Raw genomic sequence first — 56585 nt, 5'->3', positions numbered from 1 at the left:
GCCGGCAGCTTCTCGATCCCCGCTTTGGCGAACATATCGCGGTTGTAGTAGATCATCGTCGTTGCGACACCGCCCGATATGCCGAACGCCGTGCCGCGGCGGCTGCTCCAGTCCTGCTTGAGCGGGGCAAGCATGCTCTTCCACGCGGCTGTCTGGCTGACGCTGGTGAGGACACCCTGATCGGCCAGTTGGGCCGAGTAGGCGTTAGGGTTAACGCTCACGAGATCGGGCAACGTCCCGGCCGCCACGCGGGGCTTGATGTTCTCCTCGACCGAGTTGCCGATCATGAACTGAACGTCCACGTGCACATCGGGATTGAGCTTGCTGAACTCGGCAGCGATCTGCAGCATCTGCTCGGGCCAGTCAGGTGCCCATATCAGCGCGGAAATGCTGGTTCGGTGCGGCACGGCCGTACTGGCGCCAGACGCGTCTTGCTGGTGGCAACCACACAGAAGTTGCAAACCGATCAGGCCGGATAGCAGCCAGGCAAACTGGATTCGTCGCACAACAGACTCGCTTTCGGATTCGGGATGGGCCGGTCGGGAACGCAATTGAGCCACATCTGCTTATCGGCGGCGAGTATGAATCCTTTAGCTGTCGCGGCGTGCCAACGGGCTGTTGGCCGTCGCAACCGCAAGACACCGGGGTGTCGTTGGGCAACCGTGCGGCGGCCGGTAGCGCTGTTGTTCGATCAAAGACCTTGCCGGTCTCTCAGCCATGCGCAGGTTCGGCGTAGTCCTCCGGTTGCGTACTGTCCGCCCGTTGGCTGAGGTGGAATGCATGCACCAGCGCGCTCACCACCAGCGCCACGGCCAGGTTCAGGATCAGTGAATATAGCGCCGCATACCCGGGCACCGTCAACGCCGCGAAATGCAGTGGATAGACCGACGACGTGAAGGCCGTTGTCCCCGCCATCCAGGTGCCGACCGAGATCCCGGCTGCCCAGCCGAGCAACAGGCCGCGATAGTCGAACCAGCGCGTGTACAGCCCCAGCACGATCGCCGGCAAGGTCTGGATGATCCAGATTCCGCCCAGCAACTGCAACTGGATCGCATACTTCAGCGGCAGGAATACCACAAACGCCAGTGCACCAACCTTGACTACCAGCGATACGCGCTTGGCAATGCTGGTTTCCGTTTCATTTGTCACTTTCGGGTTGATGTACTCACGATGCACGTTGCGCGTATACAGGTTGGCCGCTGCGATTGACATGATTGCCGCCGGCACAAGCGCGCCAATTGCTATACCCGCGAACGCCACCCCGACGAACCATGACGGGAATGAATCCAGGAACAGTGCGGGCACCGCGAAGTTTGTCCCATACTCCTTGAAATACGACGCATATTGCGGCATGTCCTTTACGCCCGCGGCCAACGCCATATACCCAAGCAGCGCGATAAAGCCAAGCAGCAGCGAATAGGCTGGCAGCAGCGCCATGTTGCGCCGGATCGTGTTGCCGCTGCTGGAACTGAGCAGCGCGGTGATCGAATGCGGGTACAGGAAGAGCGCAAATGCCGATCCTAGCGCGAGGGTCGCGTACGCGCTGTATGCCCCGAGCGAACCGCCCTCTGGCGCCTTGAGCAGCAGCTTGTCAGCCGGCACCGCTGCGAAGATATGCGCCATGCCGCCGAGCTTCGCCGGAATGATGGCCAGCGCGACGATGATCGTCAGGTAGATCAGCGTGTCCTTGACGATGGCGATCATCGCCGGCGCGCGCAGGCCGCTCGTGTAGGTATACGCTGCCAGGATTACGAACGCGATAATCAGCGGAATGTCGCCTGCAAAGCCAGTCGTGCGAAATCCCAAGGCACCAATGACCACCTGGATCCCTACCAGTTGCAGCGCAATGTACGGCATCGTCGCCACGATCCCGGTTATCGCGATGACCAGCGCCAGCAGCCCGCTGCCATAGCGTGCATTGACGAAGTCCGCGGCCGTGACGTAGCCATGCTTATGTGCCACGCGCCACAGCTTCGGGAACACCATGAACGCGAACGGATAGATGATGATCGTATAGGGCAGGGCGAAGAAGCCCAGTGCGCCCGCGCCGAAGATCAACGCCGGTACCGCAATGAACGTATAGGCGGTGTACAGGTCGCCGCCAAGCAGGAACCAGGTCACGATGGTGCCGAACCGGCGCCCGGCAAGCCCCCATTCGTCCAGGCGCGAAAGGTCGCCGCGCCGCCAGTGTGCGGCTACGAACCCCATCACCGTGACAAGTCCGAAGAAGAAGATGAAGACGACAGTGGCGGTCCAGTTCATGATTGGCCTCCGTTCGTCTCATCGCCCGGCGCGGTCTTGAGGTAGACCCAGGCAGTCAGCACCGCCGTGATCAATACCCAGACCAACTGGTACCAGTAGAAGAATGGAAAGCCAAGCCAGGACGGCTCGGTCCGGTTGTAGAACGGCACCCACAGGACCGCGATGAATGGAATGACCAACAACCACAGCCAATGCTTGCCGCGAGACGACGCTTCGGTATGCATACCTGCCTCCGCATGACATTCGTTTCACGAGGAAGCGGTTTCGCGGAGCAGGTCTCCTGCAGGCCATGCCAGGGCAGTGGCCGATAGTCGTCAGGGATGACGTAGACGTGTGCGACGTCCGGCGGCACCGGTCACGCGCAAAACCAAGCGTGTGACGAGGCCGCACTGCGCCGCGAAAACACTTCTTGTAAAGTCAATATATGTCAGCCGGCACAAATCGCACAGGGCAAATGCCTTGAATGTTGCGTCGCCTGATCATAGGCAGATGTGCATCAGCACGCCGATGTCGCTCTCGCTGCGATTGAACTCGGGAGATTCGCGGACGTTCGGGGGCAGGGCTGCGAAACCAATGGGCATGAACCCGAGCCGCGCGAAGTATTGCGAGGCGGTCTTCGTTTGCAGAACAATGGATTCGACACCCTGTTGCCGGCCGTCAGCGACAACTGCGGATAGCAACAGCTCGCCCAGCCCCGCTGACCTTGCGCGTTGTGCAACGGCAAGTGCCCGAAGCACGCCTGTCGTATCGTATTGCTCTACACCCGCGCAACCAAGCAGCCCAGCGTTATCGCGGACGATGAGGTAATGCGCAATGTGTTCGTGTATCCCCTCGATAGACAGGGAGGAAGCATGCAAAAGTGCTTCGATATCGGGCCAGTCATTCTCGGTTGCACGGTGCGGACGCATAAGGCACTCCTTCGAGCAAGTGCGTCCTTTTATGCTACGTTTGCTTGCGCTGTTTCGCCCGTAGGGATTGCTCTTAGGTAGAGTTGCTAACGTCCTTGGGCCGTGGCCGCCCTGGGCCGGAACATCTCAACTCCATACGAGCGTGACTTCCTGCTGCAGGTGCCCAGGCAGGATGTAGTCGCCATGCTCGATGGCGAGCGTCTCCAGCTCGCACAGGTTCTCCTCGGACAGTGCTGTCAGGTCAAACCGGCAGTAGAGGTAGCGCTGTCGAAAAGTGCACTTTTCGCTTCGTAGTCCTCGGGCGAGGGCCTCCGCAGATACAACAGAGACATGTTCGACGGTCCTGTACTGCACATCGACGCCACATTGCTGCCCAAGGCGCCCGAGCTCGAGGGCATCCTCCCAGGCGGTCTCATAATCCAGGTCGACCGTACTGTCGATGCGGGCACTGATGTGCTCAACTGCGCTGGCGCGATTGTGTGCAACGTAAACGCTCATTGGGGGTTTCCCGATGGAGTTGACGCGATGAAATATAAGCAAGAATGGGGTTTACGCGCAAGATGTCTCCTGGCGCGGCGATCATCCTTGGCCCTTGCGTATGCCGGGCCATTGACAACAACATGACTCGCAAGGTGTGATAGCGGCACGCCGGCATGTGCTGGATCAATTGCTGCAAGCGGGTCACCCCGGGCAGTCCGCTCGGCGACGCAGGCAGTCCGGCTACAGTACGCGGCGGTGCCGCCGCACTTCAAGCGCTGAGGGAACCATGCAGGGCTTTGTCTACCAGTCGGCGCCTTCGCGCGTCGTGTTCGGCGCGGGCGTGCTGGCGCAGTTGCCTGACGAGGTAATGCGGCTTGGCGCCCGGCGGGCGCTGGTGCTGACTACGCCAGAACGGCGCGGTTTGGGCGAGCGCGTGGCCCGCCTGCTCGGCGAACGTGCCGCCGGCGTCTATGCCCAGGCGGTGATGCACGTGCCGATCGACGTTGCCCGGGCAGCGCGCGAAGAGGCGACGCGGCTCGGCGCGGATTGTTACGTGGCTGTCGGCGGAGGTTCCACCATCGGGCTTGGGAAGGCCATCGCGCTGGAATCCGCGCAGCCTATCATCGCCGTGCCCACGACTTATGCGGGGTCGGAAGTCACACCGATCTACGGCCTGACCGAAGGGCGGCTCAAGAAGACCGGGCGGGATGCGCGCGTGCTGCCGCGCACGGTGCTCTACGATCCGGAACTCACCTTGACGCTGCCCGTCGATATCTCCGCCGCTTCCGGCATGAATGCCATGGCACACGCCGTAGAGGCGTTGTACGCGCAGGATGCGAATCCGGTCATCAGCCTGATGGCAGAAGAATCCATTCGCGCGCTCGCGCAGGCTTTGCCGGATGTTGTGCGCCACCCCGACAACATCACGGCACGCGGCCAGGCGCTGTATGGCGCGTGGCTTGCCGGCGTATGCCTGGGCCACGTTGGCATGGCGCTGCACCACAAGATCTGCCATACGCTGGGCGGCACCTTCAATCTTCCGCATGCGCAAGCGCACGCCGTGATGCTGCCGCACACCGCGCACTACAACCACGCCGCCGCGCCGCTGGCACTACAACGCGTGGCGCGGGCGCTGGGCGGGGAGCAGGCGAGCGATGCGGGGCCCTTGCTGCACCGCCTCAACCAGACGCTTGGCATTCCAGCAGGCCTGTCGGCCATCGGCATGCCCGAGGCCGGTCTGGAGGAGGCCGCCACGCTGGCCTGCGCCAACCCGTACGACAATCCGGCGCCGGTGGAACGTGCGCCGATCCTTGCGCTGCTTGAACGTGCGTGGCGTGGCGAGGCCCCGGCCTGAGCCGCTCCCGCACTGCAAATAACAAAGGAGGACCGCCATGGAGACAAACCACATCGCTGCCGAGGCCGCCATCACCGATCAGGTGATCGAGTGTCTCGCCAATACGCCCGACGCGCGCCTGAAGACGCTGATGCAGGCACTGGTGCGACACCTGCACGCCTACGTGCGCGAGGTCGAGCCGACCGAGGAAGAATGGTTCGCCGCGATCCAGTTCCTGACCGATACCGGCAAGATGTGCGACGGCCTGGTGCGGCAGGAATTCATCCTGCTGTCCGATACGCTGGGCGTATCGATGCTTGTCGATGCGATCAACCACCGCCTGGCCACCGGCGCCACGGATACCACCGTGTTCGGGCCGTTCTACATCGCCGGCATGCCGGAGCGCGGATGCGGCGAGAACATGGCTGAAACCCCGGGCACGCCCGCGCTGGTGCATGGCCACGTCCGCTCCACCGACGGCACGCCTGTGGCTGGTGCCGTGCTCGACGTCTGGCAGGCCGCCGAAAACGGCATGTACTCCGGCCAGGACACGGCCCAGCACGCCGCCAACCTGCGTGGCCGCTATCGCACCGATGCGGACGGCTACTACGCCATCCGCACCATCGTGCCGGTCAGCTACCCGGTCCCGACCGATGGCCCCGTCGGGCGCATGCTGAATGCCACCGACCGCCACGCATGGCGGCCCGCACATCTGCATTTCATGATCGATGCGCCCGCTCACCGCAAGCTGGTGACGCATCTGTTCAACCAGGGCGATCCGTATCTCGATTCGGATGCAGTGTTCGGTGTCAAGCCATCGCTGCAGGTCCCCTACGAGGAGCGCCCGGCCGGTCATGCACTGGCCAGCCGGTTTGGCTTCGACGGCCCGTTCCGCGAAGCACGTTACGACTTCGTGCTCGCGCCACGGTAGCAGGGGGCCTTTCCACCTGTTGGCCTGCGTGCAGCACCTGCAGGTGTGCCGAAACGAATCTGGCGCCTCCTGGCTAACGGAACAATTCGGCGTAGGACAGGATGCCGCGGCCAATGCCGCCGGCAACCAGCACCGTTCCGTCCGGCAGCAGCGTTGCCGTGTGCTGCTCCCGCGCCTGCTCAAGGCTGCCGGTCTGCGTCCACGTCCCGCTCGCCGGATCGAACAGTTCGCTGAAGATTCTGCGCCGTCACGCTGCCGGCACTGTTGCTGGCCGTAATCGTGAATACCGTCGGCAGCAATTCCGCTGTCGGCGTGCCGCTGATTTCACCGGTCAGTGTGTTCAGGCTCAAGCCTGCCGGCAAGGCAGGTGATATCGAGAACTGCGTGGCTTCGACGAGGCCGGCTGGAGACCCCAACTGGGGGTTGATGGTGGGGGGGCGCCGCCTCCCCGTTGCCGCCACCACCGCAGCCTGCCACCATGACCGCCAGGGCTACGGGCAGGATCGCCAGCCAGCGCAGGATCGACATGTCGGACTCCGGCCCGTTCCTAGTTCTGACTAGGATAGGACACAGGGTGACGGCGCGTTGAGGAAACTGGGGAGGGACAACAATGGCCATCCGTACCACGCGCGACGCGCTGTCGCGCATTTTCTATCAGCGGTGTTTCTGGCTGTTTGTCGTGCTGCTGACGCTCATCGGCGCGGTGTCGTTTGTCTCGGCGAGCGACAGCGGCCGCCTTCTCCTGAACGTCGTCAACATGTTCCTGCTCATCGCGACAGTGGCGGCGGTTGGCCGCACGACGCTGTCGTTCGTGATGGCGCTGCTGCTGGCCATACCGGCCATGTGGTTCCAGTACCGCGGCCTGTGGTACGACGATGACAGGAGCCTCGCGGTATCGTGGATGTTCAGCGCCGCGCTTTACTTCATTTCCACTGCCTATCTGCTTCGCTACGTTTTCCAGCCGAGGATCATGACGCCGGACAAGCTCTTTGGCGCAGCTTCGGCGTACCTGCTGATTGGCGTCCTGTGGGCATACATCTATGCCACGATCGGATTCTTCTATCCGCAGTCGTACATGGTCGTCGGGCAGCCGGGCCGGCTTGTCTACGCTGACGCGCTTTACTTCAGCATCACCGTGCTCACAAGCACCGGTTTCGGCGACATAACGCCTCTTACGCGCCAGGCTCGCGGCATGTGCATGGTGGAACAGATCACCGGCAGCCTGTTCGTCGCGATCCTGATCGCCCGTCTGGCTGGCGTTTACCCGCCCAGAGAGAGTTATGTCGACGACAAAACCGGGGATGGCGGATGATCGGTTGCCTATACTTGGCTGCGAGGACGATTGGAACGAAGTGGAGGAAGCAGCGCGCCGCGCGACTGGCACATCCGACCTGTCGAGCGAAGGCGCGCTGGCCTGAGCCAGACAAAGGAACCTGAGCATGAGCCCGTCGCCCAACCTGACAACACGCTTCGTCTCCACCGGCAGCCTGCCCGGGTCGGACGAAATCCGCTCATTGGTGGAGACGGCCTATGAGAACTTCCGCGAGGAAGCAGGCGGCAAACTGGCCGACTACATCCCAGCCCTGGCACAGGCCGAACCGTCTGCCTTCGGCATCTGCGTTGCCAACACGCACGGCGACGCGTTCATGGTCGGTGACGCGGCTCAGCTTTTCTCGATCCAGAGCGTGTCCAAGCCCTTTGTGTTCGCGCTGATATGCGATGCACTCGGTCCGGCCGAGGCAGCAGCGCGGTTGGGGGTAGACGCCACCGGGTTGCCGTTCAACTCGATCATGGCGATGGAGTTGCGTGCCGACGGCACCAGCAATCCCCTGGTCAATGCCGGCGCCATCGCCGCGACCAGCCTGGTTCCCGGCACTGGCGCGGAGGACCGCTGGCACCTTGTTCGTCAGGGTCTGTCACGCTTCGCGGGGCGCGAACTGGAGTGCGACGAGCGCGTGTACGAGTCCGAGGCAGCCACCAACCAGCGCAACGTCGGATTGGCGCACCTGCTGCGCGGGCACGACAGGCTCTACTGCGATCCGGATGAAGCCGTAGATGTCTATACGCGCCAATGCTCGCTGTTGGTCAGCTCGCGCGATCTCGCATTCATGGGCGCAACCCTGGCCGGCGGCGGTGTCCAACCGCTCACCGGCGAGCAGGTTGTGAGCGCCGCGACCTGCCAGCGAGTGCTGGCGGTCATGGCAACGGCAGGCCTGTACGAACGCTCCGGGACCTGGCTCTATGATGTGGGCCTGCCTGGCAAAAGCGGTGTGAGCGGCGGCATGCTCACGATCGCCCCCGGCAAGGGCGCAGTGGCGACCTTCTCTCCGCCACTGGACGCCGCCGGCAACAGCGTGCGCGGGCAGCTTGTCATGCGCTTCCTGTCGGAGCGCCTGGGCCTGAACCTGTTCATCTCTGCGCCGGCCGCGCACCAGTAATTTGCCGGACGATTACCAGAAGCCCAGCACCTTCCACCAGACACCGCCAACCACGGCAAAGACGATCAGTTCGAACACGCACATCACCGCGCCAACGCGCCACCACTGTCCCATCGTCACGTAGCCGCTGCCGAAGATGATTGGCGAAGTGCCGGTGGCGTAGTGGGTCAGCGTCATCATGATCGCAGAGCCAGCTGCCATCATCAGCATGAACGGTGGGACATAGGACGGCGGGATCAGGTGCGCGCCCACCGTCAGAAACGCCAGCATCATGGCGCTGATGTGGGCGGTGGTGCTTGCGAACAGATAGTGGGAGAACACAAAGGCCAGCACCAGCACGGTGGCGATCTCCAGCCAGCCCATTCCGCTAGCAGCGATTGCGTCGCGCATGTCGGCGGAGAACCAGGCGATGACACCCAGCTTGTTGAGCTGCTCGGCGAGCATCACTAGCGCGCCGAACCAGATCAGCGTGTCCCACGCGCTTTTTTCGGACAACACGTCGTCCCAGTCGATCGTGCCGGTGATGATCAGCGCGAACAGGCCGAGGAAGGCGACCACGGTTGGGTCGAGCGTGAACGCCGGGCCGAAGATCATCGCCGGGATGTTTGCCCACAGCACGAGCATCACGCCAAAGACGATCATCATCACGCGTTCCTTGCCGCTCAGGGGCCCCATGCGGTCAAGCTCGGCGCGGGCGTAATCGATGGCGTTGGGCGTTGCCTTCAGTTCGGGCGGCTGAAGCAGGTAGATGATCAGCGGCATCAGCAGCAGGCAGAGCAGGCCGGGAACCAGCATGCACAGCGCCCAGGTGGTCCAGCTAAGGGACAGCGCCTTGCCACTGGCCTTGGCGATATAGTCGACGACCAGCGGGTTGGGCGCGGTGGCGGTTATGAACATCGCCGAAGTGATCGGGTTTGCGTGGTAGTTGACCAGAGCCAGATAGGTGCCGACCTTGCCCTGAGTTCCCTTGGCTGGATCGGAGTCGAACGCACCGGCGATCGAGCGCATGATCGGATGCACGATGCCGCCACCGCGTGCGGTGTTGCTGGGCGTGAAGGGCGCAAGCACCAGTTCGCAGATCGCCAGACCGTAACCGATGCCCATCGTGCGCTTGCCCAGCAGGGAAATGAAGATCAGACCGATACGGCTGCCCAGCCCAGTCTTCTTCAGGCCGCGCGAAATCAGGATGGCCACCACGATGAGCCAGATCAGCGGATTGGAAAAGCTGCTGAGCGCATCGGCAATCGCGCCTTTGGACGTACCGGAGGTGACCTGCGCAAGCGACACGATGACGATTGCCATCATCGCCATGACGCCAATCGGCATCACCTTGAGGATAATTGCCAGGATCGTCGTCAGGAAGATTGCGACCAGATCCCAGGCATTCGGGTTCAGCCCTTCAGGTGTGGGGCTTAGCAGCAGCGCGAAGAGAACGACTGTGCAGATGATGGCGGGGGTCAGCCGGAATGGCACGACTGACATGAAGTAGCGATATGTTGCTGCGATCTGAGCAAGCATTGGTCGGATCTCCATACTTGAGAAAATAGGTGGTGGATACAGATAAAACCTCAGGCCGATGACTGTGAAGCGTCTTGTACCGGGCCTGGAACTTCTGTATTGGGCGCCTAGGCCATCAGCAGCGCCTCGTATTCCTCCCGAAACTGGTGAATGGAGCTTTCCACCACTGTCACCGCTCCATCGATAAGCCCGCAACGCCCGCTGCCCGGGAGGATGCGGCACAAGTTCTCCAGCGATTCCAGATCCGAGTGCACACCGCGGCCGGTGTCGATCCGGTTGAGTATTCGCATCAGCTGGAAGGTTCCGCCCTTGCAAGGCGGGCACTGCCCGCACGAGCCCTGGGCGAAGAAGCTCACGTACTCGGCAACTTTGCGGACGATGCTGGTGCCCTCCGACACGACGATCATGGCTCCCGTTCCCAGGCGCGAACGCCGCAGACGTACCGAGTCGAAGTCGAGCGCCACATCGAGATCGCGCTTTGTCAGCAAGGTGTTGGACGGGCCGCCTGTAAAGACGGCCTTGAACTCCTTGCCCTGAAGCATGCCCCCGCCGTAACCGAAAACCAGGGATTCAAGACTTGTGCCCATCGGAAGTTCATAAAGGCCAGGATGCAAGATATCACCCGAGAGCGAGTAAAGCTTTGATCCTGCTGCACCACCAACGCCAAGATCGCGATACCACTGCGCACCATGACGCAGGATTCCCGGTACATGGGCCAATGTCTCGACGTTGTTGACGATGGTCGGCGCGCCATGCACACCTTGCTCGGCCGGGAAGGGGGGCTTGCGCCGTGGAAACGGAAAGCCGCCTTCGACGCTTGCAATCACGGCCGTTTCCTCACCGCCGATATACAGCCCTGAACTCGGCACGACGCGAAGCGTAACCGTGCTGCCGAGGTATTGCCCGACCGCAGCGAAGAGCGGGTGCCCCTGCCATTGCAGCACTGCCTGCCGGGTCGCCGCGATGGCGGACGCCTGGTGCGGGTTTACATACAGGATGACGTGGTTGGCGCGGGTAGCCACCGCCGCAATGAGCGCACCCTCGATGACCTGATGCGGAGTGTGCTCCAGCAGAAAACGATCCTTGAACGTGCCAGGCTCATCTTCGTTGCCATTGCAGATGATGTACTTGTCGCCATCCGGTGCTGCAGCCACGGGCATCCATTTGCGATGCGTCGCGAAGCCGGCGCCGCCCATCCCGCGCAGGTCCGCCTGCGCGATCTCGCCAATGACCGCCAAGGGATCTTTCAATGCCCTGGCAAGCCCCTCTCCGCCACCGCGCGCAAGCCAGGCATCCAGGTCCGCACCAACGCGGATGTCCTGCTTCAGAAGAACCTGGTTCAGCTTGTCCATGGATCGCTCCGCGTGGCGCTCATCGCATACCGCCGACTGTCCGGCCTCGCCCGCTCGCGCGCAACCCGGCATCGGTGCGAAGATCGAAATGCGCGTAGCTTGGAAAGAGAGCAGGGGCCTTGTGGTGCAGCGGCAGACCGGCCAGCATCAACTCCCGCTGCCATGCGTGCACGTGTCCGATCCCGGCGCGGCTGGTCAGAATGCCGCGGCCCGAATCCGCTGCGCTGGCGCCGGCACGACGGCCCATGCTCAGGATGTCGAGCAACGCGTTCCCCATCAGCCGGTTTCTTCCGTGAATGCCGCCGGTGACTTCGCCCACGCAGTACAGGCCAGGCACATTCGTCGCGCCGTGCGTGTCGATCGCAACCCCGCCGTTCTGGTAATGAAGCGTCGGGTAGACGAGGAATGGGTCGTGTGCAGCGTCGTGACCGCACTTGTGCGCGAGATGGGTCAGCGTGACCAGGCGCTTGGCGAGAATGCCGGGGTTCTGCATTTCTAGCGTCGGCGTGTCAAGGAATACGCCGACCTGGCCCTCGCGTTCGATACCGCGCCCCATTGCGCATTCACGCAGGATCGCCGAGGCGACGACATCCCGGGGCTGGAGTTCGTCCACGAAACGTTCGCCCTCGCCGTTGATCAGCGTGGCGCCGGCGGAACGCGCGGCTTCCGAGATCAGTCCGCCAGCAAGGTGGGACGGGTAGGCGATGCCGGTGGGGTGGTACTGGAACGAGTCGAGTTCGCGCAATCGCGCGCCGAGCCGATAGGCGAGTACAAGGCCGTCTGCCGTAGCGCCGTAATGGTTGGATGTCGGGAAATCGTTCAGATGCATGCGCCCGGCGCCGCCAGTCGCCAGGATCACGGCACGCGCGCGCACCAGCACGAAGGTGCGCCACTCGAGGTTGTAGATCACGGCCCCCGCGCAGCGCCCCCGCTCGTCCGACAGCAGTTCGACGGCCGGGCAGCGGTTCCATACCGCAATGCCGGGCTCCAGGTCCACAGCTTCGCGTAGCACGCGCATCATCTCCAGCCCGGTGTAGTCCCGATACGAGAGGATGCGCGCGGCCGAGGCGCCACCGGGCTTCTTGCGCAACAGGTTGCCGCCGAGCGATCTGTTCTCATCCTCCTGGTCAAACATCATGCCGAGCTGGATTAGCCAGCGAATCACGTCGGGGCCATCCATCACCATCTGCGCCACGAGTTGCGGATCGCCACAGAAATGCCCGGCGCGCAGCGTGTCCTCGAAGTGCAACTGGGGGCTGTCATCTTCGCCAATCGCGGCCTGGATGCCCCCTTCAGCCATCACCGTATTGCTGTCACCCAGACGCAGCTTGGTGGCCAGGATGACCTGCGCCCCTTGCTTTGCCGCCGTCAACGCCGCCGCGCAACCGCCGCCGCCGCCGCCAATGACCAGCAAGTCGGTTGTCATGAGCTGGGCGCCGGCGATGTCGACGTCGTCGATCAACGCATTCGCCTGGAGATGGCGCGCAAGATCAGGCTGGCAGGGGTCGCCGCGGTTCACCCCAACCGAGAGCGCCACGCGTGCATTGGGACCGTGGTCAGGGTGATAGTTCTTGAGGAGCGCGTCGACAGCCATATCATCGTCGCGCAAGGTGGGCGGGACACCAGGCCTGTAGCGCTTGAGCGCCTCTTCGTAGGGGATGCCGGCGGGCATGGTCGCTTGTCTCCGTCAGCGCGGCGCTCGCGCGCCCGGTGCGTCGAAGTCGATCTTCATTTCGCCGCTCTCGATTTGCTGCAGTCGCCGCATGAGATTTGCCGGCCGCTGCGAGTACGACCCGATCATGCGCCGCACGAACAGGCCGAGGTGGTTTGGCCGGATGTGCTCGGGGCAGGCCAGCGTGCACAGGTTGCACATGACGCATTCGTCAAACACGTGACTCGACTGTGACAGGTTGCCTTCCACCGCAAGGTTCACACCGCGCTGGACATCCAGGCCTTTCGGGCAGGCGCGGTCGCAGCCGCTGCAGTGGCGGCAGTGCGACGCTTCCGGAAAGATCTCGGAGATCGTGCGCAGCGCGTCCCAGCTATCGCCAATGGCATCCATTCGATACACATGGCGTTCCGGCTCCGTGAAGTAATCGAGGAAGGCGACCTGCATCCCGTCTTCGACCAGCGTCTCGCAGGCCAGCGCCGTCCTGACCTCCTGCTCGCCATGGCGTCGCACAATTACGCGGCATGAGCCGCACACCCCCTGGCCCATGCAGCCGACACCTTCGACCAGCGTCTCTCCCGCATGCACGAAGGCCTGAAGGATGGAGCAGTTGGCGGGTGCCTCGATCGGGCGTCCTTCGATGCTTAGTCTGACCATCACGCAATCTCGTATCGAGAGGTTGACGGCGCGCTGGCGCAGCCGCCGAGAAAGTCATATTCAACTTAGCATAGTGGAGGTTCTTGCAAAGGGGGCAATAAAAGCAATGCTGAAGGCGCTCGCATCTGTCGCCGCGGCAAATGCTTCAGTCGTGGACGATGCCGTCGATCTTCTCGTGTGGTGTAGTCGGCAGCCAAGCGGTCTGCGGCGGATGCGGGGGAATTGGTCGCTGTTCCGCTGCCGTCAATGTTGAAGCCCCGTGAGACCGATGGTCTTTGGGCTGACTTCGCTGAAATGGATCGCGGCGGTATGTTCGTCCTCAGCACCCATTTGCACTGTCAGCTTTTGGCTTGCTGAATCTAACTTGTTCGTACCACCTATTAGAGGGGTAAGGCGTCGTCTTGTATTTAGTATTTATCGTTAATGCATCAATTTGGCTTGCTGAATCTGACGACATTTATTGGTGGTTCACTTATGTTGTTCGTACCACCAATTAGAGGGGTAAGTCGTTGTCTCGTATCTAGTATTTATATTTATTGTATCAATATTGTTGCAAACAAATCGGTTTGCACCTAGTATCGCGGTCTGTCGAAGCGGGTATGGCCTTCAAGGCTCGGATCGTTCAGGGGGCTTGAGGGGAATAGGGAAGGTGCTGCTCGGACAATCCAGCCTAGGCAGGATTGTTGTGCAGATAGAGAAAGCGATTGGAAAATTGCAGGCCTATATGGTGGGCGGATCGCTTGTGCTCACGCTCTCAAGCCTGATGCTCTCCGTCTCCAGTCTTCGTGGCTTCCGGCTGCAATGCTCGCGTCCAGGGCCGACCTGATCCAGCGGAGTCGCAACGCCCGTGCGGCGAAGTATCGCAATCAGTGAAGCTGCACCATCGGTGCCCACAAAAACTCCTAAAAACGAACAATGAACCGGGCATCGGTCCGCACCGACTTTTCCGTAGCATTCTCCGTCTGGCAGGCGCTATTCCTGCGGGAGGCGAACGGTCGCCTGGCAGCGGGCCGTTCGGCGTGGTTGTGGATCCTGCTTGAACCGGCGGCGCACATCGTTTTCCTGATGGTGGTGATCGGCGTGCTGCGACACCACGTGGTTCAGGGTGCCAATATCGAGGTGTTCGTGCTGGTTGGTGTGTGGAGTTTCTTCCTGGTCCGGAATATCGCGCAGCGTGGCATGGATGCAATCCAGGCAAATGCGGCGCTCTTTTCCTACCGGCAAGTGCGGCCCGTTGACACCGTGCTGGTTCGCGCTGCAGTGGAGGCATTCCTATACGTAATCGTCGGCGCCATTCTGCTGGCTGCGCTGGCCCTGTTCGACATCGACATACGTCCGTCCAATCCTCTGCTGGTCATCGGGGCCGGTGTTCTGCTTTGGACGTTCGGCTTGGGCCTGGGCTTGGTTCTGTCTGTGGTCGAAACACTGCTGCCGGAAGTGGGCAAGATCGCTCGATTGCTCTTCACGCCGCTCTATTTCCTCTCCGCGGTCATGTACTCGGTGGCAAATCTGCCGCAAGGGGGCCTTCGCACGACGGTGCTGGCCAATCCGATCACGCATGGCGTGGAAGCGATGCGCATCGGGTGGTTTGCCGCCTATCACGGAGAAACGCAGATCAGCCTGGGATACCTGAGCTTTTGTGCGTTGTTGGCGATGTTCCTGGGGCTGGCCTTGCACGTGCGCTATGCGACAAAGCTGACGGCGCAATGATCGAGATCTCGGACATTCACAAGCGCTATCGCACTGCGCATGGTTCGAAGTGGGTGCTCAAAGGTGTGTCGCTCAACATTGCGCGGCACAGCCGGGTGGCGTTGATAGGCGCCAACGGTGCGGGCAAATCCACGCTGTTGCGTCTCGTGGGCGGCATCGATCAGCCGAACGGCGGAAGGATCGTGCGTCGTTGCCGCGTCTCCTGGCCGCTTGGATTGAGCGGTGGATTCCAGGGTTCGCTCAGCGGACGGCAGAACACCAAGTTCGTTTGCCGCATTCACGGAGTTGGCGAAGGGCTGAACGAGAAGCTTGAGTTTGTGCGCGAGTTCTCTGAACTCAATGACGCCTTCGATGACCCGGTGAAGACCTATTCGTCGGGCATGCGATCGAGATTGGCATTTGCGCTGTCTCTCGCATTCGACTTCGATACCTATCTGGTCGACGAACTGACTGCCGTGGGCGATGCGGCGTTCAAGCGCAAGTCTCAGAAGGCGTTTGAGGACCTTGCCGGACGAGCGGGCCTGGTCATGGTTTCGCACAGCGAATCCACATTGAAGAATTTCTGCCAATCGGCGGTCTGGTTGCATCAGGGCCGCGCGCATTGGTTTGATTCGGTCGAGGAGGCCCTGCGGGAGTACAGGGGAAGTATTTCGGGATGATGAAGATGATTACGTCGGGCGCGATTGGCCAGGTAGGCCGCTTCACGCGCCTGAACCGCATTTGGCAAGCGGCATTGGTTGCCTGCCTGTTGGCGGTTGTGTACTGGGGGGTGATTGCTTCGGACCGCTACGTGTCGGAAGCGCGCGTCGTGGTGGAACGCAGCGATGGCGTGGGCGCCAGCGCCGCCGATTTCACGTCGCTGTTGACCGGTACGTCCTCCGCACCACAGGATCTGCTGCTGCTGCGCGAATACCTGCTCTCCGTGGACATGCTCAAGAAGCTGGACGCGCGTCTGGGCCTGCGCAAGCACTACGCGGACAGGTACCGCGATCCATTGTCGAGGCTTTGGTTCGAGGATGCTTCGCTTGAGCGTTTTCATGATTACTACCTTAAACGCGTGAGCGTCGATTACGATGACTTCGCGCGCGTTCTCGTGATTCGGGTCGAGGGATTCAGCGCCGACATGGCTCACGACATCGCCCAGGAACTCGTTTCCGAAGGCGAGCGCTTCATGAACGAGATGACCCACCGCATCGCCAGCGAGCAGGTGGTCTATATCGAGAAACAGGTACACGCCCAGGGTGAACGCCTGAAGGCGGCCCGCCAGGCGCTGGTGGCTTACCAGAATGCCAATGGCATGGTTTCCCCGCGTGGGGAGGTGGAAAGCCTCTCCAGCGTGGTGGCCAGCGCGGAGGCAACGCTCGCCGAGTTGAACGTCAAGCGCAATTCCCTCAAGGAAGTCTATACGGCGCAGTCGCCGACCATCCAGCAACTGGATGCGCAGATTGCTGCCGTTGAACGGCAGATTGCCGAGCAGCACGGCCGGATGGTGTCAGCCAAGGGGCGCGGCCTTAACCGCGTGGTCGAGGAGCACGATCGGCTGCAGGCCGCCGCCGAGTTTGCCTTCGACATCTACAAGACGGCCATCGGCGCCCTGGAAAAGGCGCGCATCGAAGCGACCCGCAAACTGAAGAACGTTGCCGTGGTGCAGAGTCCGACCCGACCGGAGTATCCGCTTCAGCCGCGCCGGATTTACAACATCGTGGTGTTCGTCCTGGCGACCTCGATGCTGGCAGGTGTGCTGCAACTGCTCAGTGCCATCATCCGCGACCACCGAGACTGAAATGCTCAGAAGATTCATCGCCGCTGGCGCGGTTGCCGCCAGCTTTGCAGTAGTGTCGGTGCACGCACAAACCTCGTCGCGCTCTCCTGCCATTGGGCAAATGGAGTACGCAGCCCTGGCTGCGCAAGGAGGCACGTTGTTGACGGGGGCACCCGTCAATCCGGCTGTGCCGAACGTGGCGCCGGTCCTTCCCGCCCGCGTCGATACGCCGATGCCGGACACCGCACCGCAGAACAATGACTACACGGCCAACATGGCGAGCGACGCCTTTGGCGCGCAACTGTTCACGGGGGCATTCAGCCGGGATAGCTCCGCGCTCTTCAATCCGAGTCATGTGATCTCGGTGGGGGACCGCATTCAGTTGCGCATGTGGAACGGCTACAACCTTGACACCGTGCTGGTGGTGGACGCCGGCGGCAATATCCTGCTGCCAGAGGTTGGTCCCTTTCATGTTCAAGGCACCACCAACGGCAATCTCCAGACCGCTGTCGGCAATGCATTGCGTCGCGCATTCGCCAGCAAGGTGTCGATCTATGCGAGCCTGTTGGCCGCGCAACCGGTGCGCGTGTATGTGACCGGCGCCGTACGTCGTCCCGGCATGTATGACGGTACTTCGAGCGACAGCGTGCTGCGCTACCTCGATCAGGCGGGCGGTATCGATCCGGACCGTGGATCGTTCCTGGACGTGGCGATCAAGCGCGGTAATCAGACGCTGGATGTCGTGAACCTCTACGATTTCCTGCTCAAGGGAGATCTCACCGCCAGGCAGCTCAACAACGGTGATGTGATCTTCGTTCAGGCGCGCAAGAAGACTGTCAAGGTGAGCGGTCTGGCCGAGAACGCCAAGCGCTTCGAATTCCTTGGCGACACCGCCCGCCTGGACCAATTCGTGCGGCTGGCCAGGCCGCTGCCTTCGGCCACCAACGTCCGCGTGGTTCGCAATACTGGGACGGTCAAGAACGTCGAGTACTTCCCGATCTCCGAAGGTCACCAGATCACGCTGCACGACGGCGACGAAATCGACTTCACCGCCGACAAGCGCCCCGGCACCATCACCGTACGCGTCGAGGGCGAGCACGCCGGTCCGCAAGAATTCGTGTTGCCCTATGGCAGCCGAATGGGGCAGCTGCTCAAACAGGTGCAGTTCACGCCGGAATCCGATACCGCAAGCATTCAACTGTTCCGTTTGAGTGTGAAGGATCGTCAGCAGGCGTTGCTGGCCACCACCCTGAAAAGCCTGGAATCGAGCGTGTTGACCGCGCGCTCGGGCACGGCCGAAGAAGCCCAGTTACGCAAGGAAGAGGCTGCATTGGTGCTGCAGTGGGTGGAGCGCGCAAAGAAGATCGAGGCCTCCGGCCAGACCCTGATCTCGAAATCCGCCGCGCGCGACGACCTGCTGCTCGAAAACGGCGATGTCCTGCGCGTACCGGTCAAGGACGGCCTGGTGCTCGTGAGCGGGGAAGTCCTATTCCCGAATGCCATCGCGTTCGACAGGCGCATGGAACTGGACGAACTGATCCAGCAGGCCGGCGGCTTCTCACAGAACGCCGATACGTCTCGAATCATCATCGCCCACCGCGACGGCAGTTTCTCGGATGGGAAGAAGGACGGCACGGTTTATCCGGGCGACGAGATCATGGTCTTGCCGAAGATCGATTTCAAGACACGTCAGTTCGCGAAGGACGTGTTCCAGATTCTTTATCAGATCGCGATTAGTGCGAAGGTTGTGTTGGGGCTATAAGTAAAAAATGGACAATACCAAGAATTCCATTCTCACGGTTGCTATTCCTGTACGCTGGTCCGACGAACGGAGCGACGTTCTTCAGAGGCTATCTTTCCCAAAAATGGATGAGAAATTGCCCGAAGAAGTGGAATTCCTCGTGGTTGACGACGGTTCCCCTTCCGAATTCGCGAGCCGGCTTAAAGAAAGATGTGATCAGCTTGGCTATAGGTACCACCGTCTTGATACAGAGCATTTGCAATTCTCGATTGGTCGAGCTCGCAATGCCGCTGCTCAGTTTGGGTTGTCTGAGTACCTTATGTTCCAGGATGTGGACCTCATGCCTTATCCTGGTTTCTATAGCGAAGTCATTCGTGAATGTGATGTTTCAGGCCTGAGTGAGTCGTGCGACAATTTTCTGATGTTTGGCGTCATTTATTTGACCGAGCAAGCAACGGAACAGTTTTTCGAAACAGAGCCCGAATCTAGACGCCAAAAATTCATTCATCACTTGCTGCACGATGATAAATCTGTGGTTGAAAAATTTTCCACGGGTACGTCCGTAACGGTATGGTGTCGTCACTATTATCTGGCGAGTGGCGGAAATGATGAGGATTTTAACGGATGGGGGTATGAAGATCTTGAGTTCGCCTGTCGAGCTATTCGGCGGCGGAAAAAGTTTGCGTTACCGGCGGAATTCGCGTTGGATTATAGAAATTTCCAGTCAATTACTGAATATAAAGGCTGGAAAAGTATTTACCGTCTATTCGGGGATATGACATTCCAGAAAGGAATGGTCATGTTTCATGCGTGGCACCCGGTTCACGAGGCCAGCAATTATATGGCAGCAAAGGCGAAGAACCGCAAGCTATTTGAGCGGAAAATAGCTGCCTTCCGCGATCATGGTGTCGAGCCAGACTCCTTGTCGCTTTTCAACTCGGGAAAATCTCTAGTCCTCCGGGATAATCCGTGGGTGACGAACCGTTGGGCGCGTCCATTCTTGGGTGAGATCGTGCATATTGACGAGGATCATCTCGATCCCGAAAATATTCTGGGATTTTTGGCGGAGTATGAATTTGATAGGGTTGTCTTTCATAACCCCTATGCGAATGAGCGCATCCAAGCCCTCTATTCATGTGTAAAGCGGGCTAATTTTCCATTTATTGTTGTCGAAAGAGGGGCGCTTCCGGATTCTGTATTTTTTGACGAAAATGGATTTAATGCTGATAGTGAAAGCTACCATGAAAAACGGTGGAATCGCCCGCTGACGCATGAGCGGCGTGTTGCGACACTTGAGTACATAAAGAATACGCTAAGCAACGACGAGAGCCTGGAAGCTCAGCCAGATCGGCTCGGTTTGGGAGCGATTCGTAAGCGTTTAAGGATTTCGACGGGAAAGAAGATTCTGGTCGCATTCTTGCAGCGTCCAACGGATACTGTGATTAAAAATTTCATGGGGCCTCTGGGCACTTATGATGAATTTCTTCGTTTGCTGGCGAGACTTCCATATACGATGCCGCCGGATTGGGTTCTGCTGGTAAAACAGCACCCATTGGAAGCAGAAAAAATTGCAATCCCAGGCGCCATTGATGCGGATGATTTTAATACCAAGGATCTCGTGGAATTAAGCAATGCCACAATTTTTGTGAATTCCGGTGTTGGGCTTCTGGGAATTATGGCTGGAAAGACTGTGCTGCATTGTGGGGATGCGTTCTACGGTCACGAGGGGGTTGCTAAACGTGTCATAACCCATGAGGAAGTGAACGCGGCATTGATGTCATTCGTACCGGATAGGGAGAAGGCACTTCGTTTTGTTAGCTATCTTGTCAATGAGTTCTACTCATTCGGCAGATTCTCTACGAGAAAGGTTCGTTGGCACGATGGTTCTTGGATGACTGCGACAACTGCTATCGATTTCTACACCCTTCGAGTTCCCGGTCATGCTGAGGTTAGGCGGCAATTGAGGGATTCCGTTGAGGTTGCATCATCATCGATACTGTTCGATCGCTATAGGACAAACAGCGGAGACTTGAACCTTGGCACGACGACGGCAAACAAGGCGGTGGTTGGAGACAACAAGGCTAGTGCGTCAAAAGCGATTTCCCAAACAAAGTTGCCTGGAGTCGCCTCCGGTGCCTCGAAGGCTCCACTGTGGAAAAAAAGATTGAAGAAACTGAAGAATAATCCGGTCATGTATCTTAGGGATTCAAAGATTGGATTATTTCGGGCGATTGGAAATAGGATGTCAGTCCAATGAGCTTCGAATCAATGCGTGGGTTGAGCATCAAGGATGAAGGTGCTGATAATAGATTCGAGATTGCCGATTCGGCTCGATTTATAAATTCTGAGATAGTGGTTAAGGGGGCGGGTAATCTCATTAAGATCTCGGCCGGATCGGTGCTGTCGGGGTGTAGATTCAACATCCTGAGCGACTCAAATTTCATTGATATTGCTGCGGAATGCAGGGTCACGGCAAATGTGGTCATGAAACTGACCAATGGTAATGGGCTTTCCATTGGGTTAGGGACATCTATAGGGGGTTGCAATTTTATTTGCGGTGAGGGGTGTAGTGTAAAAATCGGCGCCGATTGCATGCTCGCTTGGGGCCTTGAGGTTAGAACTACAGATTCGCATGCGATATTGGTGGCGGAAACCGGGCAGCGCATCAATTTTGGGCAGGACATCAATATTGCCGACCACGTCTGGATTGGTGCGCACGCAACAATACTCAAGGGGGCGAAGATTGCTAAGGATAGTATTGTTTCTATTCGATCTGTTGTTACGGGCATTTATGAAGAGCCCGGCGTCATCCTTGGTGGAGTTCCTGCCAAGGTTTTGCGTACCGGGGTGACTTGGGCTCGACCATTATTGGGGTAGATCATCGATTTGAATGGGATCCGGAAATCGGGATGAGGTATCCCGCATACGTGATGGTGAATCATTTTGGTGCCTTGAGAAAATGACGCAGAGATATAGAGAAGATGTGGCGAGTATCCCAACGGGCTCGGCCGTCGCTAACACCTCCCCCTTCACCCTCTTCGGTGGCATCAACGTCCTCGAATCCCACGATCTCGCCATGCGGGCGTGCGAGGAGTACGTGCGTGTCACGCAGAAGCTCGGTATTCCGTATGTCTTCAAGGCCAGTTTCGACAAGGCCAACCGGTCTTCGATTCACTCCTATCGCGGGCCTGGGTTGGAAGAGGGCATGAAGATCTTCGAGGCGGTCAAGGCAGCGTTTGGGGTGCCAGTGATCACCGACGTGCACGAACCGTGGCAGGCGGAGCCAGTGGCCGAGGTTGTCGACGTGCTCCAGTTGCCGGCGTTCCTCGCGCGCCAGACCGACCTTGTGGTTGCTCTGGCCAGGACGGGCAAGCCGATCAACATCAAAAAGCCGCAGTTTCTCAGTCCGGCGCAGGTCTTGAACATCGTCGAGAAGTTCAAGGAAGCTGGCAATGACCAGTTGATGCTGTGCGATCGCGGCACCTGCTTTGGCTACGACAACCTCGTGGTCGACATGCTCGGCTTTGGCGTGATGAAGCGCGTGACGAAGGACTTGCCGATCATTTTCGATGTTACGCATGCGCTGCAGCAGCGTGATCCGGGCGGTGCGGCATCGGGTGGGCGGCGACAGCAGGTAGTGGACCTTGCGCGTGCCGGCATGGCGGTGGGGCTAGCCGGTCTGTTCCTTGAGGCGCATCCGGACCCGGACAACGCCAGGTGCGATGGGCCGAGCGCGTTACCGCTCGACAAACTGGAACCGTTCCTCTTGCAGGTCAAGGCGGTGGACGATCTGGTCAAGTCGTTCGCACCGCTTGTGATCGATTGACGCAGGCCCTCCAACGAAGGGGGTGGTACGTCGGCATGAAGGGGCCAGGCGAACGTTGAACGAGCAGAACAAAGTACAAAGAAGAGCAGGAGCGGAAGTCATGGAAGGAGTTATCTCGCTGGCACGCAATGTCGTTGCCACGGAGATTCAGGCGCTGGATCGCATGTCCAGTCGCATCGGCGCGGCGTTTGAGAAGGCCGTCGATATCGTGTTGAATGCGCGTGGCCGCGTTGTCGTGGTGGGTATGGGCAAGTCCGGTCTGATTGGCAAGAAGATCGCGGCGACGATGGCTTCAACTGGCACACCGGCGTTTTCGGTGCATCCGGGTGAAGCGTTCCATGGCGATCTTGGCATGATCAAGCCGATCGACGTGGTGCTGATGATCTCGAACAGCGGGGAAACGGAGGAGCTGGTCCGTATCCTGCCGTTCCTCGAGTACCAGCAGAATCCGGTCATCGCCATGACCGGTCGTCCTGATTCGACGCTTGGCAAGCACGCGAACGTCGTGCTCGACGTCTCGGTCGAAAAGGAGGCCTGCAACAACAATCTGGCGCCCACCAGTTCCACCACGGCGGCGCTGGTCATGGGCGATGCCCTGGCCGTGGTGCTGTCGGTGAAGCGGAACTTTCAGCCCGAGGATTTTGCCAGGTTCCATCCGGGCGGCAGTCTGGGGCGTCGTTTGCTGACGCGCGTGGCTGACGTCATGCACAAGGAGAACCTCCCTGTCTGCGCTGCCGATGCTACGTTCCGCGACGTGGTGCACGCGGTCAACCGTGGCCGTCTGGGCATGGCGCTGGTGATGCAGGGGGAAACGCTGCTGGGCATCATCACAGATGGCGATATTCGCCGGGCGTTCGATTCCGATCGCGACTACCGGTCGATCCAGGCCAGGGACATCATGTCCGCCGATCCGAAGGTGGCTTCGCCCGAAGAGCGCTTTGCTGATGCGGAAGCACGCATTCATGCCGCACGCATTGGCGGACTGGTGGTGAAGGACAACGCTGGCCGCGTGGTGGGAATTCTTCAGATCCATGATCTCGGGGCCGATGAGCCGGCCGTGTGACGGTGCCATCGGTATCCTCTCCCGCGGGATACTTGGCATCCGGCATCTGCAGGTGCTGCTGGGCGAGAACGTAGTCAGGGTCTCGTACGCACGCCGTACTGCCGAGGGGCTGACAGGCGTCGCCGCGTGGGGGCGGCGACCAACTGCGCGCAAGGCGCGGGACTTCGCGCGAACCCGCGGCGTCGAGCGCATGCTTTGCCTCGAGGATGGCTTCCTGCGGTCTGTGCATCCTGGTGCGTCATCGCCAACCTGTTCGCTCGTGGTCGACGATCTGGGCATCTACTACGATGCAACGTCGCCGTCCCGCCTTGAAGCAATGATTACCGCGCCGCTTTCCGTGGAGGAAGACGCGCGCGCCATGCAATTGATGGACCGATGGCGCGCAGCCGGGGTGTCGAAGTACAACTACGCGCCCGACCCGGTTCGCTTACCCGACGCCCCGTACGTGTTGGTGGTTGATCAGACTGCCAAGGATGCGTCCGTGCAGTACGGTATGGCCGATGCCGACAGCTTCAGGCAGATGCTCGACGCTGCGAGTCGCCTGTATCCGGGCTGCCGCGTTGTGGTCAAGGAACACCCCGAGGTCAAGCTGGGCCGCAAGCAGGGTTATGTCGGCGCGTTGCTCGATCGTGGCGAGTACCCGGATGCGCTGCGCCTGCAGGATGACGTCCATGTCGTCCCGCTGCTCCGGCAGGCGACGGCTGTATTCGTGGTGACCTCGCAGGTTGGATTCGAGGCATTGCTGCACGGCAAGCCCGTGCATACGTTCGGCATGCCGTTCTATGCAGGATGGGGGTTGACGCGGGATGCCCTGCAGACGCCGGCTCGCCGAACCCCGGTCTCCCTGGCGCAACTGGCGTTTGCCGCGCTCGTGCGTTATACACGATACGTATCGCCGCACACGGGCCAGCGATGCGAGGCTGAAGATGCCATCGATTATCTCGCGCTCCAGCGCCGCACGCGGCAGCAGCTTCCTGCACACGTGCATGCCATCGGATTCTCCCGCTGGAAGCGGCCTATCCTGCGGCAGTTTCTGCAGGGCCATACTGTGCAGTTTCATCGTCGCGAACGCACGATACCGGCACAAGCCACTGTGCTGCGCTGGGGTAGGGCGCAGTTGCTTGGCGCGAATGCCGGGTGGTCTGTGGTCACCGTCGAAGACGGCTTTCTGCGTTCCGTAGGTCTCGGTGCGCAACTCGTGCGCCCGGTGTCGTGGGTCTTCGATGACGCCGGCATCTACTACGACGCGACCCAGCCTTCCACGCTTGAACGGCTGTTGACCGAGACGCAGTTTGATACGGTGACGCTTGGCCGTGCGGCACGGCTGCGCAAATCCATCGTTCGGGCCGGCATCACCAAGTACAACGTCGGCGGGGGGGCGTGGCAAAGGCCCGCGCACTCGAGGGAGGTCGTCCTGGTGGTGGGGCAGGTCGAAAGCGACGCCTCGCTGCGCTATGGGGCACCGGGTATCCGGACGAACCGGGCGTTGCTGGAGGCGGTGCGCCGGGAAGCGCCGCACGCCTACATCGTCTACAAGCCCCATCCAGATGTCATGGCAGGTCTGCGTGGCAGCCGCGAATCGGAGTTGGGCCTTGGCGTACTGTGCGATGAACTGGTGCCGGACTATCCCATGCATCAGTTGATCGAGTCCGTGGACAAGCTGCATGTCCTGACTTCGCTGGCCGGCTTCGAGGCGCTGTTGCGCGGCAAACCGGTTACCACGCATGGCATGCCGTTCTACGCGGGCTGGGGCTTGACCGACGATCGCTGCACCAATCCGCGCCGGCAGCGCGCGTTGACTATGGACGCACTGGTTGCAGGCGCGCTGATTCTCTATCCACGCTATGTGTCGCGCGATGCGGGCGCGGGGTTCGCATCGCCAGAACAGGTGATCGCGGACCTGCTGGCGTGGAAGCGTGAACGCCCTGGCGCCGGGGGGCAATTGCTGCGACGGTTCATGCAGCCGCTTCTGAGGCGATGGGCTGGGCCCGCCGCAAAGGTCACGGCAAGTCCAAGTCCCGATTGAAGGGCGAGCATCAAATAGCAGAGCAAATCAGTTACCACAAGATTTCGAGGCGAGCATGATTTCGTCAATGGATGGGGAGTCCTTAGGTTACGGGAGAGAGTCAGCCGTTTCGCGGCTGCAAGGGGGAAGTGCCGCCCCCGCGCGTCAGCGCGCGAGCGGCGGCGCGCCGTTCGACAGGTTGGCAAGCTATCGTCGCGTGTTGCTGTTGCAGGGGCCAAATGGTCCGTTCTTTGCACGTCTGCGCGATTACCTGTGTGGCCGTGGCAGTCATGTGGTGAAGGTGAACTTCAACGGTGGCGACGATCTCTTCTATCGCAGTGGCGACATTGTGCGCTTCACCGAGCCGATGGTGCTATGGGAAGCCAGCCTGCGCCGGCTGCTGGTGGAGCGGCGTATCGAAGCCATCGTGGTATTTGGCTCCAGCCGCCGACAGCACCGCATCGCGGCACGCGTGGCGGAGTCAATCGGCATGCCGTTCTGGGTGTTCGAGGAGGGCTACGTCCGTCCCGACTTCATCACGTTGGAAGAGGGGGGCGTTAATGCCGATTCGCCGCTCTCCGCTGTTGCGATGGCGGACTTGCCCGCTACGACGGCTCCCGTCAAATCGCGACGGTTTACACATGCATTCCGCAATATGGCGCTGTACTCATTCTGGTACTTTGTCGGCGGGATCCTGGGTGCGCGACGCTATCGGGACTACCGGCATCACAAGCCGTTCGGTTTGCATGAGCTGACGCTGTGGACGCGCGCGTGGTACCGCAAGTATTCGTACCGATGGCAGGAGCGAGATGTTCGCCAGCGGCTACTGAACAGCGATCATCCTCACTTCTTCATGGTCGCCCTGCAGGTCCACAATGACAGCCAGATTCGCGTGCACAGCCCATGGCGGCGGATGGAAGAGTTCATCGAATGGACTATCCACTCGTTCTCCGTGGACGCGCCCGCTGACAGCCTGTTGGTGGTCAAGCATCATCCGATGGATCGCGGGCATACCAACTACGCGGCGGTTGTCGACGCGTCGGCCGCGCGCTTTGGTGTTGTGGGACGGGTCGTGTATATCCACGATGCCCATCTGCCATCGCTGCTGCATCGGTGCCTTGGCCTGGTGACGGTCAACTCCACGAGCGGCTTGCAGGCATTGTTCCACCGCGTGCCCGTCATTGCGCTGGGACGTTGCTTCTATGCCAAACAAGGACTGACGTTCCAGGGGTCCCTTGGTGCCTTCTGGAACAACCCCGGCGCCGTGGACATGAGTGTCTTCACGCGCTTTCGCAATTACCTGGTGCGCAACTCGCAGATCAACGCGTCGTTCTATGCGGACGATGCATTGCTTCCCGCGTACGAGAGCAAGCGTTGGCCGCTGGCGGTATCGATTCCGGCGCGCATCTTCTGCATGACGACGTTCATCCTGGCGGATGCGTACAGTGGCCGCCCTTGGGATATCGCAACGACGATGAGCTTCATTGCCGAACTGGTGGTCGGATAGCCTACGCCAAGCCCATTACCGAAGTTCCTGGTCTGTCATATGAGAGAACGTATCGCCGGATTCCTGCTGATGATCTTCATCGTCCCGCTTGCGGTCCTTGGCTATCTATTGATCGTGTACATCGGCTTTTTCGGCAAGACGGAGCGAGGTCGCGCCGGTGTCCGCGCGCTGGACCAGTTCGTTAATGCCACGCTGTTCAACGGCTATGCGTGGGAGTCGATATCGTCGCATGCCTGGCGCGAGCAGCACAGGTGGTGGGCGCGCACGATCATTCGGGTGACCGATCTATTTCAGAAGGACCATTGCCGGCGCGCCAACAAGCGCGAGCAGGCTGTAGTGGATCTGGTGCTGAAGAAGAAGCTGCACGAACGAACGCAATGAACCAGAAAAATAGAGCAGGCGATGCCGCGTCGGGGTCGGCTTCCAAGGACGTTACGCGCCGCAAGGTGTACTACGTGGCCGGCTTCGATCCGCGCGGCGCTGGATACTATCACCGCTTGTACCGCGAGGAGTCGGTCAAGCAGGCGACGCACCACGAGAGCGCGTCGATCTCCGTCGGCCAACGGACGCGGCTGAATCCATTGGTCAGCGGCTGGAACGTGGACAGCCAGTGGGGTGAACACGCCGTCGAGACAACTTACCAGTTCCTGCACTGGGACGATCTGGTGCGCCGACACTGGCAGGGCAGTGTGCCGCTTCTGATCCTTGCGGCGTTGAGGGACTACGCTTATTACGTCCGCTGTGGTGCGTTAGGCCGGTTGAAGAAGACCTTTCGCGGGCCCTTCTTCAGTGCGCTGTACCCGATGGCCTATCTTGCCTTGCTGATAATGCTGGCGATCGCATTCGGCGCTGGCCTTGGCGTCTTGCTTGGAGCAGCGGGGCTTGGATCGGAATGGGCTTTGGCCAGCGGCATCGCGGCTGGTGCTGCGCTGAGCACCGGCGGAACAGTTCTGGCCAACCGGCTGGCGGTGTTCTGGCTGCTGCGCACCTACTGCTTCGTGCAGGCATGGGGCGTGAAAGAGCCCGTGGACGTCATGGAGAGAGTGGAAGCGCTGGCCGAGTGGATCAGCCGGGACCACCAGGAATCGCCGTCTGACGAGGTCTTGCTGGTGGGCCATAGTGTGGGATCGATCCTCGCGGTCTCCATCGCTGCACGGCTGACCGCACTGCTTTCAGACGAGCAGCGCAGCAGGGTCACGCTGGTCACGCTGGGCCAGTGCATTCCACTGTTGAGCCTGATGCCGTCGGCTAAATCGTTCCATCGGGATCTGGGTCGCCTTGCGGACGAGCGAACCATGCGGTGGCTGGACATGAACGCGCGGGCCGACTCGCTCTGCTTTTCGCAGGCGAACCCGCTAGATGTTTCCGGCATCCGTGGCAGCGGCCGCCCGACCGCGCAGGTGGTGCGTCCGTTCAAGATGTTCGACAAGCGTACCTATGCGCGAATGAAGCTTAACCGGCAGCGCATGCATTTCCAGTACCTGATGGCCAGCGCATTGCCAAACGAGTACGACTACTTCCGCATGACGGCCGGGCCGAGCCGTATCAAACCATTTTGAAGCAGAACCTGACGTCATGAGTTTCCAGCCGCCGTATCCCAAGCCACATGTCCGCAAGAGCTCGTTCATCCTGCGTTTCCTGCGTGGCTGGAATTCGTGGATCGACGTACTGTTCGAGCGCAGTTATTCCATGAAGATGGGCAAGATATCGCAGCCCGGCATGGACATCTTCATGGTCAACGATGCGGACTGGGTACGCCGCATTCTTGGCGACACGCATCAGTATCCCAAGCACGAACTGATGCGGCGCGCACTGGAGCCGCTGCTCGGTTCCAGCATCTTCACGACCAACGGCGAGGTGTGGGAACGCCAGCGTCGACTGGTGGAACCGGCGTTCGCGCAGGCTCGCCTGAAGCTGGTGTTTTCGCTCATGTCGGATTCAGCCACGGCGATGCTGCAGCGGCTGGATGCCGTGGCGGACGGGCGTAGCTACGAAGTCGATGGCGAGATGAGCTACGTCACTGCCGACATCATCTTTCGTACCATCCTGTCCGACAATCTCGAAGCGTCCACGGCGCAGGAGATCTACGACGCTTTCCTCGATTTTCAGCATCATGCCCAACGGGCGATGATCCTGATGATCTACCGGCTCCCGCCGGTGCTGTCGGCCCTAGGCAGCCGGCGCGCGGCCAGGAAGATTCGCGCGATTCTCTCCGGGATCATCGCGCGCCGGATGGCTGAAAGGGAGGGTGGGCAGCAAGCGGTTCATCACGACATTCTGTCCGGCATGATGGATGCCGTGGACCCGGTTACAGGCGACAGTCTTTCGTACGTGGAGTTGGTGGATCAGGTGTGCACGCTGTTCCTGGCCGGACATGAGACATCGGCCAGCGCGCTGACGTGGGCGCTCTACCTGCTGTCGCAATGCCCGCATCTGCAAGACAAGATCGTGGCGGAGATCGAGGCAGTGGTTGGCGACCGCGATTTCGTCGCAGGGGATATCAAGGACCTGCCCACGCTGGGGAATGTCTTTCGGGAGACACTGCGCCTGTATCCACCGGTCGGCTTCTTCGTGCGCGAAGCCGCGCAGTCGCAGTGCATTCGCAACAAGGAAGTCAAGGAAGGATCGCCGATCATGATCTCGCCGTGGTTGCTCCATCGGCATCGAACGCTGTGGGAGCGGCCTGATGACTTTGCGCCGGAACGCTTCGACACCGACGCTGGAAAGGCTTCGGCGAAATGCGCATATCTCCCATTCAGCAAGGGGCCACGTGTTTGCATCGGCGCGGCCTTCGCGACGCAGGAAGCCGTGCTGATCCTGGCCAGCATTGTGCGTCGCTATCGTGTGGAAGCCGACAACGGGCACGTGCCCAAGGTGGTGGGTCGAGTCACGGTCCGCTCGGGCAACGGGGTGCGCGTGCGTCTGTATCGCCGCCAGGCGAGGATGTGCTGATCTTCTACCCGCTGTCGTTCACCGCGCTGACCGATGCAAGTGTCATGGATAAATCTCCATCGCTTACACTTGCCATCTCCGGCGATACCAATCAAAGAAGATGAAAAAAGCGGGGCGAATCAAATCCTGGCATCCTGACAAGGGCTATGGGTTCATCGATATTCACGCGGACCTCAAGGACGTGTTCTTCCATGTCACTGCATTGCAAACTCGTTCAGTCAAACCGAAGCCGGGTGACCGGGTGAGTTTCGAGCTCGCCAAAGGAAAGGACGGCCGGATGCAGGCGCTCAATGTCACGATAGCGGGCGCACCCAAGTCCACTGGTGGCGAGACAAACTGGTTGCCGGCGTTTGTCGCTCTGTCCGCCTTGGCAACCATAGTCGGTTGTGCGTTGGGTGGTTACCTCCCTCGACCGGCGGGCATCATCAGCGTTCTGGCTAGCATCGTCGCGTTCCTTGCGTACTCTGACGACAAGGGACGGGCAAACCGAAACGCTTGGCGCATTCCCGAGGCCAATTTGCATTTCATCGCCCTTTGCGGCGGATGGCCAGGCGCGCTCGCCGCGCAACACCTCCTGCGGCATAAGAACCGAAAGCAGGCGTTTCAGGTTGTCTTCTGGGGCACCGTCGTCTTGAACATTGGCGCGCTGGCGCTGTGGAAGACGGCCGCTGCCAATTGATGGACGCAGAGGTATGTGACGCGTGCGAGGTTATCGGCAGGGTGACAGCAGATGGCCGACCTCTGCCCGATGCGGTCCGCCAAAGACGACGCTCAGGCGTTGATCCAGGCGCGTGCCTGTTCCAGTTCGTTGAGGTGGAACGCTTTGATTTCTGCCTTTGTAAAGAACCGCGCCAAATGCATTGAGGCGTGAATCCAGCCCGCGTCGGCCACCACGGCGGCGCGCGTGACCTTGCGGGCGACGGAGACGCCGAGCGTCAAGTCTGTCCACAGCGCCTTCGGCTCGATGCCGCTGAAATGCTCAATACGTTCGAGCACACGGGTCTTGCCGTTCAGTTCAAGATCACCACGCATGCGCTCAATGGCTTCGCGCAGTTCGTGGTCGGTGATTTTGCCTTCGACGGATACTTCGATGACCGACGAATCGGGGGCGGTTTGATATCGAATCATGGCGAGACCCCTAGCTAGAGAGACGTTACACACGCAGGCGCGGATGAACCTGGCGCTCGATCGTTCCCCCATGCTACCCCTTTCCACGCGCTCGGTCAGGTTACGACCACCGCGTCTTGTTCTGATGCCTGTTGGCGCTCGGGCGTTGCGCGCACGGATACAAAACTCCGCTTCTGGATCATCAAGCAATATTTGGCGGCACGCCAACGGCACAATCCTCAGCACCTGTATGGCGTAAACCTGCCTAACTTCGCGCCTCGCGCCTGAACCGGGTTGGTGCGTGGCCCGTCCACCGCAAGAATGCCCGGCGGAATGCTTCTTCGCTGGAAAATCCAAGCTGGGCAGCGATTCGTCCGATGGACCAGTTGGTCATGCGCAAGCAGTGTTCGGCGTGCTCGCGCAGGCAGTGCTCGCACAGCGTGCGATAGCTGCTGCCGTCTGAGGCAAGACGGCGGCGCATGGTCGGTTCACTGATATCAAAGCGAGCAGCCAGTTCAGCCAGCGTGGGCAGCCGTCCCCCGTGCGCCAGCGCTGCATGCAGCACGCCCCGCGCTTGCTGACTCAGGGAGACCACCTCCGAGGGCGCCCCAACCAGGCGGTAAGGAAAGTCCTGCAGGAAAGCGCCCAGGTCAGATACCTGTCGCACGACACGCAAGTCCAGCAGTGCCGGATCGAACTCGAACCCGTAGGCCGGAGCGCCGGCGGTCACGGTGGCATTGAACATTCCAAGGAACGGCATGGCGTCTTCGCGCCGCGGATGCGCCAGAAAGACATGGTGCGGGCGCAGCGGCTGGCCAATCAGCCATCCAAAGAGCTGCATGTAGTAGAAGAGCCCCGTCAGATCCACCAGGCAGGCAGCCGATGTCTTCACACGCCGCAGGGAATCCATGCCGAACACCGCCCTGTCTCCACGCTGCGTGAGGCTTAGGACACCCGCGCGCGGATACAGCATCGCGCAAAAGTCCGCTGCACAGATGATGGCTTCCCTCAGGGTCTGGCAACTGAGTACGCAGCGGCACAGCAAGTCCACTTCCTTTTTGCGCATCGGCGGATGGCCGTCTCCTTTGGCCACAAGGCTTTCGAGCTGTTCGATTGAAGCGCGATAGAGCGCGGTGAACTGGTTCTGCCGCGAAAGTTCGTCGGCGCCAGGGGCAGGCGGCATCTCGGCGCCTTGCTTTTTCAGCTCCTCCAGCAGCCGCTGCGCCATGCCGGTCGGAGCGGGCTTTCCCGTTGTATAGGCACTCATGGAACGTTCTTGCTGATTGCTTCGGTAGGGATTCTTGACGGTCCGGATAGGGATACGTGTTTGCCTGGCCTCCCATAATCATCCCGGAACTTCACCGGCGCAAGGAAGGCGCGTATGCCTGGACCGGGAAGGGTGCCATCCATCGAACCACGCGCATACATGGGGCAAACCATGACTTCGTTTCTCTGCTGCAGACTGCAAACACCGGTATCGCAGTATCGTTGCGACGCCCATCCGCCTGGCGAGGGCCAGCGATGATCTACGTGCTCGACGAGATCGTGCTGGATGCCACGCATATGCCTGACATCCTTGCCTTGCTGGGGCGCTCATACCAGCCGGCCAGCGAAGCCAGAGGCCTGACGCTTTTGCACCGCTGGACGTCGCCGCCCGTCGCCATCGAAGACGCGCGCAATACGCTGTGGCTTCTCTGGAAAGTGGCGGATACGCGGGCCTACTACACCATGCGAGCCAGCATCGATGCTTCGGCCCTCTCTTTCTGGGCTGAGGTCGAGGCGCTGTGTGAAACGCGCCGCAGGCATGTGATGTCCGACGCGACCGTGGCGTTGCCTTGGCCCAAGGAGCAGAAACATGCCGATTGAGACCGCGCAGCTCCGGCTAGGCAGTGACAGCGTCGGCATGGACGCACCGATCCTGGAGCGTCAACTTCTGGCACGCGTCAGCGAACTGCCTGGTGTCCGCCAAATTGCGCTTGGACGCAACATGGAGGGAAGCTTTGGCGCTGGCGACTATACGCTCGATCTGGAGCTTGCCGATGCCCCAGCCATGGGCCTCGCCAGCGCGCTGCGAGGTCTGGCAGAGGTCGATAGCGTCGTGTATCGCCCGATTGGCGGCGGCCAGCGCGAGCCTCTGCTCCGCGATGGTGTCTGGCGGACGCTGATGTTCCGGGTCCGCCCGCAGGCCTCCGCGCAGCAGGTCCGTGCCCTGGAGCGCGACCTGCTACGGATGCCGGACTACATGCCGGGGATTCTTAACTGGCGGCTGGCCCGGGTCTTATCGGCCGATACCTGGACCCATGTCTGGCAGCAGGAGTTCGCCAGCGTGAACGACCTGCTTGGCGAGTATCTGATGCACCCGTTTCATTGGGGATGGGTCGATCGATGGTTCGATCCCGAGTGCCCCGACTGGACCGTCGAGGCGATCTCTCACGCCTTCTGCCCACTCACCACGAGCCTGATTGCCAGCCACACCAGCAAGGAGACCTACACCTCATGACGAGACACGGAATGCTACATGGAAAGACCGCACTGGTTACCGGTGCCAGTCGAGGAATCGGCCGCGCCATCGCGCAGCGCTTTGCGGCGGAAGGGGCCACGGTCATCGTCACCGCGAGGCAAGCCGGCGAGTCCGACGAAGATCCCGGTACGCTGCGCGAGACCGTTGCGCTGATCAGTCGGCAAGGTGGCAATGCGATTGCGCTGCCGGTGGACCTCGATGACCCGACGCAATGCGCAGGGCTCATCCCGCGAGCGGTCAAGGCAGCAGGGGGCTTCGACATTCTGGTCAACAATGCTGGCTCCGCGGAGTACAGCAGCATTGAAGCCATGCCGCTGGACATGTTCGACCGGACGGTGGCGCACTACCTGCGTGTCCCGTTCATTCTTAGCAAGGCCGCAATCCCCGTGATGCGCGAACGCGGCGCAGGATGGATCCTGAACCTGGGATCCGTGACTGCGCTTGCGCCGGTGCGTCCTTACCACGAGTTTGAGCGCAGTGGAGGCGCCACCGCCTACGCGGCGGTCAAGGCGGCGGTCAACCGATTCACGGAGGGGCTCGCCGCGGAATTGCAGGCCGACAATATTGCGGTGAACTCGGTTGCGCCGAGCACGGCAATACGCACGCCGGGCAGCGAACGATTCATCCCGGATGGCTATCCCGTCGAGCCGGTGGAATACCTTGTGGAGACCGCGCTCGCGCTATGCAGCGTGCCGGCCCGGCAACGCACTGGCAGCATTGCCCACAGTTTGCACTTTCCGCTTGCTGCCGGCCTGGATGTCTTTGGACTCGACGGGACTGGCAAGCTGCCGCCGCCCGTTGTTCCACCATGGGCCCATCCCGGATTGGGCCGGTCAGACCTGCACGAGGGCTGAAACATGGAGACATTGATGCGCGCCGCCGTCATCGACGGCACTGGCGGACCCGATGTGCTCAGGATTGCCGACGTCCCGGTTCCCGAACCCGCTGCCGGCGAAGTGCTGATCCGTGTGGTCTGCGCCGGCGTCAATCCCGCCGACTGGAAATGCCGCGAAGGCTATCTTGGCCATTTCATGCGCTATAGCTTCCCGTTCGTGATCGGCTTTGATGTCAGTGGCGTCGTGGCAGCCGTGGGGGAGGGAGTAATAGGGTGGAAGCCCGGGGAACGCGTGTTTGCGCAAACCGATGTTGGCGCTGGCAAATGGGGATCCTACGCGGAATACGTCGCCGTCAGTCAGGATTCCGTGGTCGCCATTCCGGACAGCCTCGGGTATGCCGAGGCGGCGGCGGTACCGACGCCTGCGCTGGCCGCATGGGCAGGGCTGTTTGACGAAGGAGGACTCAAGCCGGGCCAGACAGTACTTGTTCACGGCGGTGGGGGCGCTGTTGGCACCTTTGCCATCCAGATGGCATACGCCGCTGGCGCCAGAGTGGCCGCTACCGGCAGCGCAAGCCGCTGCGACGAACTGAAATCCCTTGGTTGCCAGATGCCAATCGATTACCGGGGCGGCGGAATCGCGAACGCTGTGCGGGACTGGGCGGACGGCGGTGTCGATCTGGCACTGGATGCCGTCGGATGCGGCACGCTGCCGAATGGCCTGGACCTGCTCAAGCCAGGCGGCATCCTCGTGGCCATCATGACGCTGGTCAGTGGAGACAGCGGTCCCGATGCGGCCGAGGCAGCCCGCCGCGGCAAGCGTACCGCGTTGGCGTATAGCAGGATGCCAAGCGGCGCAAGATTACGCGAGATTTCCGCGCTGATCGCGACAGGGAAAGTCCGGCCCCCCCGCATCGAATGCCTGCCGCTGGAGGATGCCGCACACGCGCTCGGTCTTGTCCAGTCAGGCAAGGCTCCCGCGAAGCTTGTGCTGCAAGTTGGCAGCCCCGCCGAAGCCGAAATCGAAACGTTGGCGCAGCGCCAGATGCGCAGCGTTGCATAGCCCCTATACAACTCTTCGATTTCCATCGAAGACCTGGAGACACAGGAGACACATGAACAAGGCATGGCTTCTTCGCACCCTGGCCGGTGCACTGGTGACCGCTGCGCAGCTAGGCGCACCGGCTTTCGCGGCGTTGACGCCCGACGAGATCAAGCGGCTAGATACCACGCTGACGCCGGTGGGCGCCGAGCGCACCGCGAACAAGGACAACAGTATCCCGGAGTGGAGCGGAAAGTGGCAGGGTGCGCCGGCAGGCATGACGTTCCGGCCAGGAGAGGGTTATCCGGATTCCTACGCGACGGAAAAGCCCGTCGCGACGATCACGGCCCAGAACCTGGAGCAATACCGTGCTCACCTGACCGATGGCCAGCTCGCCATGTTCAGGCTGTATCCCGCGACCTTCAGGATGATGATCTACCCGAGCCACCGTGATTTCCGCTATGGCGACGCCATCTACAAGGCCATCCACGACTACGCACCGAAGACGCAGATGACGGCCGATGCGAACGGTCTCAGGGAGTATCCGCCCACCGCGCCGTTCCCTGTGCCCAAGAATGGGCTTGAACTGATGTGGAACCTTCGGTTCTCGTCGGCCATCGAGGAAGAGGCAGCGGTCTACGACCAGGCGGTTGTGTACCGCGACGGCAAGACTGCATGGGGCAAGTGGAAATATGACATCTGGTCGCCCGTCAATGACGTCGCTTCCCAAAAGCGGTCGCCGCTCATCGATCGCACGTTCGCCCGAGTCGAGACCGAGCTCCCCTTGAGGGAACGCGGCAGTATCATCGTCTCCCAGAGTTTCTGGGATCGCGAAGGATCCGATACGGCCAGGACGTGGCAGTACAACCCGGGCACCCGCCGCGTCCGTCAGGCGCCTGAGTTCGGGTTTGACCAGCCACTCGGGCCGGGCGGCTTCCGAACCGTCGATGACGATCGCCTGTTCAATGGCTCGGGCGAACGCTACGACTGGAAAATCGTTGGCAAGCGGGAAATCTACATCCCCTACGACAACTACAAGCTGGCCGATCCCGCCGTCAAGTACGCCGAGTTGCTGAGCGCCAACCATCCCAGCCCCGATTACGTCCGTTACGAGCTTCACCGCGTCTGGGTCCTGGAAGCCACCCTGAAGCAGGGCTTCCGGCATCAGTACGCCAAGCGGGTGCTGTACCTGGACGAGGATACATGGATGGCAGTGCTTGCCGACAACTACGACGCCCGCGGCCAGTTGTGGCGCACCAATATGCAAACATCGTTCTACGCCTACGATATCAAGCGCTACTATCCGGCAGCCGCTTTCTACCACGATCTGATCGCCGGCTCGTATCTGGCGGACAGGTTGACCAACGAAGGCAAGCCGGTCCGGTTGAACAGCAGCCCTCAGTTCAACGAGGCCTATTTTTCGCCGGATTCGATTCGAGGCGCCGGGCACTAGCGGGTTGCGAGGCCCCGGACTTCCTGGCGCGGCTAGTGTCATTAGCCGACGCCGGGTGTGTGATCTGATGAGATTCGCGCCGTCGTGACGATGCAGTGTTGTCCCTCAGGTGGGACACGTCTGGTCGCAGTCAGCCTCCTGATTGTGCGTTCGAGAGTCATGCGTCGAGAGTGCCATCAGACCCCGCCGTAGATCGTCGATCAGATCCTGCGGGTCCTCGAGGCCCACATGCAGACGCACCGCCTGTCCCTGGTAGGGCCAGCGTGGGCCGGTACACCCCGGGCCTGGCGTGAACGGGATCACGAGGCTTTCATAGCCACCCCAGGAAACACCCAGGCCGAAATGCTCGAGCGCATCAATAAAGGCCGCGAGGGAGGACTTTGAGGGTGTACGCAGCACCACCGAGAAGAGGCCGCATGCTCCGGTAAAGTCCCGCTTCCACAGTGCGTGTCCCGGGTGGGACGGCAATGCGGGATGCAGAACCGCTTCAACCTGTGGTTGCTGCTCCAGCCATTGGGCAACACGCAGCCCGGATTGCCAGTGGCGCTGCAATCTGACGGACAATGTACGCAGGCCACGCAGAGCCAGGTAGATATCATCCGGCCCTGCTGTCTGTCCCATGTCATAAGTCGTCTGCTTGACCAGAGGCCAGGTGTCTCGATTGCAGGTGACAACGCCGAGCATTGCGTCCGAATGACCCACGATGTACTTCGTCGCGGCCTGGATCGACACGTCGACACCGTGCGCAAACGGCTTGAAGTAGAGTGGCGTCCCCCAGGTGTTATCCATGACGACATAAGCGCCGTGTTTGTGCGCCGCTGCGGAGATGGCAGGAATGTCCTGGATGTCGAAGGTCTCCGAACCGGGCGATTCCACATATATGACGCGAGTATTCGGCCGCAACAGGGCTTCGATTGGTTTGGCGTCAACGGGATCATAGGTCTCCACCTCGATGCCGAAACGCCCCAGGACCCGCTCCAGGAAGGCGCGGGTTGGGGAATAGGCGCTGTCCGTCACGAGGACGTGGTCACCCGCCGAGAGCAGCGCAGTTAGCGCTGTACTGACCGCGGCAAGGCCGGAAGGGAAGACAAGCGATCGATATCCGCCTTCAAGGCCTGCAATGGCTTCTTCGAACGCGTGCGTGGTAGGCGTGCCATACCGGCCATAGGTCGTTGCTCCCGGTTCTTCCGCAGCGCGGGCGCGCTTCATCTCTTCCCATTCGGCCATCGACCCCGCGAGGATGGTCGACGCCCTGAAAATGGGGGTGTTCACGACGCCGCCGAAGCGCTCTGGGTGGCGGCCGGCGCAAACGAGATGGGTGCTTTCCTTCATCGGATCTCTCCAAGGTTGTACGAGGCGGCATCCAGGGTTGTGAGAGCCGCCACGATGATTGATCTGCAGGCAGGTAACTAAATGGGGTGTGCCCGGAGCGCGTCCCGATAGGCGAATAGCGCTGGCGCGCCGCCGGTATGCAGGAACAGCAGCGGACCGTTTCCGTCAAAGCGCTTGTGTGTCACGCCGTCTAGCAGGCCGGCCATCGCTTTGCCTGTATAGACGGGGTCCAGCAGTACCCCTTCCGTGCGGGCCAGCAACCTGATGGCATCGATCGTCGCTTCGTTGGGTTCGCCGTAGCGTGGCAGGAAGTATTCGTCCCACAGTTCAAGCCGCAGTTCAGGTGGCACTTCGACGTCGAGCAAGTCTGCCGTTCCATCGATCAGTGCTGCCACCTTGGGCGCCTGCGCTTCGGCGGTGCGCGAGACGGTCACTCCGATGACTTGCGTTTCCGGCATGGCATGGGCGAGTGCCAGCGCCAGGCCCCCGTGGGTGCCGGCACTGCCGGACGCCAACACGACAGCCGAGAAAGAAATGCCCATCGCCTTTGCTTGCTGTGCCAGTTCCAGGCCAGCATGTACATATCCCAGTGCGCCAAGTGGATTGGACCCGCCGATCGGGATGACGTAGGGCTTATGCCCCTCGCCACGCAGCCGATCGGCCAGCGATTGCAACTGTGCATCGGCGTTGTGGAGCGCGGCTACGGGCTCACCGTGTGCATCGAACAGATCGAGCAGCAGGCGGTTGCCGCTGTGCAGGTAATCGATGTCTGTGGTGTCGGTCGGGTTCTCCAGCAAGGCGTGGCAGCGCATTCCGAGCTGGGCCGCGACGGCGGCTGTCTGCCGGACGTGATTCGACTGGATTGCTCCGGCTGTCACCAATGTGTCGGCACCCAGGCGCTGCGCGTCTGCCGCCAGAAATTCAAGCTTGCGCAACTTGTTCCCGCCAAAGGCAAGTGGAGTGGTGTCATCGCGCTTGATGTAGATATCGCGACCGAGCATGCAGGACACGCGATCGAGCTTCTGCAGGGGGGTGGCCGCGCCAACGAGATCGAGGCGGGGAAATGAAGCGATGCGATCTGAGATTTTCATGGAATGTCGATTCTGGGGAGTTAAAGCACGTGAGACAGGTACCGTCAGGGAGTTGTCCCCCGACGCATGTCATCATGCAAGGCCAACTGAATCAGTGCAGGATCTTCGCCAGGAATTCCTTTGCACGGGCCGACTTCGGGTCGCCGAAGAAGGCTTCCTTGCCTGTGTCTTCAACGATGGCGCCGCTGTCCATGAAGATCACCCGGTTGGCAACCTTCTTCGCGAACCCCATTTCATGAGTGACGCAGATCATCGTCATGCCTTCGCGAGCCAGGCCGGTCATGACGTCGAGCACCTCGTTGATCATTTCCGGGTCAAGCGCCGACGTTGGTTCGTCGAACAGCATGGCGACAGGATCCATCGACAAGGCGCGAGCAATTGCAACGCGCTGTTGCTGCCCGCCGGAGAGCTGCGCGGGGAACTTGGCGGCATGGGATTTCAGGCCGACACGCTCAAGCAGCCTCAGGCCTTTTTCCCGGGCCTCGTCCTTGCCGCGCTTCAATACCTTGATCTGCGCCAGCGAAAGGTTGTCGAGAATGCTCAGGTGCGGGAACAGCTCGAAATGCTGGAACACCATGCCGACCCGTGCACGCAGTTGCGTGAGGTTGATCTTCGGGTCCCCGACACATACACCATCCACGCTGATTCGCCCTTGCTGGAACGATTCAAGCCCGTTCACCGTCTTGATCAGCGTTGATTTTCCTGACCCCGACGGGCCGCAGACAACCACGACTTCGCCTTTCTCCACGCGTGTGCTGCATGTATCCAGCACCTTGAATTGGCCATACCATTTCGATACGTCTTCGAGGGCAATCATTGTTTTGTCTCCTGCTTGCAGATTGTTGTGGTTTCGCTATGCCGGATCGCCGGGTCAGCGTGTCACGCGCAGTGTCAGCCGGGCCTCGATGCGCCGCTGCACCCACGACAATCCCGTGCTGAGCAGCCAATAGATGGCTGCCACCGACAGGTACAACGGAAGCGGTTGGAAGGTCGAGGCAATGATTTCCTGGGACGATCTCAGCAGCTCGGTCACGGTGATGACAGAAACCAGCGAGGTGTCCTTGATCAGGCTGATGAGTGTGTTGCCGAGGCTCGGTACGGCCAGCCGCAATGCCTGCGGGCAGACGATGTAGCGCAGCGTCTGGAAGTGGGTGAGTCCCAGGCTGTGCGCCGCGCTCCATTGCCCACGGCTGATCCCGAGTATCGCGCCACGCATGCTTTCCGAGAGGTAGGCCCCGGCGTTGGCGGTGAGGGTAAGGATGCCGGCGCTGGTGGGGTCAAGGGCGATGCCGAGGTCTGGCAGACCGTAGTAGACGACGAACATCTGCACCAGCAGCGGCGTACCGCGCATGACGCTGACATAGGCACGGGCAATGCCGCTGAGGACAGGACTGGCACTGATTCCCATGATGGCGACAACGATCCCGACTATCAGGCCGAACACCATCGAGGCCAGGGCGAATTTCACGGTGATCACGGCGCCATGCAGGAGCACCGGGGAGGCATGAACAATCAGGTCAAAAGGGCTCATGATGCGATCCATTGCTGTGGCCAGGCGCGCCCAACCCTGACGGGACGGACGTGCCGGCTGACGTGGCGACGATTACTGTGCGAGGGGTTGGCTGGCGTCAGTGCCCAGCCATTGGATGGACAGCTTGCGCAGGGTTCCATCCTGCTGTAGCGCGGTCAGGGCGTTGTCAATGGCCTTGGCGAACTTGGGGTTGCCTTTCCGGTATGGAATACCCATCTCCAGCTTCGTGCCCGCCAGCAGTGCGCCGGTACGCAGTGGCAAGTTGGCGTTCTTGATCAGGTAGGGCAGCATCAGGCGATCATTGAGGGCGGCATCGATACGGCCAGCCGCAAGATCACGCAGGTTTTCCGAGGTGCCTGGATAGGTCTGCACCTGGATGCCGGATACCGATTTCGCCAGCTCGGCATAGTTGCTGCCCAGCGTTACGCCGACGGATTTTCCTTTCAGTGCGTCCAGCGACCCGAACTCGCGCTTGTCATCGCTGCGCTGAAGTACCTGGACCGCGGAATATACGTAGGGCTGCGTGAAATCCAGCGCCTGTTTGCGTGCCGGCGTCATGCTCACCTGGTTGACGATGACGTCGAACTTTCCGGCCTGCAGGCCTGCGATGATGCCGCTCCACTCGGTGGTAATGAACTGAACCTTGACGCCCATCTTGTCGGCGACTGCCCTGGCCACCGCGACGTCGAAGCCGTCGAGTTGGCCCTGGCTATTGCGATAGCCAAACGGTGGGTAGGTGCCCTCCATCCCGACCTTCAGGACGCCGCTGGCCTTGACGCTGTCCAGCAGATCTTCAGCATGTACAGCAGTTGCGGTGAAGCTCAGGACGGTCGCGAGTATCGCGCCTTGCAGCAGCGATTGCAGAAATTTCATGACTTGTCTCCAATGTGGTTATAGGTATTGCTGAAGGGCGACGCCATTGCCCGGCAGCTTTGGTGGTGCCTTCATCCTGACGGGTGCCGAGGCCCACCTCGATCTTCAGGCTGGCCTCTCATCGAGATCCTGCCTGTCCAGGTCGCAAGGGGAATCGTAGTGGTCCGTAGGTGGAAATAACTTTCAAAGATCACTAAGCCGAAGCCCGTTCATGGAATATTTTTCTACGCATGCCGGGTCCGGTCGTGGTCATGGACTGGCCCGCGCACGAATCCTGTTGCTGAATACCAGCGACAGGTTCGCGCGACAGGCATGGTTCAAGCTGCGGTCAGGATGCCGGACGCGCTACGCCGTATTCCGACGACAGGTACCGGCGGATATGGTCGGGTGAATCGATGAACTGCGTCTGCCCGTGCAGGCGGACTTCAACGCTGCTGTCGCGTGGCACACGTCCGGCTCCCAGTACCAGGACGGGCGCTGACTGGTTTGCCTCGCCGATCAACTCGACAATGGCCTGGCGCGGCCGCGGCGCGTCGATGTATTCGACATCGATCTGGCTACGCAACTGCGGGAAGAAGCTGAGCAGGCCTTCTACAGCAACGGCATCGCCGCAATAGAAGGGGCCTTCGTCGCCTTGAAAAAAGCCGGGGCGGAGCATCAGTAGCTTGTCTTTCATGTTCTCTCTCACTGTGGGTTGTGAAGTTGGTGGTGCACTTCGTTGCCTCGTTGGATAGCGAATCAACGACCACAGATTAGGGGCGGGCAGGGAAACTCACTAGTGGCACGAACGACAATTAACGTCTGGATCATGCCAAAATTGGTTGCATCTGATTTGCGACGCCAACGGTCCAGAAAATCCTCGCGGCGCTCTCGAACTTCAATCGATCCCTCTTGTGCCAAAGAACACATCGCAATCTGGTGCCAGTGGTGCAGCTGGTGCCACTGGTGGGCTGGTAGCAGTCGTCGTCTACGACGGGCTGAGCCTCTTTGAATACGGCTGCGCCGTTGAAGTGTTCGGTCTACCCCGACCGGAGATGGGCGACGCGTGGTATCGCTTTGCGACATGCTCGGCAGATTCGGGAACGTTGCGCGGGGCGGGTGGCGTTCAGGTGCAGGCAGATGGCGGTCTTGAACTCTTGTCGAAAGCGAAGACGATCATCATCCCGGGGTGGCGCGGCATCGAAGCCGCCGTGCCCCCGGAGCTTTGCCTTGCCTTGCGCAAGGCGAACAAGCGTGGTGCGCGGGTCATGTCGATCTGCACGGGTGCCTTTGTATTGGCCGCCGCAGGACTGCTCGACGGCAAGCGGGCGACGACGCACTGGCGACATGCGGCGGCACTCGCCGAACGGTATCCGGACGTGCGTGTGGAGGCAGATGTCCTCTATGTCGATGCTGGCGATGTCCTGACTTCGGCCGGAAGTGCTGCAGGAATCGATCTGTGCCTGCATCTGATTCGCCGGGACTTCGGCCCGCGCGCAGCCAATCAGGTTGCGCGCCGGCTGGTCATGCCGCCGCACCGTGAAGGCGGTCAGGCTCAGTACATTGCCGAGCCGGTCCCGAAGCGGAGCAGCGCTTCGTTGGCTCCCCTGCTGGATATGGTGCGCGCAAGGCTGGGAGAAGACTGGCCGATTGTCAGGATGGCAAAGCAAACAGCAATGAGCGCCCGCACTTTCCAGCGCCATTTCGTCAACATGATGGCTATGCCGCCTGGGGAATGGCTGCTTATCGAACGAATAAGCCGAGCCCGGGTGTTGCTTGAAGAGACCGGCTTATCCATGGATGACATCGCGGTGCAAGTCGGCTTTGGTGCTGCAGCCACATTGCGAAATCACTTCCGTTCCCGGCTTGGAACCAGTCCCGGATACTACCGGCGGCGTTTCAGCGCGTCCGAGGAGCATTGATTTCGTCAAACGACGCGGTGCAACGTCTTGTTTTCGGCCGAAGCTGGCGAGGACCATACGCACTATTACCTAATGCTGCGATGCCGCAATCCTTCTGCTACAATTCGGGAAAACCCCATAAGGGTTATCCCTGAAAGGAAGGACGTCATGAACACCTACTCCGATATCAAGCTGACCGATCAACTCGAACGTGACCTGATCGAGCGCGAGCTCGGTGCCCAAAGCATGGGCTTTGGCAACGACGTGAAGCGCGTGATTGCCAAGATCCAGCACGTTTTCACCCGCCTGCAGGCGGAAGCGCGCAAGGCCAAGGTGACCTACGCGAATGGCTGAGAAGCCGGTAGTTGAGCTGTAATTAGCATGACGATGCGGCGCATTGGCGCCGCGTTGAAGTGAAAAGCCGACCCGCCATATGCTCTGGAAGCGTATGGCGGGTCGGCTTTTTTGTGCTCGATTCAGCGTGTGACGTCGATGCTGTCCACGCGATCGGGATAGAAAGCAAGAAATCCTGCGATGGCGGAGACGGCCGCATAGGGCGTTTCGTAGGTCCAGACGCCATTCTCGGCACGTGGGCCTGCGGCGGGAATGCTGTAGTAGGCGGCATCCCCTTTGTACGGGCAGTAGCTTGCGTGTGATGTACGAGACAGTTGCTGCATGTCGACATCCTCGCGCGGGATGTACTGAACAGCGGGATAGGACGCTTCCTGGAGCGTCAGTGCGCGTCGGGAATCGGCAATTACTTTACCGCCAGCGGTCACAATCACACGTCCGCCTTGCGGCGTGATCGTGATCGGGTGGTCAGGTCCGGGAATCTTGACGGGTTTGTCTGGCATGGGACCTCGTCTGAATGGCTGCGGAAAAGAAGGCGCGGCAAAAGTGCCGCGCCCTGCGCCGACATCGACATGCGGACGAACTACAAGTCTTGCAGGTCGGCGCCAACATGAAAAAACCGCCACGGAGGGTGACGTGAGGCCGGAAGGGAGAGAGCCTTGGCCTCCGTGAACACCATAGCAAGCCGCTTCATTCCAGAAAAGCGCACGCGCGGAACACACTTTTCGGGCGAGTAAAACAATAGCCCCACGCCGGGACTGGCGTGGGGCTATTGGTTGGCCTGTTTCGATAGATCGGAAGGTGCTTGAGTTCTTAAGGGGCGTTGGATTGCTCTTCGATCCAGAGCGACAGCCGAACCTTGTAGGCCTGCTGGATGTGGCGCCGGGCAATCTGCTCGGCTTGGCCAGGGTCACGCGCTTCCAGCGCCTGGACCAGGGCCATGTGTTCTTCATATGAGCCGCGCGCACGGCCCGGCACGGCCAGTGTCGATCGCCCCAGTAGCGCCATCGATTCATGCAGCGAGCGCAGCGTCTTGAGCAGATAGCGATTGTGAGCGCAGCGGTGCAGCGTTTCGTGGAACAGCCTGTTGTTCATCGCCAGCTTGTCGGGATCTTCGGCAAACGACAAGTCGCGTTCGACGATATCGCGCAACAGGGAGATTTCGACGTCGGTGGCGTGGCGCGCGGCAAGCGCGGCTGCGGTGGATTCGAGCACCTCGCGCATGACGTAGAGCTCGCTGACCATGCTGGCATCGAGCCGCGTCACCATCATCCCGCGATTGGGTTCGTTGACGACCAGCCCTTCCGATTCCAGCCGCGAAAGCGCTTCACGCACCGGTGTACGCGAGAGGCCGAGCGATTCCGCAAGCTCGACTTCTCGCAGACGCGTGCCTGGCGGCAACTGGCCGGCCTGGATGGCGGCCCGCAACTGTTGATAGGCGCGCTCGGAGCGGGGCAGCGAGGCGCTTTGATCGCCGTCGGCGCCGGCGGCGAGGTCCGTAGGGAACATGGAATCGTGAAGTGGGGATGACAACAAGACAGCCATCATACCCGGTAGGCCACATTCATCACCAGTGCATCGGCGGCTAGTGCCCCGGTGGCGCGGCGCCGGCCGCATGGGTCCGGCGCCGGCGAGCCAGCATGTTGAGCCCCTCCACCGCGCAGGAGAACGCCATCGCCGTATAGATATAGCCCTTGGGCACGTGGGTTCCTAGCCCGTCGGCGATCAGTGTCATGCCAATCATGATCAGGAAGGCCAGGGCCAGCATGACGATGGTTGGATTTCGGTTGATGAAGTTGGCCAGCGGCGTGGCTGCCACCAGCATGACGGTCACGGCAGCGATCACCGCCACGAACATGATGGGCACGTGCTCGGTCATGCCAACTGCGGTGATGATGCTGTCGATCGAAAAGACCAGGTCCAGCACCAGGATCTGGCCGATGGCTGCCGCGAAGCCCAGGGCTGCCGCCTGCCCGGCCGATTCCGCCTTTTCTTCCTCCGTCTCGGGCGTCACGTGGTGGTGAATCTCGCGTGTGGCCTTCCATACGAGAAAGGCGCCGCCGGCGATCAGGATGATGTCGCGCCAGGAAACCCCTCTGCCGAACAGCGTGATGACCGGCTCGGTCAGCGCCACGATGACGGCGATCGTGGCCAGCAGGCCCAGCCGCATCAGCAGTGCCAGGCCGATCCCGATGCGGCGTGCCTTCTCGCGAATGTCCTCGTGAAGCTTGTTGGTCAGGATCGAGATGAAGATCAGGTTGTCGATGCCAAGCACAACCTCCATGGCCACCAGAGTGGCGAGGGCGGCCCAGGCGGCCGGATCGCGCGCCAGTGCGAGCAGCGTTTCCATGCGAACTCCTTTAGGGGGTGGGCTTGGGGCCGCTGGCCCGGAGCGGACGACACGTACATGGTAGCGCACAGCTTGCACCGGGCGAAGCCGTCACAGTAAAGATCCGGGTTGTCGAATCGCGATTGTGAAATATAGTATGTGATATATCAAAAAACATCGCACCGAATCACCCAACGATCGAGGAGACAACCGATGAAGATCTGTATCTATGGCGCAGGCGCCATTGGCGGCTATATGGGAGCGCAACTGGCGCTTGCGGGCGCGGAGGTCAGCTTTATTGCGCGCGGGCCACACTTGGCCGCCATGCAGGCCACTGGCGTGCGACTGCAAATCGAGGGAGAGGAACGCGTTGCCAGGGTTCGCTGCACGAGCGACCCGCGCGACCTTGGCCCCCAGGACTACGTGTTCGTCACACTCAAGGCGCATCAGGTGCCCGGTGTGGTGGACGCGATGCAGCCGTTGCTTGGGCCGGATACCGCCATCGTCACCGGCGTGAACGGCATCCCTTACTGGTATTTCCACGAGCATGGGGGCGAGTTCGCGGGGCGGACGCTGGAAAGCGTTGACCCTGGCGCACGGCAGTGGCAAGGATTCGGGCCCGAGCGGGCGATTGGATGCGTGCTGTACCCAGCCGCGGAGATTGTTGCACCCGGGGTGATCAAACATGTCTATGGCAAGAAATTTCCGATTGGCGAGCCAAATGGCACGCGCTCGGAACGCGTGACGCGCCTGGCCGAGATGATGGCCCGGGCGGACATGGACGCCCCGGTGCGAGACAACATCCGCGACGAGATCTGGCTCAAGCTTTGGGGCAACCTGTGCTTCAACCCGATCAGTGCGCTGACCCATGCCACACTGGACATCATTACGGCGGACCCTGCCACGCGTGCGCTATCACGCCAGATGATGCTGGAAGCCAAGGACATCGCCGAGAGTTTTGGCGTGCACTTTCGGGTCGATGTGGAACGCCGCATCGACGGGGCCGGTGCGGTTGGCGCGCACAAGACATCGATGCTGCAGGACCTGGAAGCGGGCAGGGCGATGGAGATCGACCCACTGCTGACCGTGGTGCAGGAAATGGGCCGTATGATCGGGCAGCCGACGCCGATGATCGATGCGGTGCTGGGCCTGATCAAGCAGCGCGACCGCATGGCGCAGGTAGCGCCTTCCGGTGCGGTGCCGATGGCGAAGGCGGCCTGAGCCGGGTGGGGCCGGGTGGGCCGGTTGAGCCGGTTGAAGCCCGGCGGCCATCGGCAATGTGGTGATAGTGATATACCATATACAAAAGGTCGGACTCGCCCCTTTTCAGACCGGACTGCGCCCGAAGCCGGGCGATTGATGAGCGGGGCGCATGGTGTCATGCCAAACTTGATGACATGCGCCTCGCGCCATTCCGGTCCAGTCGGGGTGAGTGCCGCAGTCGGCCATATGGGTCGGCTGCGGCACCGGCCATCACCGGCCATATACGAGTGCACTCATGTCTGCCCAAAGCCAAACCGATGTCCAGCCGCCCGCCGGCGTGACCCTGTCGCTGCAACCGATCAACGCGGGCGCGAGCCTGCGCGATCAGGCCTATGCCATGTTGCGCCAGGCGATTGCCGACGCCGATATCTATCAGTCGCGTGAAGAGGTGCGCCTTGACGAGCGTGTCCTGTCCGAAGCGCTCGGCGTGAGCCGCACGCCGATCCGCGAAGCGATGACATTGCTGGAGCAGGAAGGCTTCCTGCGTACGGTGCCGCGCCGTGGCATCTATATCACGCGCAAGACCAAGCGCGAGATCGTCGAGATGATTCAGGTCTGGGCTGCGCTGGAAAGCATGGCGGCACGCCTGGCCACACTGCACGCCAGCGACGAGGATATCGGCAAGCTGCGGCACATGTTCGACAGCTTCCGCGATGCCACGCCCGCCGAGCATATCGAGGAGTATTCCGACGCCAATATCGTCTTTCACCAGGCGATCGTGCAGTTGTCGCAGTCGCAGATCATCATGGATTCGATCAAGAACATCTTCGTCCATGTGCGCGCGATCCGGAAGATGACGATCTCACAGAGCGACCGTGCCGCGCGTTCGATTGTCGATCACCTGCGCATTATCGAAGCGCTGGAGAAGCGCGACACCGAACTTGCCGAGCGCCTGGTGCGCCAGCACTCGCTGGATCTGGCGGACTACGTCGAGAAGCACTGCGATTTTCTGGATTGAGAAGGGGCTTTCTGGCTCCCCTCTCCCACGCGTGGGAGAGGGGAGAACACCACCCATCTACCGCATCGCTGCGGCCATCGTCTTTCCGAGCTCGGCCGGTGACGCAGCCACATGAATCCCCGCCTCGCGCATGGCCTCGATCTTTGCCTCGGCAGTGCCTGCGCCGCCCGAGATGATCGCGCCCGCATGGCCCATGCGGCGGCCCGGAGGAGCCGTGGTGCCGGCAATGAAGCCCACCACGGGTTTGTGCGTGCGGGCATCGCGCAGGAACTGTGCGGCTTCTTCTTCTGCCGAGCCGCCAATCTCGCCGATCATGATGATGCCTTCGGTCTGATCATCGGCCAGGAACATTTCGAGGCAATCGATAAAGTCGGTGCCATTGACGGGGTCGCCGCCGATGCCGATACAGGTCGATTGCCCCAGCCCCGCCGCTGTGGTTTGCGCCACGGCCTCATAGGTCAGCGTGCCCGAGCGCGAAACCACGCCGATCCGGCCTGGCTTGTGGATGTGTCCCGGCATGATGCCAATCTTGCACTGGCCAGGCGTGATGACACCGGGGCAGTTGGGCCCGACAAGGCGGCTGGACGATCCAGTCAGCGCACGTTTGACGCGCACCATGTCGATCACGGGAATGCCCTCGGTGATGCAGACGATCAGTCCGATGCCGGCATCCACCGCCTCGAGAATCGCGTCGGCCGCAAACGGCGGGGGGACGTAGATGACGGAGGCATCGGCGCCAGTGGCATGCGCGGCGGCGGCCACGGTATCGAACACGGGCAGCCCGAGATGCGTCTCGCCACCCTTGCCCGGAGTGACGCCGCCAACCATCCGGGTGCCATAGGCCAGTGCCTGCTCGGAGTGAAAGGTGCCTTGCGCGCCGGTGAATCCCTGGCAGATCACGCGCGTTTGTTGGTCGATCAGTACGGCCATTTCACTTTCCTCCCTTCTTCTGATTTGCGCGGACGGCGGCAACGACCTTTTCGGCCGCATCGGCCAGGTGACTGGCGGACACGATCGGCAACCCCGAATCGCGCAGGATGGTCTTGCCGAGATCGACGTTCGTGCCTTCAAGCCGTACCACCAGTGGCACGGTCAGGTCGACTTCGCGAGCGGCAGCGACCACGCCTTCGGCAATCACGTCGCAGCGCATGATGCCGCCGAAGATATTGACCAGAATGCCTTCGACCTTGGGGTCTGCCAGGATCAGCCGGAAGGCTGCCGTGACACGCTCCCGCGTGGCGCCGCCGCCAACATCGAGAAAGTTGGCCGGCTCGCCGCCGTAGAGCTTGATGATGTCCATCGTGGCCATCGCCAGCCCGGCGCCGTTGACCATGCAGCCGATATTGCCGTCCAGCCGCACGTAGTTGAGCGCGTGCTTTGCGGCTTCGTTCTCGGCCGGGTCCTCTTCGCTTTCATCGCGCATCGCTTCGACATCGGGATGCCGGAAGAGGGCGTTGTCGTCGAAGCTGAATTTCGCGTCCAGCGCCATCACGTCACCGCTGCCGGTAACCACGAGCGGGTTGATCTCGACAATCGACGCATCGAGTTCCGTAAAGGCGCGGTAGGCCGACAGGATGAAACGGGTGGCCGCGCCGATCTGCTTGCCGGTCAGGCCAAGTCCAAATGCCAGGCGCCTGGCGTGAAAAGGCTGGATGCCGCTGGCAGGGTCAATGGCCACCTTGAGGATCTTCTCGGGCGTGCGCGCGGCGACTTCCTCGATTTCCATGCCGCCTTCCGTCGAGGCCATGATCGTGATGCGGGACGTGGCGCGGTCAATCAGCATGCCAAGGTAAAGCTCGCGCGCGATGTCGCAGCCTTCCTCGATATACAGGCGCCGCACCTCGCGCCCGGCCGGGCCGGTCTGCTTGGTGACCAGCGTGGCGCCGAGCATCTGTGCCGCGTTGGTGCGCACGTCGTCGATCGATTTCACCACGCGTACGCCACCCTTGCCCGATGTGTCTCCAGCGAAGCGGCCTGCGCCGCGTCCGCCCGCGTGGATTTGCGATTTCACCACCCAGATCGGCCCGCCCAGATTTCGGGCGGCCTGTGCGGCCTCTTCCGGCGTAAATGCCACGCAGCCGTGCGGCACGGCCACGTCATGACGCCGCAGCAGCTCCTTGGCTTGATATTCGTGAATGTTCACGGGTCTCCTCTCTTGTCTGTCGCCGGGGCGCAGGGCGGGGCTCGCCTGTCCGATTCCACTCGGCGTGAAATATGGTATGTGATATATCAATGCAAAAAGCAAGATGGATTTAGTGCCAGGAGCGGGGCAGAGGGCGCCCAACCCGCCTCAATGCGTTTCAGAACGAAATAGCATCAATGCCTTGGCATTGATCGCAAAGCCACATTTTTCGCGGGTTTACGCCGAGTCATGCGAGCCCGCTTGCTGCGCTGCGTCGTAGAAAGTCCCCGCAATCACGTAATTTGTTCTTGTTGTTTGGTGATATATCACATACCGTATGTCATCAAGATCGACCGCATTTGAAGCGCAACGATCTGCGATCCGACGATCAAGTCAACGAGGAGACAAAGACATGTCTGCAGTCGTATCCACCCGGCCCGAATCCACCACGGCCGAAGACACGCTGAAGCAAAAGTCCCGCGAAGCGGGTGTCGTATCCGGCGGCCATCTGGTGGCGCGCGCACTCAAGAACGAGGGGGTGGACACGATCTTCACGCTCTGTGGCGGACACATCATCGACATCTATGACGGCTGTGTGGACGAAGGAATCCGCATCATCGACGTGCGCCACGAACAGGTGGCAGCCCACGCGGCGGACGGCTATGCGCGTCAGACCGGCAAGCTCGGCTGCGTGGTGACCACGGCTGGCCCGGGCTGCACGAATGCGGTCACCGGTGTAGCCACGGCGTTCCGTTCAGAAAGCCCGATCATCCACATCGGCGGCCAGGGCGCGCTGTCCCAGCACAAGATGGGATCGCTGCAAGACCTGCCGCATGTGGACATGATGGCGCCGATCACGAAGTTCGCAGCCACCATCCCCAGCACGGAGCGCGTGGCCGACATGATCTCGATGGCCGCACGCGAGTGCTTCAACGGCGCGCCGGGGCCGGCCTACCTGGAAATCCCGCGCGACGTGCTTGATCGTGAAGTCGACGCTTCGCGTGCCGTGATTCCGCGTCCGGGACACTATCGTGCGTCGACGAAATCGATCGGCGATCCACGCGACATCGAAAAACTGGCCGACATCCTCGTCAATGCCGAACGTCCGGCGATTCTCTATGGCCAGCAGGTTTGGACGGCACGCGGCCATGAAGAAGCGATCGACCTGCTGCGCGGCCTGGATATTCCCGGCTATTTCAATGGCGCCGCGCGTGGCCTGCTGCCGCCGGGAGATCCGCACCACTTCGACCGCACCCGCTCGCAGGCGTTTGCCAATGCCGACGTGCTGGTGATCGTCGGCACGCCGTTCGACTTCCGCATGGGCTACGGCAAGCGCATCAGCCGTGAAATCACGCTGGTGCAGATCGACATGGATTACCGCACCGTCGGCAAGAACCGCGAGATCGACCTTGGCCTGGTGGGCGACCCCGGCGCGATCCTCGGCGCGGTGCTGCAGGCCGCCAGCGGCCGTATCAAGAACGATAAGCGCCAGGCGCGCAGGAAGTGGATGGGTCAGTTGACGGAAGCCGAAGCGGTGGCAACGGAAAAGCTGATGCCGCTGTTCAAGTCGGAAAACAAGCCGATTCACCCGTACCGGGTGGCCTACGAGCTTAACGAGTTCCTGGCCGACAACACGATCTATATCGGTGACGGTGGCGACGTGGTCACGATCTCCGCACAGGCTGTGCGGCCGCGCCGTCCGGGCCAGTGGATGGACCCCGGCGCGCTCGGGTCTCTCGGTGTCGGCACCGGGTTTGCCATCGCCGCGGGACTGGCCAATCCGGGCAAGGAAGTGCTCTGCTACTACGGCGACGGATCGTTCGGCATGACTGCGTTCGACATGGAAACGGCCAACCGCTTTGGCGTGCCGTACCTGGCGGTGATCGGCAACAACTCCGCGATGAACCAGATCCGCTATGGCCAGCTGGCCAAGTACGGCGACGAGCGTGGCAACGTCGGCAACTTGCTGTCTGACGTGCCGTTCTCGAAGTTTGCGGAGATGCTTGGCGGATACGGCGAGGAGGTGCGCGAGCCGAGCCAGATCGCCGGCGCGCTGCAGCGTGGCCGCGAATCGATCGCGAAAACCGGCAAGTCCGCCGTCATCAACATCTGGGTGGACCCGCGCGAGTACGCGCCGGGTACCAAGAACCAGACCATGTACAAGTAAGGGCCGGTCGCCATTACGACATTGCCTCAAGAGAATCCTCAAGGAGACAACGCCATGAACAACAAGGCACTGGAAGGGGTCCGCATCCTGGACATGACCCACGTGCAGGCCGGCCCGTCGGCCACGCAGCTGATGGCCTGGCTGGGCGCCGATGTGATCAAGGTGGAGCTGCCTGGCCGCGGCGACATCACGCGCAGCCAGCTGCGCGATGTACCGAATGCCGACAGCCTCTACTTCACGATGCTGAATTCGAACAAGCGCAGCCTGACGCTGAACATGAAGACGCCCGAGGGCAAGGCGCTGCTCGAAGACCTGGTGCAGCGTTGCGACGTGCTGGTGGAGAACTTCGGGCCGGGCGTGCTGGACCGCGCCGGGTTTGACTGGGATCGTATCCAGGAACTGAACCCGCGCATGATCTATGCGTCGATCAAGGGCTTTGGCGCCGGCCCCTATGCCGATTGCAAGGCCTACGAGAACGTGGCCCAGTGCATGGGCGGTTCGGCCAGCACCACTGGCAACGAAGATGGTGTGCCGACCGTCACCGGCGCGCAGATCGGCGATTCGGGTACGGGCGTGCATTGCGTGGTCGGCATCCTGGCCGCGCTGCTGCAGCGTGAACACAGTGGCCGCGGCCAGCGTGTGGAAGTGGCGATGCAGGATTCGGTGCTGAACCTGTGCCGCGTGAAGCTGCGCGACCAGCAGCGCCTGACGGCCGGTCCGCTCAAGGAGTACCCGAACGGCGATTTCAACGACTACGTGCCGCGCGCCGGCAATGCGTCCGGCGGCGGTCAGCCGGGCGCCGCGCTGCGCTGCTCGCCGGGTGGGGCCAACGACTACGTCTACGTCATCATCCAGCCGCAGGGCTGGGAGCCACTGATGCGCCTGTGCGGCCGCGAGGACCTGATCACGCATCCGCAGTTCGCCACACCCGAAGCGCGCCTGAAGTGTCTGGCCGAGTGCTTCTCGATCGTCGAGAAGTGGACCAGGACGAAGACCAAGTTCGAGGTGATGGGTGCGCTCAATGACGTGGACGTGCCGTGCGGCCCGATCCTGTCGATGAAGGACCTGATCGAGGACGGATCGCTCTACGAGCGCGGCTACCTGGTCGAACTCGATCACCCGGAACGCGGCAAGTACGTGCAGCTCGGTTGCCCGATCGCGTTGTCGGCGTCGCCGGTGGAAGTCGAGCGCTCACCGCTGCTCGGCGAGCACACCGAAGAAATCCTTGAGTGGCTGGGCCGCACGCCGTCGCAAATCGCCGCACTCAAGACCGCCGGCGCGGTGTAACCGCCCGGCGTCTTCCTCAAGCAATTCCCCTCGAAGCCCGCAGGCCGCCCGCATTCCCGATGCGGGGCGGGCGGCCCTGTTTTTGCCTGACGCGGCGCTTCGTCACCTCTTTGCAAGCCTGATTCATGCCTGAACAGATGGAGACCTGACATGGCACATGACAAGGAAGCGGTACGCGCGATCCTCGCGGCAGTCAAGAAAGAAGGGCGCAATGCGTTGACCGCCCCCGAAGGCAAGCTCGTTTGCGATGCCTATGGCATTTCGGTGCCCGGAGAGGGCGTCGCGAAGTCGCCCACGGGCGCAGTGGAACTGGCCAGCAAGATGGGCTACCCGGTGGTGCTGAAGATCGTGTCGCCGGACATCCTGCACAAGACCGAAGCCGGCGGCGTGCTGGTGGGCCTGAATTCGGCCGCCGACGTGGAGCGTGGCTACCTGACGATCGTCGAGAACGCGAAGAAGTACAACGCCAGCGCGCAGATCGTTGGTGTGCAGGTGCAGCAGATGATCGGCGGCGGGCAGGAGGTGATCATCGGCGCGGTGACCGACCCCTCGTTCGGCAAGCTGGTGGCGTTCGGCCTGGGCGGCGTGCTGGTGGAGGTGCTCAAGGACGTGACGTTCCGCATGGCGCCCGCTTCGTATGACGATGCCCTGTCGATGCTCGATGGCATTGCGGCGGCAGACGTGCTCAAGGGTGTGCGCGGCGCCGACCCGGCCAACCGCGAGGCGCTGGCCGCGATGATCCAGCGCGTATCGGAACTGGTCAGCGATTTTCCGCAGATCTCGGAGCTTGACCTGAACCCCGTGTTCGCGAGCAAGGATGGCGCAATCGCCGCCGATGTGCGTATCGTGGTCGACTATTCCCCGCAGCCGGAGAAGTACCGTCCGAGCCAGGAAGAGATCGTGCGCCAGATGAACCGCATCATGCGCCCCGATACGGTGGCGGTGATCGGTGCATCGGCCGAGGATGGCAAGATCGGCAACTCGGTGATGAAGAACCTGATCAACGGTGGCTACCAGGGCCAGATCTTCCCGATCCACCCGAAAGCCGGCGAGATCATGGGCCGAGCCGCTTTCAAGAGCGTGCTGGACGTGCCTGGCAATATCGACGTGGCCGTGTTCGCGATCCCCGCCAAGTTCGTCGCGCAGGCGCTCGAGGAAGTCGGCAAGAAGGGCATTCCCGGCGCTGTGCTGATTCCGTCCGGCTTTGCCGAAACCGGCAATGTTGAAGGCCAGGAAGAGATCGTCGCCATCGCGCGCAAGTACAACATCCGGCTGATGGGGCCGAACATCTACGGCTTCTATTACACGCCAAAGAACCTCTGTGCCACGTTCTGCACGCCATACGACGTCAAGGGCAAGGCCGCGCTGTCGTCGCAATCGGGCGGCATCGGCATGGCAATCATCGGGTTCTCGCGCTCGGCCAAGATGGGTGTCTCGGCGATCGTCGGGCTCGGCAACAAGTCCGATATCGATGAGGACGATCTGCTGACGTTCTTCGAGCAGGACGACAACACCGAGATCATCGCCCAGCATTGCGAGGACCTGAAGGATGGCCGCTCGTTCGCGGAGGTGGCGCGCCGCGTATCGAAGAAGAAGCCGGTGGTGGTGCTGAAGGCGGGCCGCACCAGCCTGGGCGCACGCGCCGCAAGCTCGCACACGGGCGCGCTGGCCGGCAACGACAAGATCTACGAGGACGTGTTCAAGCAGGCCGGCGTGATCCGTGCGCGCTCGCTGCGCGACCTGCTCGAGTTCGCGCGCGGCATTCCCAAGCTGCCGACGCCGAAGGGCGAGAACGTGGTCATCATCACCGGCGCGGGCGGCTCGGGCGTACTGCTGTCGGACGCGTGCGTGGACAACGGTTTGTCCCTGATGACGATGCCGGATGACCTCGATGCGGCATTCCGCAAATTCATCCCACCGTTTGGCGCGGCTGGCAACCCGGTCGACATCACCGGCGGCGAGCCGCCGTCTACCTACAAGAACACGATCAAGCTGGGCCTGGAAGACCCGCGCATCCACGCGATCATCCTTGGCTACTGGCACACGATCATCACGCCGCCGATGGTGTTCGCCAAGCTTGTGGTGGAGATCAAGGAAGAGATGAAGGCGAAGGGCATCGAGAAGCCGATTGTCGCGTCGCTGGCCGGTGACGTACAGGTGGAGGAGGCGGCAGAGTACCTGTACGAGCACGGCGTGCCGGCCTATGCGTACTCGACCGAGATCCCGGTGGCGGTGCTCGGCGCGAAGTACAAGTGGGCGCGCGGGGCGGGCAAGATCTGACGCTTCTCGAACCCGCTTGGTTATCTCCCCTCTCCCGCTTGCGGGAGAG

General features: G+C 61.3%; 53 protein-coding genes (1 of these 53 running past the window's edge). 30 read left to right on the top strand and 23 right to left on the bottom strand.

Features of this window, described 5'->3' with window-relative positions; translation table 11 throughout:
* From B552_RS0120525 to B552_RS0120505, 5 genes are all read right to left on the bottom strand, one after another.
* Positions 1-506, bottom strand: partial view of an extracellular solute-binding protein gene (locus B552_RS0120525; protein WP_019450936.1) — the 5' portion only. It extends 781 nt beyond the left edge of the window; only the first 506 of its 1287 coding nucleotides appear in the window; its start codon is at positions 504-506; its stop codon lies off the left edge, out of view.
* A 205-nt stretch (positions 507-711) separates the two neighbouring features.
* Positions 712-2262 carry a sodium:solute symporter gene (locus B552_RS0120520; protein ID WP_019450935.1) on the bottom strand — a complete coding sequence of 517 codons (1551 nt, stop codon included), beginning with the start codon at positions 2260-2262 and terminating at the stop codon, positions 712-714.
* Positions 2259-2486 carry a DUF3311 domain-containing protein gene (locus B552_RS0120515; protein WP_019450934.1) on the bottom strand — a complete coding sequence of 76 codons (228 nt, stop codon included), beginning with the start codon at positions 2484-2486 and terminating at the stop codon, positions 2259-2261. Before B552_RS0120515 ends, B552_RS0120520 begins: the two co-directional genes overlap by 4 nt.
* A 255-nt stretch (positions 2487-2741) precedes the next feature.
* Positions 2742-3170 (bottom strand): GNAT family N-acetyltransferase, encoded by a 429-nt coding sequence (locus B552_RS0120510; protein WP_019450933.1) that lies wholly within the window; start codon positions 3168-3170, stop codon positions 2742-2744.
* A gap of 126 nt (positions 3171-3296) precedes the next feature.
* Positions 3297-3668: a hypothetical protein gene (locus tag B552_RS0120505; protein WP_019450932.1), complete on the bottom strand. Its 372-nt coding sequence runs from the start codon at positions 3666-3668 to the stop codon at positions 3297-3299.
* Positions 3669-3936: 268 nt separating this feature from the next.
* Between B552_RS0120505 and B552_RS0120500 the strand changes: the two genes are divergently transcribed.
* On the top strand, positions 3937-5004 hold the full coding sequence (locus B552_RS0120500; RefSeq protein WP_019450931.1) for a maleylacetate reductase: 1068 nt from the start codon (positions 3937-3939) through the stop codon (positions 5002-5004).
* Positions 5005-5041: 37 nt separating this feature from the next.
* The gene (locus B552_RS0120495; RefSeq protein ID WP_019450930.1) at positions 5042-5914 is read left to right on the top strand and encodes an intradiol ring-cleavage dioxygenase; all 873 of its coding nucleotides are present in this window, start codon (positions 5042-5044) and stop codon (positions 5912-5914) included.
* Positions 5915-6093: 179 nt separating this feature from the next.
* On the opposite strand, the gene B552_RS28590 is transcribed toward B552_RS0120495, so the two are convergent.
* On the bottom strand, positions 6094-6375 hold the full coding sequence (locus B552_RS28590) for an Ig domain-containing protein (protein ID WP_237718300.1): 282 nt from the start codon (positions 6373-6375) through the stop codon (positions 6094-6096).
* A 149-nt stretch (positions 6376-6524) separates the two neighbouring features.
* Here B552_RS28590 and B552_RS0120490 point away from each other — a divergent pair, with 149 nt between their 5' ends.
* On the top strand, positions 6525-7226 hold the full coding sequence (locus B552_RS0120490) for a potassium channel family protein (RefSeq protein WP_019450928.1): 702 nt from the start codon (positions 6525-6527) through the stop codon (positions 7224-7226).
* Between the two features lie 127 nt (positions 7227-7353).
* The gene (glsA, locus tag B552_RS0120485; protein ID WP_019450927.1) at positions 7354-8352 is read left to right on the top strand and encodes a glutaminase A; all 999 of its coding nucleotides are present in this window, start codon (positions 7354-7356) and stop codon (positions 8350-8352) included.
* A 12-nt stretch (positions 8353-8364) separates the two neighbouring features.
* Here the strand turns inward: glsA and B552_RS0120480 are convergent, their stop codons facing one another.
* The 4 genes from B552_RS0120480 to B552_RS0120465 all read right to left on the bottom strand — a co-directional run bounded on the left by B552_RS0120480 (position 8365) and on the right by B552_RS0120465 (position 13548).
* Positions 8365-9870 carry a DASS family sodium-coupled anion symporter gene (locus B552_RS0120480; protein WP_019450926.1) on the bottom strand — a complete coding sequence of 502 codons (1506 nt, stop codon included), beginning with the start codon at positions 9868-9870 and terminating at the stop codon, positions 8365-8367.
* A gap of 107 nt (positions 9871-9977) precedes the next feature.
* The gene (locus tag B552_RS0120475) at positions 9978-11222 is read right to left on the bottom strand and encodes an NADH-ubiquinone oxidoreductase-F iron-sulfur binding region domain-containing protein (RefSeq protein WP_019450925.1); all 1245 of its coding nucleotides are present in this window, start codon (positions 11220-11222) and stop codon (positions 9978-9980) included.
* Between the two features lie 19 nt (positions 11223-11241).
* Positions 11242-12894: an FAD-binding protein gene (locus tag B552_RS0120470; protein ID WP_019450924.1), complete on the bottom strand. Its 1653-nt coding sequence runs from the start codon at positions 12892-12894 to the stop codon at positions 11242-11244.
* Positions 12895-12909: 15 nt separating this feature from the next.
* Entirely contained in the window at positions 12910-13548 is a 639-nt protein-coding gene (locus tag B552_RS0120465; protein WP_019450923.1) for a 2Fe-2S iron-sulfur cluster-binding protein, read from the bottom strand.
* Positions 13549-14463: 915 nt separating this feature from the next.
* Between B552_RS0120465 and B552_RS0120460 the strand changes: the two genes are divergently transcribed.
* From B552_RS0120460 to B552_RS0120385, 14 genes are all read left to right on the top strand, one after another.
* Entirely contained in the window at positions 14464-15258 is a 795-nt protein-coding gene (locus B552_RS0120460; protein WP_019450922.1) for an ABC transporter permease, read from the top strand.
* Entirely contained in the window at positions 15255-15917 is a 663-nt protein-coding gene (locus B552_RS0120455) for an ABC transporter ATP-binding protein (protein WP_019450921.1), read from the top strand. The genes B552_RS0120460 and B552_RS0120455 overlap by 4 nt, the downstream gene beginning before the upstream one ends.
* Positions 15914-17041 carry a chain-length determining protein gene (locus B552_RS0120450; RefSeq protein WP_026035873.1) on the top strand — a complete coding sequence of 376 codons (1128 nt, stop codon included), beginning with the start codon at positions 15914-15916 and terminating at the stop codon, positions 17039-17041. The genes B552_RS0120455 and B552_RS0120450 overlap by 4 nt, the downstream gene beginning before the upstream one ends.
* Position 17042: 1 nt before the next feature.
* Entirely contained in the window at positions 17043-18782 is a 1740-nt protein-coding gene (locus B552_RS0120445; RefSeq protein WP_019450919.1) for an SLBB domain-containing protein, read from the top strand.
* A gap of 7 nt (positions 18783-18789) precedes the next feature.
* The gene (locus B552_RS28585; protein WP_083860333.1) at positions 18790-21018 is read left to right on the top strand and encodes a glycosyltransferase; all 2229 of its coding nucleotides are present in this window, start codon (positions 18790-18792) and stop codon (positions 21016-21018) included.
* Entirely contained in the window at positions 21015-21638 is a 624-nt protein-coding gene (locus B552_RS0120425; protein ID WP_019450916.1) for an acyltransferase, read from the top strand. Before B552_RS28585 ends, B552_RS0120425 begins: the two co-directional genes overlap by 4 nt.
* Before the next feature lie 106 nt (positions 21639-21744).
* Positions 21745-22587: a 3-deoxy-8-phosphooctulonate synthase gene (kdsA, locus tag B552_RS0120420; RefSeq protein WP_026035871.1), complete on the top strand. Its 843-nt coding sequence runs from the start codon at positions 21745-21747 to the stop codon at positions 22585-22587.
* Between the two features lie 100 nt (positions 22588-22687).
* On the top strand, positions 22688-23650 hold the full coding sequence (locus tag B552_RS0120415) for a KpsF/GutQ family sugar-phosphate isomerase (protein ID WP_019450914.1): 963 nt from the start codon (positions 22688-22690) through the stop codon (positions 23648-23650).
* Positions 23634-25676, top strand: a complete 2043-nt coding sequence (locus B552_RS0120410; protein ID WP_019450913.1) for a capsular polysaccharide biosynthesis protein — start codon at positions 23634-23636, stop codon at positions 25674-25676. The genes B552_RS0120415 and B552_RS0120410 overlap by 17 nt, the downstream gene beginning before the upstream one ends.
* Positions 25677-25731: 55 nt before the next feature.
* The gene (locus tag B552_RS0120405) at positions 25732-27162 is read left to right on the top strand and encodes a capsular biosynthesis protein (protein ID WP_237718298.1); all 1431 of its coding nucleotides are present in this window, start codon (positions 25732-25734) and stop codon (positions 27160-27162) included.
* Between the two features lie 39 nt (positions 27163-27201).
* Positions 27202-27543: a hypothetical protein gene (locus B552_RS0120400; protein ID WP_019450911.1), complete on the top strand. Its 342-nt coding sequence runs from the start codon at positions 27202-27204 to the stop codon at positions 27541-27543.
* On the top strand, positions 27540-28721 hold the full coding sequence (locus B552_RS0120395) for a hypothetical protein (RefSeq protein WP_019450910.1): 1182 nt from the start codon (positions 27540-27542) through the stop codon (positions 28719-28721). Before B552_RS0120400 ends, B552_RS0120395 begins: the two co-directional genes overlap by 4 nt.
* A 16-nt stretch (positions 28722-28737) precedes the next feature.
* Positions 28738-30114 carry a cytochrome P450 gene (locus B552_RS0120390; RefSeq protein ID WP_019450909.1) on the top strand — a complete coding sequence of 459 codons (1377 nt, stop codon included), beginning with the start codon at positions 28738-28740 and terminating at the stop codon, positions 30112-30114.
* A gap of 100 nt (positions 30115-30214) precedes the next feature.
* On the top strand, positions 30215-30793 hold the full coding sequence (locus tag B552_RS0120385) for a cold shock and DUF1294 domain-containing protein (RefSeq protein ID WP_019450908.1): 579 nt from the start codon (positions 30215-30217) through the stop codon (positions 30791-30793).
* A gap of 92 nt (positions 30794-30885) precedes the next feature.
* Here the strand turns inward: B552_RS0120385 and B552_RS0120380 are convergent, their stop codons facing one another.
* On the bottom strand, positions 30886-31242 hold the full coding sequence (locus tag B552_RS0120380; RefSeq protein WP_019450907.1) for an STAS/SEC14 domain-containing protein: 357 nt from the start codon (positions 31240-31242) through the stop codon (positions 30886-30888).
* Between the two features lie 244 nt (positions 31243-31486).
* A complete protein-coding gene (locus tag B552_RS0120375) occupies positions 31487-32449 on the bottom strand; it encodes an AraC family transcriptional regulator (protein ID WP_019450906.1) in 963 nt (320 codons plus the stop codon).
* 293 nt (positions 32450-32742) lie between these two features.
* Between B552_RS0120375 and B552_RS0120370 the strand changes: the two genes are divergently transcribed.
* From B552_RS0120370 to B552_RS0120350, 5 genes are read left to right on the top strand one after another with little or no spacing between them, the layout of a single operon-like run.
* A complete protein-coding gene (locus B552_RS0120370) occupies positions 32743-33087 on the top strand; it encodes a hypothetical protein (RefSeq protein ID WP_019450905.1) in 345 nt (114 codons plus the stop codon).
* The gene (locus tag B552_RS0120365; RefSeq protein ID WP_019450904.1) at positions 33077-33721 is read left to right on the top strand and encodes a Dabb family protein; all 645 of its coding nucleotides are present in this window, start codon (positions 33077-33079) and stop codon (positions 33719-33721) included. The genes B552_RS0120370 and B552_RS0120365 overlap by 11 nt, the downstream gene beginning before the upstream one ends.
* Positions 33718-34596: an SDR family NAD(P)-dependent oxidoreductase gene (locus B552_RS0120360; protein WP_035880122.1), complete on the top strand. Its 879-nt coding sequence runs from the start codon at positions 33718-33720 to the stop codon at positions 34594-34596. Before B552_RS0120365 ends, B552_RS0120360 begins: the two co-directional genes overlap by 4 nt.
* A 15-nt stretch (positions 34597-34611) precedes the next feature.
* Entirely contained in the window at positions 34612-35640 is a 1029-nt protein-coding gene (locus tag B552_RS0120355; RefSeq protein WP_019450902.1) for an NADP-dependent oxidoreductase, read from the top strand.
* Positions 35641-35692: 52 nt separating this feature from the next.
* The gene (locus tag B552_RS0120350; RefSeq protein ID WP_019450901.1) at positions 35693-37072 is read left to right on the top strand and encodes a DUF1329 domain-containing protein; all 1380 of its coding nucleotides are present in this window, start codon (positions 35693-35695) and stop codon (positions 37070-37072) included.
* 105 nt (positions 37073-37177) lie between these two features.
* Here the strand turns inward: B552_RS0120350 and metC are convergent, their stop codons facing one another.
* The 6 genes from metC to B552_RS0120320 form a co-directional block, all read right to left on the bottom strand.
* Positions 37178-38404: a cystathionine beta-lyase gene (gene metC, locus B552_RS0120345; RefSeq protein ID WP_019450900.1), complete on the bottom strand. Its 1227-nt coding sequence runs from the start codon at positions 38402-38404 to the stop codon at positions 37178-37180.
* 77 nt (positions 38405-38481) lie between these two features.
* Positions 38482-39495, bottom strand: a complete 1014-nt coding sequence (locus B552_RS0120340) for a D-cysteine desulfhydrase (RefSeq protein WP_019450899.1) — start codon at positions 39493-39495, stop codon at positions 38482-38484.
* A gap of 91 nt (positions 39496-39586) precedes the next feature.
* Positions 39587-40312: an amino acid ABC transporter ATP-binding protein gene (locus tag B552_RS0120335; protein WP_019450898.1), complete on the bottom strand. Its 726-nt coding sequence runs from the start codon at positions 40310-40312 to the stop codon at positions 39587-39589.
* Between the two features lie 54 nt (positions 40313-40366).
* Positions 40367-41026 carry an amino acid ABC transporter permease gene (locus B552_RS0120330; RefSeq protein WP_026035868.1) on the bottom strand — a complete coding sequence of 220 codons (660 nt, stop codon included), beginning with the start codon at positions 41024-41026 and terminating at the stop codon, positions 40367-40369.
* A 72-nt stretch (positions 41027-41098) separates the two neighbouring features.
* Positions 41099-41899, bottom strand: a complete 801-nt coding sequence (locus B552_RS0120325) for a transporter substrate-binding domain-containing protein (protein ID WP_019450896.1) — start codon at positions 41897-41899, stop codon at positions 41099-41101.
* A gap of 328 nt (positions 41900-42227) precedes the next feature.
* Positions 42228-42575, bottom strand: coding sequence for a DUF3088 domain-containing protein (locus B552_RS0120320; RefSeq protein WP_019450895.1), 348 nt, complete (start codon positions 42573-42575; stop codon positions 42228-42230).
* A 217-nt stretch (positions 42576-42792) separates the two neighbouring features.
* On the opposite strand from B552_RS0120320, the gene ftrA reads away from it, so the two are divergent.
* Together ftrA and B552_RS0120310 are read left to right on the top strand one after the other, a co-directional pair.
* Positions 42793-43800 carry a transcriptional regulator FtrA gene (ftrA, locus tag B552_RS0120315; RefSeq protein WP_026035867.1) on the top strand — a complete coding sequence of 336 codons (1008 nt, stop codon included), beginning with the start codon at positions 42793-42795 and terminating at the stop codon, positions 43798-43800.
* A gap of 147 nt (positions 43801-43947) precedes the next feature.
* Positions 43948-44133, top strand: a complete 186-nt coding sequence (locus tag B552_RS0120310; protein ID WP_019450893.1) for a hypothetical protein — start codon at positions 43948-43950, stop codon at positions 44131-44133.
* A 122-nt stretch (positions 44134-44255) separates the two neighbouring features.
* Here the strand turns inward: B552_RS0120310 and B552_RS0120305 are convergent, their stop codons facing one another.
* From B552_RS0120305 to B552_RS0120295, 3 genes are all read right to left on the bottom strand, one after another.
* On the bottom strand, positions 44256-44633 hold the full coding sequence (locus tag B552_RS0120305; RefSeq protein WP_019450892.1) for a DUF427 domain-containing protein: 378 nt from the start codon (positions 44631-44633) through the stop codon (positions 44256-44258).
* A 310-nt stretch (positions 44634-44943) separates the two neighbouring features.
* A complete protein-coding gene (locus B552_RS0120300) occupies positions 44944-45639 on the bottom strand; it encodes a GntR family transcriptional regulator (RefSeq protein WP_019450891.1) in 696 nt (231 codons plus the stop codon).
* 76 nt (positions 45640-45715) lie between these two features.
* A complete protein-coding gene (locus B552_RS0120295) occupies positions 45716-46480 on the bottom strand; it encodes a TerC family protein (protein ID WP_019450890.1) in 765 nt (254 codons plus the stop codon).
* Between the two features lie 192 nt (positions 46481-46672).
* On the opposite strand from B552_RS0120295, the gene B552_RS0120290 reads away from it, so the two are divergent.
* Both B552_RS0120290 and B552_RS0120285 read left to right on the top strand, forming a co-directional pair.
* Complete coding sequence (locus tag B552_RS0120290; RefSeq protein WP_019450889.1) at positions 46673-47680, top strand: 2-dehydropantoate 2-reductase; 1008 nt, start codon at positions 46673-46675, stop codon at positions 47678-47680.
* Positions 47681-47957: 277 nt separating this feature from the next.
* Positions 47958-48680: a GntR family transcriptional regulator gene (locus B552_RS0120285; RefSeq protein ID WP_019450888.1), complete on the top strand. Its 723-nt coding sequence runs from the start codon at positions 47958-47960 to the stop codon at positions 48678-48680.
* A 57-nt stretch (positions 48681-48737) separates the two neighbouring features.
* Here the strand turns inward: B552_RS0120285 and sucD are convergent, their stop codons facing one another.
* Both sucD and sucC read right to left on the bottom strand, forming a co-directional pair.
* On the bottom strand, positions 48738-49610 hold the full coding sequence (gene sucD / locus B552_RS0120280) for a succinate--CoA ligase subunit alpha (RefSeq protein WP_019450887.1): 873 nt from the start codon (positions 49608-49610) through the stop codon (positions 48738-48740).
* 1 nt (position 49611) lies between these two features.
* Positions 49612-50823, bottom strand: a complete 1212-nt coding sequence (gene sucC, locus B552_RS0120275) for an ADP-forming succinate--CoA ligase subunit beta (RefSeq protein ID WP_019450886.1) — start codon at positions 50821-50823, stop codon at positions 49612-49614.
* A gap of 391 nt (positions 50824-51214) precedes the next feature.
* On the opposite strand from sucC, the gene B552_RS0120270 reads away from it, so the two are divergent.
* From B552_RS0120270 to B552_RS0120260, 3 genes are all read left to right on the top strand, one after another.
* Positions 51215-52969 carry a thiamine pyrophosphate-binding protein gene (locus B552_RS0120270; RefSeq protein WP_019450885.1) on the top strand — a complete coding sequence of 585 codons (1755 nt, stop codon included), beginning with the start codon at positions 51215-51217 and terminating at the stop codon, positions 52967-52969.
* 54 nt (positions 52970-53023) lie between these two features.
* A complete protein-coding gene (gene frc, locus B552_RS0120265) occupies positions 53024-54256 on the top strand; it encodes a formyl-CoA transferase (protein ID WP_019450884.1) in 1233 nt (410 codons plus the stop codon).
* Positions 54257-54406: 150 nt separating this feature from the next.
* A complete protein-coding gene (locus B552_RS0120260; RefSeq protein ID WP_019450883.1) occupies positions 54407-56536 on the top strand; it encodes an acetate--CoA ligase family protein in 2130 nt (709 codons plus the stop codon).
* Positions 56537-56585 lie beyond the last annotated feature (49 nt).

Source organism: Cupriavidus sp. BIS7, from assembly GCF_000292345.1.
Taxonomy (GTDB): Bacteria; Pseudomonadota; Gammaproteobacteria; order Burkholderiales; family Burkholderiaceae; genus Cupriavidus.
This window is presented reverse-complemented; position numbering and strand designations above follow the sequence as displayed.

What these genes read in the sequence shown, in the direction of transcription:
- B552_RS0120350 (WP_019450901.1), top strand. Translation starts at nt 35,693, where the DNA reads ATGAACAAGGCATGGCTTCTTCGCACCCTGGCCGGTGCACTGGTGACC.
- B552_RS0120270 (WP_019450885.1), top strand. Translation starts at nt 51,215, where the DNA reads ATGTCTGCAGTCGTATCCACCCGGCCCGAATCCACCACGGCCGAAGAC.
- frc (WP_019450884.1), top strand. Translation starts at nt 53,024, where the DNA reads ATGAACAACAAGGCACTGGAAGGGGTCCGCATCCTGGACATGACCCAC.
- glsA (WP_019450927.1), top strand. Translation starts at nt 7,354, where the DNA reads ATGAGCCCGTCGCCCAACCTGACAACACGCTTCGTCTCCACCGGCAGC.
- sucD (WP_019450887.1), bottom strand. Translation starts at nt 49,610, where the DNA reads ATGGCCGTACTGATCGACCAACAAACGCGCGTGATCTGCCAGGGATTC.
- B552_RS0120305 (WP_019450892.1), bottom strand. Translation starts at nt 44,633, where the DNA reads ATGCCAGACAAACCCGTCAAGATTCCCGGACCTGACCACCCGATCACG.
- B552_RS0120290 (WP_019450889.1), top strand. Translation starts at nt 46,673, where the DNA reads ATGAAGATCTGTATCTATGGCGCAGGCGCCATTGGCGGCTATATGGGA.
- B552_RS0120405 (WP_237718298.1), top strand. Translation starts at nt 25,732, where the DNA reads ATGATTTCGTCAATGGATGGGGAGTCCTTAGGTTACGGGAGAGAGTCA.
- B552_RS0120375 (WP_019450906.1), bottom strand. Translation starts at nt 32,449, where the DNA reads ATGGCGCAGCGGCTGCTGGAGGAGCTGAAAAAGCAAGGCGCCGAGATG.
- B552_RS0120370 (WP_019450905.1), top strand. Translation starts at nt 32,743, where the DNA reads ATGATCTACGTGCTCGACGAGATCGTGCTGGATGCCACGCATATGCCT.
- B552_RS0120395 (WP_019450910.1), top strand. Translation starts at nt 27,540, where the DNA reads ATGAACCAGAAAAATAGAGCAGGCGATGCCGCGTCGGGGTCGGCTTCC.
- B552_RS0120360 (WP_035880122.1), top strand. Translation starts at nt 33,718, where the DNA reads ATGACGAGACACGGAATGCTACATGGAAAGACCGCACTGGTTACCGGT.
- B552_RS0120260 (WP_019450883.1), top strand. Translation starts at nt 54,407, where the DNA reads ATGGCACATGACAAGGAAGCGGTACGCGCGATCCTCGCGGCAGTCAAG.
- B552_RS0120310 (WP_019450893.1), top strand. Translation starts at nt 43,948, where the DNA reads ATGAACACCTACTCCGATATCAAGCTGACCGATCAACTCGAACGTGAC.
- B552_RS0120475 (WP_019450925.1), bottom strand. Translation starts at nt 11,222, where the DNA reads ATGGACAAGCTGAACCAGGTTCTTCTGAAGCAGGACATCCGCGTTGGT.
- B552_RS0120330 (WP_026035868.1), bottom strand. Translation starts at nt 41,026, where the DNA reads ATGAGCCCTTTTGACCTGATTGTTCATGCCTCCCCGGTGCTCCTGCAT.
- B552_RS0120450 (WP_026035873.1), top strand. Translation starts at nt 15,914, where the DNA reads ATGATGAAGATGATTACGTCGGGCGCGATTGGCCAGGTAGGCCGCTTC.
- B552_RS0120410 (WP_019450913.1), top strand. Translation starts at nt 23,634, where the DNA reads ATGAGCCGGCCGTGTGACGGTGCCATCGGTATCCTCTCCCGCGGGATA.
- B552_RS0120415 (WP_019450914.1), top strand. Translation starts at nt 22,688, where the DNA reads ATGGAAGGAGTTATCTCGCTGGCACGCAATGTCGTTGCCACGGAGATT.
- B552_RS0120380 (WP_019450907.1), bottom strand. Translation starts at nt 31,242, where the DNA reads ATGATTCGATATCAAACCGCCCCCGATTCGTCGGTCATCGAAGTATCC.
- B552_RS0120455 (WP_019450921.1), top strand. Translation starts at nt 15,255, where the DNA reads ATGATCGAGATCTCGGACATTCACAAGCGCTATCGCACTGCGCATGGT.
- B552_RS0120285 (WP_019450888.1), top strand. Translation starts at nt 47,958, where the DNA reads ATGTCTGCCCAAAGCCAAACCGATGTCCAGCCGCCCGCCGGCGTGACC.
- B552_RS0120355 (WP_019450902.1), top strand. Translation starts at nt 34,612, where the DNA reads ATGCGCGCCGCCGTCATCGACGGCACTGGCGGACCCGATGTGCTCAGG.
- B552_RS0120340 (WP_019450899.1), bottom strand. Translation starts at nt 39,495, where the DNA reads ATGAAAATCTCAGATCGCATCGCTTCATTTCCCCGCCTCGATCTCGTT.
- B552_RS28585 (WP_083860333.1), top strand. Translation starts at nt 18,790, where the DNA reads ATGGACAATACCAAGAATTCCATTCTCACGGTTGCTATTCCTGTACGC.
- B552_RS0120490 (WP_019450928.1), top strand. Translation starts at nt 6,525, where the DNA reads ATGGCCATCCGTACCACGCGCGACGCGCTGTCGCGCATTTTCTATCAG.
- metC (WP_019450900.1), bottom strand. Translation starts at nt 38,404, where the DNA reads ATGAAGGAAAGCACCCATCTCGTTTGCGCCGGCCGCCACCCAGAGCGC.
- B552_RS0120460 (WP_019450922.1), top strand. Translation starts at nt 14,464, where the DNA reads ATGAACCGGGCATCGGTCCGCACCGACTTTTCCGTAGCATTCTCCGTC.
- B552_RS0120445 (WP_019450919.1), top strand. Translation starts at nt 17,043, where the DNA reads ATGCTCAGAAGATTCATCGCCGCTGGCGCGGTTGCCGCCAGCTTTGCA.
- B552_RS0120425 (WP_019450916.1), top strand. Translation starts at nt 21,015, where the DNA reads ATGAGCTTCGAATCAATGCGTGGGTTGAGCATCAAGGATGAAGGTGCT.
- B552_RS0120495 (WP_019450930.1), top strand. Translation starts at nt 5,042, where the DNA reads ATGGAGACAAACCACATCGCTGCCGAGGCCGCCATCACCGATCAGGTG.
- B552_RS0120480 (WP_019450926.1), bottom strand. Translation starts at nt 9,870, where the DNA reads ATGCTTGCTCAGATCGCAGCAACATATCGCTACTTCATGTCAGTCGTG.
- B552_RS0120515 (WP_019450934.1), bottom strand. Translation starts at nt 2,486, where the DNA reads ATGCATACCGAAGCGTCGTCTCGCGGCAAGCATTGGCTGTGGTTGTTG.
- B552_RS0120335 (WP_019450898.1), bottom strand. Translation starts at nt 40,312, where the DNA reads ATGATTGCCCTCGAAGACGTATCGAAATGGTATGGCCAATTCAAGGTG.
- B552_RS0120465 (WP_019450923.1), bottom strand. Translation starts at nt 13,548, where the DNA reads ATGGTCAGACTAAGCATCGAAGGACGCCCGATCGAGGCACCCGCCAAC.
- B552_RS0120325 (WP_019450896.1), bottom strand. Translation starts at nt 41,899, where the DNA reads ATGAAATTTCTGCAATCGCTGCTGCAAGGCGCGATACTCGCGACCGTC.
- B552_RS0120385 (WP_019450908.1), top strand. Translation starts at nt 30,215, where the DNA reads ATGAAAAAAGCGGGGCGAATCAAATCCTGGCATCCTGACAAGGGCTAT.
- B552_RS0120365 (WP_019450904.1), top strand. Translation starts at nt 33,077, where the DNA reads ATGCCGATTGAGACCGCGCAGCTCCGGCTAGGCAGTGACAGCGTCGGC.
- B552_RS0120295 (WP_019450890.1), bottom strand. Translation starts at nt 46,480, where the DNA reads ATGGAAACGCTGCTCGCACTGGCGCGCGATCCGGCCGCCTGGGCCGCC.
- B552_RS0120300 (WP_019450891.1), bottom strand. Translation starts at nt 45,639, where the DNA reads ATGTTCCCTACGGACCTCGCCGCCGGCGCCGACGGCGATCAAAGCGCC.
- B552_RS0120470 (WP_019450924.1), bottom strand. Translation starts at nt 12,894, where the DNA reads ATGCCCGCCGGCATCCCCTACGAAGAGGCGCTCAAGCGCTACAGGCCT.
- B552_RS0120400 (WP_019450911.1), top strand. Translation starts at nt 27,202, where the DNA reads ATGAGAGAACGTATCGCCGGATTCCTGCTGATGATCTTCATCGTCCCG.
- B552_RS0120520 (WP_019450935.1), bottom strand. Translation starts at nt 2,262, where the DNA reads ATGAACTGGACCGCCACTGTCGTCTTCATCTTCTTCTTCGGACTTGTC.
- B552_RS0120500 (WP_019450931.1), top strand. Translation starts at nt 3,937, where the DNA reads ATGCAGGGCTTTGTCTACCAGTCGGCGCCTTCGCGCGTCGTGTTCGGC.
- B552_RS0120510 (WP_019450933.1), bottom strand. Translation starts at nt 3,170, where the DNA reads ATGCGTCCGCACCGTGCAACCGAGAATGACTGGCCCGATATCGAAGCA.
- B552_RS0120505 (WP_019450932.1), bottom strand. Translation starts at nt 3,668, where the DNA reads ATGAGCGTTTACGTTGCACACAATCGCGCCAGCGCAGTTGAGCACATC.
- B552_RS0120320 (WP_019450895.1), bottom strand. Translation starts at nt 42,575, where the DNA reads ATGAAAGACAAGCTACTGATGCTCCGCCCCGGCTTTTTTCAAGGCGAC.
- B552_RS0120390 (WP_019450909.1), top strand. Translation starts at nt 28,738, where the DNA reads ATGAGTTTCCAGCCGCCGTATCCCAAGCCACATGTCCGCAAGAGCTCG.